Source organism: Synechococcus sp. MU1642, assembly GCF_020514115.1.
Classification (GTDB): Bacteria; Cyanobacteriota; Cyanobacteriia; order PCC-6307; family Cyanobiaceae; genus Parasynechococcus.
Genome location: NZ_VTKZ01000013.1, coordinates 1 through 46636 on the forward strand (window position 1 = coordinate 1; position 46636 = coordinate 46636).

Sequence of the window (46636 nt, forward strand, 5' to 3'; positions counted from 1 at the left end):
CTGCCGGGACTGGCAAAAGCCCCCACCCCCTGGGTAGCCAGCTTGGTGACCCGCTGGGCGGCATGGATCTGGCCATCCATCACCACCAGCATGCCGTGGCCGCGCGCGTCGCTGCTCAAGGCAACCTGCACCGCCTGCAAAAGATTGAGCGGTCCGTCGGCACTGAGGGCCGTGGCCGGCCGCATCGCCCCCACCAGCACCACCGGCCGGGGATCGTCGATCATCAGCTGCAGCAACCAGGCGGTTTCCTCCAGCGTGTTGGTGCCATGGGTGATCACTACCCCGGCCAGCTCGGGGTCCGCCGCAAAAGCATCACGGATGCGCGCCACCAAGCCACGCCAATGGGCAAATAGCAGGTCGGCGCTGTCGACATTGGCGATCTGCTCAACACTGATCTTTGCCAGGTCCTGCAGCTGCGGCACCGCCGCCAGCAGGGCATCGCCCCCGAGCAAACCTGCGGTGTAGTTGTTCAGCGTTGCGCTGTTCTCCGCACAGCCGGCGATGGTGCCGCCGGTGGCCAGCAGCAGCAGGCGGTTCATTGCTCCAGGGGGAGGAACGCCTCCATGAAGCGCTGCATCTGGCTGGTGGTGCCGATGCTCACCCGGAAACAGCCATCAATCAGGGGCTTGCCTGCCATCGAGCGCACCAGGATTCCGGCCTCGCGCAACGCCGCATCAACTGCATCAACGGGGCGCTGGGGCCAGATCAGCAGATAGTTGCCGCCATCACAGTGATGGCGCACGCCTGCATCCTGCAGCGCTTGCAAGGTCCAATCGCGAGCCCGCAGCACCTCGGCCACATAGGCATCCACATATGACTGATCCGCCAAAGCAGCGAACGCCGCGGCCACGGCCACGCTGTTGACGTCGTAAGGCCCCGTGACGCGGCTCACCCGATCGACCACATCGGCATGACCGATGGCAAAGCCGATGCGCAGACCCGCTAAACCAGCTGTTTTGGCCAGGGAGCGGAACACCAGTAGGTTTGGTGTGGCCGTGAAATCAGCGCTCGGCAACACGCTGTCTCCGGTGAAGGCCTCATAAAGCTCATCCACCACCACCAAGGTGCCCGGGGCTGAGGCCGCCAGGGCGATCACCTGATCCGCTGGCAAGCGCGTGCCTGTGGGGTTGTTGGGGTTGCAGATCAGCAGCAACCGCGGCGCGCGAGCCGCCAGTACCTCCTGAATAGCCGCCTGGGGGAAGTCAAACGTCTCGCCTTGGTAGGGGATCGCCTCGATCGTCATGCCCTGCATCCCGGCGCAGGGGCTGTAGTAGCCAAAGGTTGGCGCTGTCGTCAGCAACGTCTCACCCGCATCGCCATAGGCCTGGAACACCGCATGGATGGCGGCATCCACGCCGTTGAACAAGCCCACCTGATCAGGCTTCAGTCCCGGCCGGCAGCCGGTTTCCACAAGGTTCTGGAGCAACGCTTCCCGCAGGCCGTCGTACTCCGGATAAATGGCAATTTCTTCAGTGCTGAAGTTGCGCAGTGCCTGGGCCACCAGAGGGCTGGGGCCAATCGTGTTTTCGTTGAAATCCAGCCGCAGCATCTGGCGGCGGCCCTCCAACGGCGCGCTGTAGGCCTTGAGCTGCTCGACAGCGGTGCGGGCCGCTGGAGCACCACCGGGTGTGAACGGTTGGATGTTTTCGCTCACATGCGATCCAGGGTGGCGATGCCCAGCAGTCCGAGCCCCAGTCTGAGGGTGTCGGCCGTTAAACGACAGAGGGCCAGGCGGGATGCCAGCGCTTCAGGATCGGCCTTCAACACCGGCACTTGGTCGTAGAAGCGGTTGAACACCTGGCTGAGCTCGAACAGATAGCTGCACAACCGGTTAGGCAGCAGCTCCTCCTCCACCTCAGCGATCACCGCATCGAACTTGAGCAGCTCCCGCACCAGGGCCCACTCCTGGGGCTCACTGAACTGCAATTGCGCATTGGTAGCGGCAAGGTCACCACCCTTGCGGGCGATGCCGGCGATGCGCACCACGGCATAGAGCAGATAGGGCGCCGTGTTGCCTTGCAGCGCCAACATCCGATCGAAGGAGAACTGGTAATTGGTGATCCGGTTCTGGCTGAGGTCGGCGTATTTCACCGCTGCCAAACCCACGGTGCCCGCCACATGCTGGATGAACTGCTCCGACTCGCTGCGCTCCTCCTCCTTCAGGCGTGAACGCAGATCGGTTTCGGCGCGCTCGACGGCTTCATCGAGCAGATCCCGCAGACGCACAGTGTCGCCCGCGCGGGTCTTGAGCTTCTTGCCGTCTTCCCCTTGCACCAGGCCAAAGGGCACGTGCTCGAGGCGCGCACCATCCGGGATCCATCCGGCCCGTTCGGCCACCTGGAACACCCCGGCGAAATGGTTCGCCTGGCCGGCATCGGTGACGTAAACAACGCGGCGGGCGCCATCCCCCTCCGGCGCTGCACCAAAGCGATAGCGGATCGCCGCCAGATCGGTGGTGGCGTAGTTGAAGCCCCCGTCGCTCTTCTGCACGATCACCGGCAAGGGCTTGCCGTCCTTGCCCTGCACACCCTCAAGGAAAACGCACCGGGCACCGTCATCGGTGACCAGCAGTTCGGCGGCCTTCAAGCCATCTATCACCCCCGGCAGGAAGGGGTTGTAGAACGACTCCCCGCGTTCACTCAGGCGAATGTCGAGCCGGTCGTAGATCTTTTGGAACTCACGCCGCGACTGGTCGCAGAGCAGGCCCCAGGCCTTGAGCGACACCGGATCGCCCCCCTGCAGCTTCACCACCTCATCGCGGGAGGTGGACTGGAAGGCTTCATCGTCATCGAAGCGCTTCTTGGCCTCACGGTAGAAGGCCACCAGGTCTCCCAGGTCCACCGCATCGGCGGTCTCCAGGGCTTCCGGCGCCACCTGCTTCAGGTGAGTTATCAACATGCCGAACTGGGTGCCCCAGTCGCCCACATGATTGAGGCGCAGCACTGGATGGCCGCGGAACTCCAGCACCCGTGCCAGCGAGTCGCCAATGATCGTGGAGCGCAAATGCCCCACATGCATCTCCTTGGCGATGTTGGGGCTCGAAAAGTCCACCACCACTGGCGCTGCGTTGCTGACCGCCGGCACGCCAAGACGCTCGTCCCCCAGCCGTGTCGACACCTCTGCCGCCAGCCGCTCCGGGCGGATCGTGAGGTTGATGAAACCAGGCCCAGCGATCTGGGGCTCAAGGCACAGGTCTGTGAAGGCAGGATCGGCCTGCAGCTGCTCCACGATCACCGTGGCGATCTGGCGTGGGGCCTGCCTCAAGGGCTTGGCCAAGGGCAGCGCACCATTGGCCTGGAAGTCGCCGAATTCCGGCTTGCTGGCGGGAGCCAGCTGGGGGTCTAGCCCCACATCGGCTTCTGGAAAGGCCCGTTGCATCGCCGCCCGCAGCTGGGCATCCAGGGACTGGGACAGGCTGAGCATGGGCAGTGCGTGGCCGGGGGAATCCGGCTCTGATCATCCCTCTTCAGGTGAAACGCATGCTCAGGTCCAACCACCGGCTGCGGGTGACCGGCGCACTGGTGGAGATCAGATCGATGCCCGTGGCGGCGTATGCCTGCAACTGCTCGGGCTGAATGCCGGAGGCCTCCAGAACCACCCCACGATCGCTGCAGTCCCGTAGGCGCGGCACCAGCTGCGTGAGCTGCTGGTGGCTGAACTCATCAAGGAGGACTCCATTGGCGCCCGCCTGCACCGCCTCTAGCGCCTGGGCCTCCGTCTCCGCTTCCACAATCACGGCCGTAGGCCAGGGAGCCTGATCGCGCACGGCCGCAATGGCCGCCGTGATGCCCCCAGCCCAGGCGATGTGGTTCTCCTTGAGCATGGCCGCGTCATCCAGCCCCATGCGGTGGTTAATGCCGCCGCCGCAGCGCACTGCGTATTTCTGCAGCACACGAAGCCCAGGCGTGGTCTTGCGGGTGTCGGCCAGACGCACACCGGTGCCCTGAAGCTGGGCCACCAATTCAGCGGTGGCGGTGGCAATGCCCGAGAGGCACATGGCCAGGTTCAAGGCGGTGCGTTCTCCCGCCACCAAGGCCGTAGCCGGCCCCTGAAGCTCCAGCAAGCAGTCCCCGGCCTCGACGGCGTCGCCGTCATGCCGCAGCAAACGAATGCTCACCCCAGGATCCAGCAGCTGGAACAAGCGCTGCACCAATGGGCCACCGCAGAACCGGCCCGAGTGTTTGGCAACCCAATGGGCCTGACCCTGCTGGCCCTGCAACGCCACCGCCGTCAGATCGCCGCGACCGATGTCTTCTGCCAGCCAGGCCTCCAACGCAGCGGTGAGTGCAGGTGATTGCCAGTCCAAACCGTTCAAAACGTCCGCTGAACCTATTTTCCGATGCAGAAGCGCGAAAACACCCGATCCAGCACCGCTTCGGTGAGCTCTTCCCCGGTGATCTCCCCCAACGCACGGATCGCATCCCTCAGGTCGATCGTCCAGAAGTCCCAGGGCAGCTGCTGGGCCGCCACCTCCTGGCTACGTTCCAGGGCTTCAGCCGCTCGGGCGGCCAGATCGCGTTGGCGTTGGTTCAGCGCCACCAACATGCCGTCGGTCCCTGCTGCCCCGCAACGCTCCAGCAGGGCCTGCACCAGGGCTGCCTCCCCAGTGCCCTCCAACGCCGACAGCTGAACATCCACCGACTGGGGAAAGCCCCCCGCAGGCAGGTCCGCCTTGTTGGCCACAAGGATCCTGGGGATCTGCTCGGGGATGCGCGCCAGCAAGGCGGCGTCTTCGGCGGTCCAGCCCGCATGGCCGTCGAGCACCAACAGCACCACATCCGCCGTGGCCAGCGCTTCCTCGCTGCGGGCAATCCCCAGCTGCTCCACCGCGTCATCGGTGCTGCGGATGCCGGCGGTGTCGAGCAGGGTGATCGGCACCCCCTCCAACACGATCTCGCTCTCCAGCAGATCCCTGGTGGTGCCCGGCAGATCAGTCACGATCGCCCGCTCGCGACGGCTGAGCCGATTGAGCAGGGAACTTTTGCCCACGTTGGGGCGACCCACCAGCGCCACCCGCAGGCCCTGGCGCAGGGCATCGCCGCGCTCGCCGTCCCGCACCAGCTGCTGAAGCTCCAGGCGCACGGCTTGCAGCTGCTGCAGCAGGGCCTCGCCATCGAGGGGGGGCAGGTCCTCCTCGAAATCCACCCGAGCCTCCAGCTCAGTCAGCTGGTCCAGCAGCCGTTCCCGCAGCGCCGTGATCTGGGCCTGGATCCCGCCATCGAGGCCCGCTATCGCCAACTCGGCCGCCCGGCGGCTGCGGGCCGCCACCAGCTCACTCACCGCCTCGGCGCGGGTGAGATCGAGCCGCCCGTTGAGCACGGCCCGCTGGCTGAACTCTCCCGGCTGGGCCCGGCGCACTCCCGGCTGCCGCAGCACCTGTTCGAGCACCCGCTGCACGGCGATCACCCCGCCATGGCAGTGGATCTCCACCACGTCCTCACCGGTGAAGCTGCGGGGCCCGCGCATCAACAACATCAGCACCTCATCGAGACGCCGGCCCTCGCCATCGGTTACGTGGCCGTACACCAGCCGGTGCGTCCCCCATTCCTGACGGCCCGGGCACTGCACAACGCTACGCCCCGTAACTTCCGCCGCCGGCCCGGAGAGGCGAATCACGGCGATCCCGCCCTGACCAGGGGCCACGGCGGTGGCCACTGCCGCAATCGTGTCGGTGCTGGGCACAGCAGTCGCCGCTGGTCATCCATACCTAGGATCCGGCGGGTTTCTGCTGGGTCAATGCGCCGGTTGCTGCGCCTCAGTCTCATCCGGATGCGCCGCGGGATCCTCTGGTTGTGGAGACAGGAAGGAACCCCAGGGCAACGGGCCCGCGGCCTGGCCGCTGGCGTGTTCTGCGGCTGCTACCCCTTCTTCGGGCTGCAGATCTTCCTCAGCGTGTGTGTTGCCAGCGTGGTGCGTGGCAATCAGCTGCTCGCCGCCGCAGGCACCTTGGTTAGCAATCCCATCACCTATCTACCCCTTTACTGGTTCAACTACCTGGTGGGCTGTCAGCTACTTGGCCCCGGCCGAGGCGGGATCAACCTGACGGAGCTCAATCTCAGCAGCCTGTGGTCCCAGGGATGGGACTTCAGCCAACGCATCCTGCTGGGCTCCACCGTTGTGGGAATGGTGCTGGCGATGGCCAGCGGCTGGATGGCCTACCGCCTGTTTTTGCGGCGTGAAGCCCATGCAGTCGTGAGCAGAGGCAGCTAGCTCGTGCCCACCCGGGCAATCCCGATCACATCTGCCATCGAGCGGATCTGGTCCATGGTGCGGCTGAGCTGATCTGCTCCCTCCAGCTCAACCCGAAGATCAATGCGAGCAGGCTTGCCAGCGGCAGTGGTTACCCGAGCATCACTGACATTGATGGCGCCATCAGAGAGACGTAGCAGGATGTCTTTGAGGATGCCAACGCGATCGATCACCTCGATCCGCAGCTGCACCGGGAAGCGCTGTTTCTCCTGTTCAGCGTGGGTGGTGTTCCAGCGCACGGGAAGCCGCCGTTCCCGCGGGATCGCCTCCACGTTGGAGCAGTCTTGCCGGTGAATAGTGATGCCGTGGTTGCCGAGGGCCACCGTGCCCACGATCAACTCGCCCGGCAGTGGACTGCAGCAGCCACCAAGGCGGTAGTCCAAGCCCTCCAGCCCAAGGATCGCCCCTTCGCCTCCGGAACGGTCCGTCGCCACATCCCGCGATGGCACCAGCGCCGCGGCCACATCTTCATTGCTGGGTGGGGCCTGCTGCTGTTCCGCCAGCAGACGCATCTCCTCCCGCAAACGGTTGAGCGCCTGCTGCAGCGTGATATCTCCAAACCCCAGTGACGCCAGCAGGTCTTCGGTGGTGGGCACATTGCAGCGCTGCGCCACCCGCTGCATCGCCTCACTATTCAGCAGGGCATCGAAGCCATCACGGCCCAGCTCCCGCTCCAGCAGATCCTTGCCCCGTTCAATCGTTTCGTCCCGGTGGCTGCGCTTGTACCACTGGCGGATGCGGTTGCGCGCCGTCGGCGTGGCGACGAAGTTCAGCCAATCCAGGCTGGGGTGGGCCGTCTTGCTGGTGAGCACCTGAACGAAATCACCGTTCTGCAGCGGCGTCGCCAACGGACACAGCCGATCGTTGATGCGAGCGCCATGGCAGTGATTACCCACTTCTGAGTGAATGCGGTAAGCAAAATCAACGGCGGTTGCCCCCTTGCGCAAACCGAGCACATCGCCCTTCGGGGTGAACACGAACACCTCCTCGTCAAACAGGTCTTCTTTGATCGAGGAGAGGTAGTCGTTGTGATCGTCGTTGCCGCCTTCCTGTTGCCAATCCACCAGCTGACGCAGCCAGTTGAACCGCTCCGCATCGCTGCTGCTGCTGGCCGGCGAGCCGCCTTCTTTGTATTTCCAGTGGGCCGCAATCCCGAATTCGGCCACATGGTGCATCTCAATCGTACGGATCTGCACTTCGATCGGGCGATGCCGACCGATCACGGCGGTGTGCAGGGATTGATAACCGTTGGGTTTCGGCAACCCGATGTAGTCCTTGAAGCGACCGGGAATCGGGCGGAAGGTGTCGTGAACCACCGCGAGGGCGCGGTAGCAGCTCTCGACATTGGGGGTGAGGATCCGCAACGCCGCCACGTCGTAGATCTCGTGGAACTCCTTCTGCTGGCGCTGCATCTTGCTCCAGATGCCAAACAGATGTTTGGGGCGACCACTCACCTCGCAGTGGTCTAAGCCGGCCCGTTCCAGCCGCTCGTTTAGCAACCCCACGGTGACACCGAGGCGTTGCTCACGCTCGCTGCGCTTTGTGGCCACCTCCTCCTGAATCTCGCGGAAGGCCTCTGGTTCCAACAATTTGAATGCCAGATCCTCAAGCTCCCACTTGAAGCGGCCGATGCCGAGGCGGTTGGCGAGGGGGGCATAGATCTCGCGGGTTTCACGGGCGATCCGCTGGCGCTTCTCTTCCTTCAACGCACCCAAGGTGCGCATGTTGTGCAAACGGTCAGCCAGCTTTACCAACACCACACGAATGTCACTGGCCATCGCCAGGAACATTCGCCGCAGATTTTCCGCCTGAGCTTCCGTGCGGTCGTTGAAGTGGATGCCGCCGAGCTTGGTGACCCCTTCCACCAGTTCACGCACCTCGGAACCGAAGTGCAGCTCGATCTGATCGGGGGTGACGTCGGTGTCTTCGACCACGTCGTGGAGGAACCCCGCGGCGATCACCGGGGCACTGGCGCCGATATCCCGCAACAGATCAGCCACTGCAACCGGATGGACGATGTAAGGGTCTCCACTGGCGCGGAACTGGCCTTCGTGGAGTTGAAAACCGAAATCGAAGGCCGACACCAGCAGCGCCTCAGGATCGGTTGGGCAGCTCTGGCCAATGCCGGGCGGCACATTGGCGATGCACTCCCTCAACCATTCAGGGAGAGCGATGCAGTAATCGTCCGGATGACGGACGGGATGGCGCCTTACTTCGGGCAGCGCGCAGCCCACCTTGGCCGAACCCGTGCTGGTTCGAGGCTCTTTGGGTGTGGAGGCAGCGTTGAGCATCCGACCCATCGGGTCAATCCATGGTATTCAGTGCAGGACCCCCTGTCTCTCCAGCCGCACTGTTCATGGGCCGGCCTGTTCTGGAACTCGAACAGCTGCGGTTGCGCTACCCGGGCAGCGAGCACTGGACTCTGGATGGGCTGAATTTGAGCCTCGAGCCGGGAGAGACCCTGGCCTTGGTGGGGTCCTCAGGCTGCGGCAAAAGCACTGTGGCGCGGGCCGTGATGCAACTGCTGCCGCAGGGAACGGTCTGTGAAGGACGGCTGGCCTTGACCGGCCAGGATCCACGCCAGCTCAGGCGACCGCAATTGCGGCAGCTGCGGGGCGAGGCCGTGGGGCTGGTGTTCCAGGACCCGATGACGCGGATGAATCCGCTGATGAGCGTGGGCGGCCATCTGATCGACACCCTCAGAGGTCACCGGCCTCACACCAGCGCCGCGGCTCACCAGGAACGGGCCCACGAACTACTTGAGCGGGTGGGCATTGGGGCCAACCGCTTCCGCGCCTACCCCCATGAGCTCAGCGGTGGAATGAGACAGCGCCTGGCCATTGCCTTGGCGATTGCCCTGGAACCGCCACTGCTGATCGCCGATGAACCCACCACCAGCCTGGATGTGGCGGTGGCCGGGCAGGTCATGGCCGAACTCAGCGGCCTATGCCAAGAAATAGGCAGTGCACTGTTGCTGATCAGCCACGACCTGGCCATGGCCTCCCGCTGGTGCGAGCGCATGGCGATGCTCGACAGCGGACGCAAGGTGGAAGACGGCCCCAGCCATCAGCTGCTCACCCGGCCACAGTCGTCGGTGGGGCAACGGCTAGTGGCCTCTGCCCAGGCCCGGGAAGGGGGACGCTCACCGGCGCGTCCCGACAACGGCAGCGTGCTGCAGGTGGAGGAGATGCGCTGCTGGCATGCCGTGGGTGGCGCACCTTGGTCACCCCTCTGGCTGAAGGCGGTGGACGGGGTGAGTTTCGAACTCAGAGCTGGGGAAAGCCTGGGGGTGGTGGGAGCCTCCGGCTGCGGCAAGAGCACCCTCTGCCGTGCCCTGATGGGGCTCAATCCCATCCGCGGCGGTCGGGTCGACCTGCTCGGTCAGGACCTGCTGAGCCTGCGTGGAGAGGCGCTACGAACAGCTCGCCGAGCCCTCCAAATGGTGTTTCAGGATCCGCTGGCCTGCCTCAATCCGGCCCTGCAAGTAGCCGATGCCATCGCCGATCCCTTCCTGATCCATAGCCTCTGCTCCAAAGCGGCAGCCCGAGAGGAAGCCAGGCGCCTGCTGGAGCGGGTCGGCCTAAGCCCGGCAGAGCAGTTTCAAGACCGCCTGCCGAAGCAGCTCTCCGGCGGCCAGCAGCAGCGGGTGGCGATCGCCCGCGCCCTGGCCTTGAAGCCCAAGGTGCTGATCTGCGATGAGAGCGTCAGCATGCTTGATGCGGAAGTGCAGGCGGATGTGCTCGCGCTGCTGCGGGAGCTGCAACAAGAACTGGGCCTGGCGATCGTGTTCATCACCCACGACCTCTCAGTGGCCAGTGGTTTCTGCCACCGGGTGATGGTGCTGGACCAAGGAAAAGTGGTGGAAGAGGGTCCAGGCGACCGGATCTTCAGCGCGCCTCAGGCACCGATCAGCCAGACCCTCGTGGAGGCCTGTCCAAAGCTGCCGCGTTAAGCGGCGCGCCGTCGCAACACCCCCAGCAACTTCTCCATCACCGGAGGCAGGGGCGCTTCAAACACCATTCGCTCTCGGGTGATCGGATGGTCCAGCCCCAACTGCACGGCATGCAAGGCCTGCCCTGGCAGCTCGATCGGCAACTTTCGACAGCGGCTGTAGGTGGGGTCCCCCAGCACGGGGTGGTTCATGTGGGCGCAGTGGACGCGGATCTGATGGGTCCGTCCGGTGTCGAGCTTGAAGCGCAACAGGGAGTAGTCGCCGAGTCGCTCCACCAAGGTCCAATGGGTGCAGGCATAACGACCGTTTTCGCTGCTCACCACCGCGTACTTTTTGCGATCCGCAGGGTGACGGCCAATGGCGCCAACGATCGTGCCGGAGTCGCCGTCGGGCACGCCATGAACGACGGCGAAGTACTCGCGGGAGGCGATCCGTTTCTGGATCTGAACCTGCAGCCGCACCAGGGCCTCCTGGCTCTTGGCGATCACGATGCAGCCAGTGGTGTCTTTATCGAGACGGTGCACGATCCCCGGCCGCAGCTTGCCGCTGATGCCAGGCAGATCCGGGCAGTGATGCAGTAGACCGTTCACCAGGGTGCCAACCTTGTTGCCGGGCGCTGGATGCACCGTCAGGCCTGCCGGCTTGTTGAGCACGATCAGATGGTTGTCCTCAAACAGCACATCCAGTTCCATCGGTTCCGGCTTTAGATAAGGCAGCGGTTCCGGTGGCGGCATCCACAGCTGCACCTCATCGCCCTGGCGCAGAGGTGTTTTGGCCTTGCCGGTCTTGCCGTTAACGCGCACATAGCCCGCGTCGATGAACTTCTGGATCCGGGCCCGACTCTGCTCCGTGCGCTGGCTCACCAACCAACGATCCAGCCGCATTGGCAACGGCTTGGGATAGGTCAGCGTCAGCAGCTCTCCCTCACCCTCCCCAAAACGATCGGTGAAGGTCTCTTCCGGCAGCGGAGGACGCTTCCACTGCGGACTCATGCCGGCAGCTCCAGGGCAATGCTGCCGAGGGCCGATTTACGGAAATCATCCAGCAGCCGCTGGGCCATGCGCGCTGTCTCTCCAGAGGTGTGGCGGGCCGCTGCGGCCTCCAGCCAAAGGGCGGGGTCCGCCATTTCACCGCTCAGGGGAATGCCATAACGCTCCTGCAGCAGCGGAATCGTCACCCCGGCTGCGGCCTGCGCTGCCGCATTAAGCAGCAATTGCAGGAAGGCCTGAGCCACGAGCTCACCGTCGTAGGCGGCCTGGCCGATGTCGTCGCAGAGAGCCAGCCTCAGGGCCGCCTGCTGGTCATCGAGCCGAGGGGGGAGCACGCCAGGCGCATCAAGAAGATCGAGGTCTTGCCCCAGACGCACCCAGCGCAGGGTGCGCGTCACCCCGGCCCGCCGGGCACTCGCCACAACCTTCTGCCGCACCAAGCGGTTGATCAGTGCCGACTTGCCGACGTTGGGGAAGCCCAGGGTGAGAGCACGCACCGGTCTGGGCCGCATGCCCCGGTTGCGGCGGCGTTCGTTGAGCTGATCCCCGGCGCGGATAGCGGCCTGCTGCACCTGCTTGACGCCGGTCCCGGCCTTGGCATCACACCAAACCGTCCGCTGCCCCTGGGCCTTGAACCAGGCCTCCCAGGCCTCCTTGGCGGCCGCGGTGACCATGTCGCGCCGGTTGATCACTAACAGATGCTGCTTGCCCTTCAACCAGCGGTTGAGATGGGGGTGACCTGTGGCGAGTGGAATGCGGGCATCACGCACCTCGATCACCAAATCCACCTTGTCGAGATGGCGTTTGAGCTGCTGCTCCGCCTTGGCGATGTGGCCTGGGTACCACTGGATCGTTGGGGTGCTCACGAACGCAAACGCAGAGAACAGACGGCCAGCCGGAACAAATTCACTTTGACCTCGCTGGCGCTATCGCCATTCACACGGGTTAATCTCACCCCGTTTTCTTACCGCACGACACAACCCTATGGCGAAGCGTTCCCTGGCCAGCCTCAACGCCGGCGACCTGAGCGGCAAACGCGTTCTCGTGCGGGTTGACTTCAATGTGCCCCTGAACGATGCCGGTGCCATCACCGACGACACCCGCATCCGTGCCGCCCTGCCCACGATCAACGACCTGATCGGCAAGGGCGCCAAGGTGATCCTTTCCGCTCACTTCGGACGTCCCAAGGGCCAGGTGAATGACGCAATGCGCCTCACCCCCGTGGCCGTTCGCCTGAGCGAACTACTGGGCAAGCCCGTGGCCAAGACTGACAGTTGCATCGGCCCCGACGCCGAAGCCAAGGTGGGCGCCATGGCCAACGGCGATGTGGTGCTGCTGGAGAACGTGCGCTTCTTTGCTGAAGAAGAGAAGAACGAAGCAGGCTTTGCTGAGAAGCTCGCGAGCCTGGCTGAGGTGTACGTGAACGACGCCTTCGGCGCCGCCCACCGCGCCCACGCCTCCACCGAAGGCGTAACCCAGTTCCTCAAGCCCTCCGTGGCTGGCTTCCTGATGGAGAAGGAGCTTCAGTACCTGCAGGGTGCTGTGGATGAGCCCAAGCGTCCTCTGGCTGCCATCGTCGGCGGCTCCAAGGTGAGCTCCAAGATCGGTGTGCTCGACACCCTGATCGACAAGTGCGACAAGGTGCTGATCGGCGGCGGCATGATCTTTACCTTCTACAAGGCCCGCGGCCTCTCGGTGGGCAAGAGCCTGGTGGAAGAGGACAAGCTGGAACTGGCCAAGGAGCTGGAAGCCAAGGCCAAGGCCAAGGGCGTGCAGCTGCTGCTGCCCACCGATGTGGTGCTGGCCGACAACTTCGCCCCCGATGCCAACAGCCAGACCGCTGACATCAACGCCATCCCCGACGGCTGGATGGGCCTCGACATTGGCCCCGACTCGATCAAGGTGTTCCAGGACGCCCTGGCCGACTGTCAGACAGTGATCTGGAACGGCCCCATGGGCGTGTTCGAATTCGACAAGTTCGCAGCTGGCACCAACGCCATCGCCACCACCCTGGCCGACCTGAGCGCTAAGGGCTGCTGCACGATCATTGGCGGCGGTGACTCCGTGGCAGCCGTCGAAAAGGCTGGCCTGGCCGAAAAGATGTCTCACATCTCCACTGGCGGTGGCGCCAGCCTCGAACTGCTGGAAGGCAAGGTTCTGCCTGGTGTGGCGGCCCTCGACGCCGCTTGATCAGCGGCTCAGGCCTGGAGCTGCAGGTCTCAATCGCTTTCATCCCGGTCGTCCCTCAAAGGGGACTTCCGGGATTTTTTTGTCCTGAAGGCACGGCTGCAGCGCATCCGTCGAGCAGGATCCAAATGCTTCGTCATAAGTCATGACCAGATGTGACTTGAGCCTGGGCTTCGTGGGACTGGGGGCACTCGGCTTGCCCATGGCGATCAACCTGCAACGCGCCGGCTTCGGGCTAAAGGTGCACACCCGCAGCCGCAGAGCCGAAACCAATCCGGAGCTCGAGGGTGCAACGCAATGTTCCAGCCCAGCGGATGCCAGCACCGGCGTTGATGTGCTGCTGCTTTGCGTCAGCGACGATGCAGCAGTTGAGCAGGTGCTGTTCGGACCCGACGGCGCCACATCACAGCTTGGCGCCGGCAGCGTGGTGCTGGATTGCTCCACCATTGCTCCCGCCACAGCCCAACGCTGTGCAGAGCGGCTGGCCCACCAGAGCATCCATTACCTGGATGCCCCGGTCACCGGCGGCACGGAAGGGGCCCAACGCGGCAGCCTCACGGTGCTGGTGGGAGGAGCTCATGAGCTTCTGGAGCGGGTTCGGCCCATCCTCGAGGTGATTGGCGGCTCCATTCATCACTTCGGTGGTGTGGGACGGGGGCAGCAGGTGAAAGCGGTGAACCAGGTGCTGGTGGCTGGCAGCTATGCCGCCGTGGCGGAGGCGGTGGCCCTGGGCCAGCGACTGGAGCTGCCCATGCCCCAGGTGATCGATGCCCTCAAAAATGGTGCAGCCGGCTCCTGGGCCCTCGAACATCGCAGCACCGCCATGTTGGAGCAGACCTATCCACTCGGCTTCCGGCTCAGCCTGCATCGCAAGGATCTCGGCATTGCCCTGGATGCGGCCAAGGCCGTCCAGTTGGATCTGCCCATCACGACGCTGGTGGAACAGCTGGAACTCGATCTGATCAACAACGGCCACGGTGATGAGGACGTGTCCGCCCTGCACCGCTGGAACCAAACAGAGCAGGAGAGCTAGTTGCTGTTGACCACCCGCACCCGCTTGGTGGCCGTCACCACCCCATCGGGATGCACCAGCATCACGGCCCAGGTCTGCGAACCAGGTTGCTGCGGTGCCTGAACGCTCTTGAACAAGCCACCCCCCCCCTGGGGCGCCAGTGGCAAGTTGGGGCGCATCTGAGCCGTCAACTGCTCATCAGTGAGGTCGATCAAACCGCCCGCCACCAGGGCCTGGTCCAGCGGCTCTTCGACGATCAAGTCGACGTCGTAACGACTGCCGGTAAGCACCACATCAGGAATAACGACATCGACCGCCAAAGGGCGCTCGCCGCTGCGCAGCAACGATTGCTGGGCCAATAGTTCCTGATCCACCAACTCGCCGTCTTGAAGACGAATCGCGATCTGTTCGCTGGCCTCCAAGGCATAGGTGAGCCCCTCGGATTCGGCGGCACCCTGCACCCGCAGGCTAAGGGTCAGACGGCCATCCGGTGTGGGCGCTGCGGGCTCCACCTGCCAGGTGACCTCGGGGAAATCCTGGCGGAATCGCTCCAGGCGCTGGGCCAAAACAGGCTGCAGCTCAGCGCTGGCCAGCGTGTCGAACGCCGAAGAGCTACCGCTGTTCAATGCCGTTTGAAGGCGATCGCTGAAGCGCTCGACTGCACTGCCCTCGCGACCGGGCTGCTCAAGGGCATGGGCCGGCGAGAGCACCAAGGCCATAGCCGAGACGAGCGTGACTCCCAGGAAACGACGCACGGGCCCGACCGCAACAACCGAATTAAGTTAGGCCTGGTAAGCGGTGACGGCCGACGCGATGACCCGGCTTCTGATCGCAGCAAGCGGCACCGGCGGCCATCTCTTCCCCGCCCTGGCGGTTGCCGAAGCCGTTGAAGACCAGTGGCCCGTGCGCTGGCTGGGAGTGCCTGATCGGCTCGAAACACAGCTGGTGCCGGAACGCTTTGGTTTGGTGTGCGTGAACGCCGGCGGACTTCAGGGCCGTGGGCTCACCAGGCTGTTGCAGCTGCTGCGGCTGTTGCTGGCCAGTGTCAGCGTGCGGCGGGTGATCCGCCGGCACGCGATCGATGTGGTGTTCACCACCGGCGGCTACATCGCCGCCCCTGCAATCCTCGCGGCGCGCTGGTGCGGCATTCCCGTGGTGCTGCATGAATCCAATGCGATCCCGGGGCGGGTCACCCGTTTGCTAGGGCGCTTCTGCAGCGCCGTGGCCATTGGCCTGCCCGCAGCCGCCAAGCGCATCCCCAGCAGCCAGCCGGTGCTGACGGGCACGCCGGTGCGTTCCAGCTTTCTGACCCCACAACCCCTACCGAGCTGGGTCCCCTCCGGCGAGGGGCCGCTGTTGGTGGTGATGGGCGGCAGTCAAGGCGCGGTAGGGCTGAACCGCATGGTGCGTGCTGCAGTGCCAGCTCTGTTGAAGCAGGGCTGCCGCGTGGTGCATCTCACCGGCGACAACGATCCCGACATCGATCAGCTGCGGCATCCACAGCTGGTGGAACGCCGCTTCAGTGATGAGATTCCTGGGCTGCTGCAACACGCCGACCTGGCCATCAGCCGTGCAGGGGCCGGCAGCCTCAGTGAACTGGCGGTCTGCGGGACCCCAACCCTGCTGGTGCCATTCCCGCAGGCGGCAGACCAGCATCAGGAAGCCAATGCATCCTGCGCCGCATCCCTCGGCGCGGCCGTGATCGTGCATCAGCATGAGCCAGATCAGCCCACCTTGCTGAACACCGTGCAACGGCTCCTGGCCGTGCAGCTGGGGCAGTCCACTTCAGCGTCCGATCCCCTTGCCCAGATGCGTGAGGGCATGGAGGCCCTGGCGGAACGGGACGCCGAAAGGCAACTGGCCGCCTTAATTCACACGCTTGTGGCCTGAGTCAAGCCAGAGGGCTGCGCTGCAACTCCTCACGCAACGCCCGCACGATGCGGCGGTTGTTGCGCCGTGATTGCAATCCGATCCGCAGCCAGGTCTCGCCGAGCCCCTCAAAACTGCGGCAATCCCGCAGAAGAATGCGATACCGCTGCTCCAATGCTTCCCGCAATGGCACCAAGGAGCTATTGGCCCGCATCAGCAGGTAATTCACCGCTGATGGCATGGGGGTGATTCCAGGCAGCGCCGCCAACTGCTGGTGCATCCAGGCGCCTTCTGATGCAACCCAAGGCTGAACCCGCTCACACCAACGGTGATAACGCCGCGGTGATGACAACAATCGTTCGCCGATGGCCAAGGCGATGCCATTCACGGGCCAGGGATCCCGCCACTCCGCCCAACGCTGCAACCGCTGGGGCTGCGAAACGGCATAGCCCAGGCGCAAGCCAGCAATGCCATAGAGCTTGGTGAGGCTGCGGATCACCACCAGGTTCGAATGCTCAGCCACCAAGGGAATCAACGACTGCTGCTCGCCGTTGGGCACCAGAGGCAAAAACGCTTCATCACAAATCACCAGGGCGTACCGCTCCAGCAATGGCTGCAATGAGGTACGGCTCCAGAGCTGACCGGTGGGGTTGTGGGGATTGCAAATCCACAGCACCGATCCCTCACCCGGGTCAGGAAACGGTTGCGGAAAAGCCTTATCCCAAACCAAAGGGAGCAGTTGCTGACGGGAGCCACCAGACCAGCAGCGCAAGGCACGGTCGTAATCGGCAAAACCAGGCGCTGGCAAGACACTTAAACCTTGGCCTGCTGCATCACGGGCCGCCCAGGTGAACAGTTCGGCAGCGCCGTTGCCCGGCAATACGAAAGAAGGTTCAACGCCGTGCAGCACACAGATGCGCTCACGAAGCAGCGCCTGACTGCGGTCGGGGTAGTCGCGCCAGGCATTCAGACCAATTTGCTGCCAACGGGGAGACCAAGGCACCAGAGAGGCACTGGCATCCCGCAGCTGGGATGGCCTGCAGTTCAACCTTACGGCGGCTGCTTGGAGGTTGCCGCCATGGCGCAGGTCGACGCCCATCCCGACTCCCGATACAACGCAAAGACATCACCAGCGTGGCCCACTGCCGATGCCAGCCCGAGTGCGGCTGTTCACACTGCTGTTCGCCACACCTCTGGTAGCCCGGGCAGACGACCTAATCGAGTTGATGCAGCAACGGAATTGCCCGGACTGCCGCCTGGCGGATATGGATCTGGTGCACGCCGACCTGCGGGACGTGGATCTTCAAGGAGCTCAACTGCAACGCGCCGACCTCGGACAACCTCGCCTGGATAGAGCAGATCTACGGGGAAGCGACCTTCAATTCACCAACTTACGGGGGGCATCCCTACGCAGCGCTGATCTGAGAGGCAGCAAGCTTTATGGAACAGACCTGCGCCAAGCCAAGCTCAATGCTGTTAGTTGAAGAAGCTCACCACGAACAGGCAGTGGCACACAACGCTTCCCACTGGCTTGATGCTATCGACGATGGTCCGCTTGAATCACTCCCTCTCAGAGACATTTAAGGGCGCAACATCGAGCAGGTGAGATGTTCTTGAGCATCGAGTTCAGTCCTGCCATGGCAAGCCACTTCCTGACGCCTCCGCAATCGTGCGCAGACCATGGCAATCCAACTGCAGCAGCAGGCCTTCCAGAATCCGCGGTACCAGATCCGGCCCCTGAAAAATCCAGCCGGTGTAGAGCTGCACCAAAGAAGCCCCTGCGGTAATGCGCTCCCAGGCCAATTGCGGAGAATCAATCCCACCCACACCGATTAACGGCAGCGCCGGACCAGCACTGGCCCGCAAGCGACGGATCACCTCCTGGGCCCGATGGCGCAGGGGGGCACCGCTGAGACCACCGGCCTCCTCCGCCAGGGTGCGCCCGGTCTGCGGCAGACGCCGTTGCTCAAGGCCCAACCGATTGAGACTGGTGTTGACCGCTATCACACCGGCCAGGCCCTCTTCAAAGGCCAAACGGGCCACGGCATCAATCGACTCATCATCAAGATCCGGTGCGATTTTCACAAGTAAAGGCGGGCAGGCAGGCAGCCGACGCAGTCGCTCCACAAGCCGCCGCAACTGGGCCGTGTCCTGCAGATCACGCAGGCCGGGGGTGTTGGGAGAGCTGACGTTGATCACCGCATAGTCCGCCAAGGCGGACAACAACTCCAGGGAAGCCGCGTAGTCGTCCGGGGCCTGCTCCAAGGCGGTGATCTTGGATTTGCCGACGTTGATCCCAAGCACCGCCGGCCGCCGGCCCGGCGGATCCAGGCGTTGACGCTCCAGGGTTTTCAACAATGCCTTAGCGCCGTCGTTATTGAATCCCATCCTGTTCAACGCGGCCTGTTCTTCCGCCAAACGGAACAGGCGTGGTTTGGGGTTTCCCGGCTGGCCATGCCAGGTGACCGTGCCCACTTCAGCAAAGCCAAAGCCGAAGCGATCCCAGATGCCGGCCGCCACACCGTTCTTGTCGAAGCCAGCCGCCAAACCCACCGGGTTGGGGAAGCGGCAACCAAACAACACCTGCTCCAGGCGCAGATCACGCCGTTGCAGATCAGCCGCCACGCCATCCAGCACCGTGGACACCCCTGGCCAGCGGCGCCGCAGGCTGGCCTGACCCAGCGCCGTGAGCGCAGTGCGCGATAGCTGTTCAGCATCAAGGCCATCGTCCCGCTCCAGCACCGGGCCAAGCCAACGCTGATAGAAGGCACCGCTGCTGAGCGGTCCGGCCGAAGGGGACGGCGACATGCTCGAGCTCAGGACTGTTCTGATCCTGCCTCGCGACGTTGCAGAGTCCAACGCCCCTCCGCCTGGGACTGGACGGTCCAATCCCTCCAGATCCAGCTCTCAGCTTTGGTTTCCAGCTGTTTGAGCGGCTTTTCCACCAATTGCGCCAACTCAAGCAGCGACAGGCTGTAACCACCTTGCGCCAGGCGATCAGCCAACTCCAAACGTGACAACAGCTGCAGCAGAGGCTTGGGGGCAACCTCGGATGGGGCCTCTGGTGCGGCCTCGGTTGCTCCCTGCTTCCGAGTCAAGTTCGGCTGGGCGTTATGGGAGAACGCCACAGCGATGCGATCCACCCGTTCGTTGTCTGGATCACCGCTGTGGCCTTTGACGTAGCTAAGTGGGACGTCGTCCAGTCGGGCGGCATCGAGAGCCTTCCAGAGGTCCTGATTGAGCACAGGCTTACCGGCAGCCGTTTTCCAGCCTTTGCGCTTCCACCCTTTGATCCAGGAGCCCAGGCCATCAATCAGGTATTTGCTGTCGGTACGCAGGGTGAGATCCGGATGACGGGGCAGCTGCTGAAGCCGTTGCAACACCTCCAACGCGGCCTGCAGTTCCATGCGGTTGTTGGTGGTGTCGGGGGCATGGCCACCGAATTCCTCAACACTGCCGTCTTCGAAACGCAGCAAGGCGCCCCAACCTCCCGGACCTGGGTTGCCGCTGCAGGCACCATCTGTCGCTGCAGCCACGACCCGTCCCCGTCCTTCCGCCATTGATCGGTCCCAACACTGTTCGGTACAACACGGTTTCTGGCGTCACCGTGGATGAGCCGAACCTACCTGCGGGCTGCCGGTCTGACTGCCGTGGGGCTCCTGAGCGCTGGCCTACCGCAGGAGAGCGCAGCAGCGTCGTTGTTTGACAGCGCTGTCATCCCGCAGGAGCGCTTTGCTGTGCTCGCCCAACCGCTTGGCAGGGCCCAATGGAAACTGCTGGTGCTTGAACAGATCAAGACCCAACCGCGCTGCTGGAGGACACGCCAGGACGGACTGATGGAGCCCAGCCTGAATCGCTTCAACTTCAGCGGAATCTGCAAGCGCTACCTGGACAGCAATGGCTACTCGCTACGCAGCGGTGGCCAGGACCTTGGAACCCGCTTCCGCTTCCGGCTCAAGCAAGCCGGCACATTGCTGAGGCTCGAGGCCCTCGACCCCCTGCAACGGGCACCACTCCTGGTGGGTCAGGCCCGAATTCCCAGACGCGATCTCAACGGGTTCGTACAGCTGCAGCTGGCGCCGGGCTGGGCCTTGGAACGCCGTGTCTACCAAGGACGCCAGCTCAACCACCTGTATTTCGCTCACCAGGAAAAGGTGAACCGGCTTCTCGCGCTGGCCAGCAGCCGCGGACAACGCTCAGGCTTCAGCCGACTGGGAACCCCGATGCCGCCGATCGCACCACCGCCTTTGCCCACCTCACGAACAACAAACCAACGAGCAAAACGCCGACGAATGACACGCCTCGCCAGCAATGCTCCGATCCGGCTGCAGGTGATTCCTTACCGCCGTTGAGCACCAACCGTCACAGTGCCAGTTAAGAGGGCGACCAGACAGGGGATGACAACGGAATACCTGCCCTTATTTTGAATTCGTGTGAGGAGTGCTGAACGCCACTTCAGGGTCGAAACAAGGACAGACTCCTGAATGTGTTCTTCTCGACGAAAGCTCCGCCTTTGGCGGGGCTTTTTTGTTGGCCGCAGAAAAACCAAAAAAACCGGTCCTCGAAAGGGCCGGTGGCTGATCGAGAACAGGGAGGAGAGGGATAAACCCTCTCCCAAGGCGATCACTTGAGAGTGACCTTGCCGCCTGCTTCTTCGATGGCCTTCTTGGCAGCCTCGGCGTCTTCCTTGGAGACACCTTCCTTGACGGCCTTAGGAGCAGCCTCAACAAGAGCCTTGGCGTCGCCCAGGCCCAGACCGGTGGCCTCACGGACAGCCTTGAGAACCTTGATCTTGGCGGAGGCGTCGAAGCCTTCGAGGATCACATCGAATTCGGTCTTCTCTTCAGCGGCATCGCCACCGCCACCAGCAGCGCCAGGAGCAGCCATCACAACACCAGCAGATGCTGCGGCAGACACACCAAAAGCCTCTTCAATCTGCTTGACCAGCTCGGAAGCTTCAAGCAGGGAGAGGGATTTCAGCGATTCAAGAATTTCGTCGGTTTTTGCAGACATGGTTTTGAAAGGGGAAGCAACAGATCAATGAACAGTGGTCTCGGCAGGGCCGATTCAGCCTTCGCCGCCTTCGGCGTGCTGCTTGAGTGCCCTGGCCATACCAGAGGGAACCTCGTTGATGCCCACAGCGACCTTCGTGGCCACGGCGTTGATAGCACCGGCGATCTGAGCCATTAGCTGCTCCTTGGAGGGGAGATCGGCAATGGCTTTAATCTCGTCCTGAGACAGGAGCTTGCCTTCGAAAAGGCCGCCCTTGGTCTCGGACTTCTTGAGTTCCTTCTGGAAGGTCTGAACGGCCTTCACACCGGCGCCAACATCGCCCTTCACCAGGACGAAGGCGTTGGTTCCGGTCAGCAGGGAATCGAGGCTGGCCCAGTTGCTGTCACCATCAATGGCACGGCGCATCAAGGTGTTTTTGGTCACCTTGCAAACGCTGTCGCTGGCCCGCAGACGATCCCGCAGGTCAGACATTTCTTTGATGGACAGGCCCTTGAAATCAAGGACAAGTGCCAGTTCGGCGTCGGCGAGGAGCTCTTTGAGCTCTACGACGATCTGCTGCTTGTTCTCCAGCGTGCGGCCCATAGGGATTGGATCGGATCAAAGGAACAAGCTGGGCACACGGCCGATCGAGTCTTCGATAGGAAGACGAGGCCGCGTGCCGATCCAATCCCGAACGGGACAAAACCGTGTCGCGTCTGCCTCGGCAGGGATTACATCACTGGAATGACTGATGTCATGCCCAGGGACATCCTGCTGTCTCTGGCCGGGCGCGTGCCCGATTTGGCTTTCGCCAATCGTTAAGTGTAAAGGAGAGCCGGATCAGCTCCCCAGCTCGATGTCCTGCAAAGCAGAGAAATCGACTTCAACGGAAGGACCCATGGTGGAGGTCACATACAGGGACTTCCAGTAACGGCCTTTGGCACCGCTGGGCTTGTTGCGGTCGATGGTCTCCTGCAGAGTCTTGAGGTTCTGCAGCAGGGCATCGGCGCTGAAGCTGGCCTTGCCGAAACGGACGTGGACAATGCCGGTGCGGTCGGCACGGAATTCCAGTTTGCCGGCCTTGAATTCCTTGATCGCGGCCTCAATGTCCGTTGTGACGGTACCTGCCTTGGGGTTGGGCATCAAGCCACGGGGACCGAGGACCCGGCCTAGCTTGGCCACCTTGGGCATCATGTCGGGGGTGGCGATCAACAGATCGAAATCCATTTCGCCCTTGCTGATGCTTTCCACCAGATCTTCTTCACCGGCGAGTTCAGCACCGGCGGCTTTGGCTTCAGCCACCTTCTCACCGCGGGTGACCACGGCGATGCGCACGGTCTGACCGGTGCCATTGGGCAGAGCCACAGTGGTGCGCAGCTGCTGGTCGGTGTATTTCGGATCGATGCCGAGGCGCACATGGGCCTCCATCGTCTCGTCGAATTTCGCGTTGGCGTTGTCCTTGACCAGAGCAATCGCCTCGAGGGGTGCGTAGGAACGGTCCTCGATTTTGCCGGCCATGCTGGCCAGGCGCTTGGAGATTTTGGGCATGTTTAGTGGTGGGGTTCAGACGACATCAGTGATGCCTCCCCCGAATGGATTGGAGAAGCGATGCAGCGACGTCAGTCACTGACGGAAACGCCCATGTTGCGGGCGGTGCCTTCGATGATCCGCATGGCGGACTCAACGCTGGTGCAGTTGAGGTCGGGGAGCTTGGTCTTGGCGATTTCCTCGAGCTGAGCACGAGTGATCGATCCAACACTGCCCTTAGCGGACTCACCAGATCCCTTTTGGATCTTCGCGGCCTTGGTGATCAGCACCGACGCCGGAGGCGTCTTGGTGATGAAGGTGAAGCTGCGGTCTTCAAAGACCGAGATCTCCACCGGAATCACATAACCGGCTTTGTCCTGCGTCCGAGCGTTGTACTCCTTGCAGAACATCATGATGTTCACACCGTGCTGACCGAGGGCAGGGCCCACCGGCGGCGCGGGGTTGGCTTTGCCGGCATCTAGGGCCAGCTTGATCACAGCTACGACTTTCTTGGCCATCGGCTGGGGTGTTTGGACAGCTGCGGATCACCAGACCCTCGGGTCGAGTGTGGCGGAATGGTTGCCCATTCCCAAGGCCGCCCTCCGCAGGGAGACGGCCGCCGCCAGGTCAGTTTTGTTTGCTGATCTGAGAGAACTCCAGTTCCACCGGTGTCTCTCGACCAAAGATGGAGAGCAGGGCCTTGAGCTTGTTGCGCTCGCCGGACACCTCGATCACCTCGCCCTGGAAGTCCTTGAACGGACCAGCGGTCACCAGGATCTGATCGCCTTCGGTGAGATCTACCTTAACGACAGTCTTCTTCTCGGCAGCGCGCTTGAAGATTCGATCCACCTCAGAGCGACTGAGGGGACGAGGCTTGATGTGACCACGGGCCTTACCGGTGGCACGCCGATCTTCAGCACCGACGAAATTGATCACGTTCGGGGTGCTTCGCACCGCCATCATCGTGTCCTCATCCAGCACCATCCGGACCAGCACATAACCGGGGAACACCTTCTCCTCGGTGGACTGACGGGTGCCGTCCTTCTTCAGCTTGACGGCAGGCGTCTGAGGAATCTCGATTTCAAGAATTCGGTTGCTCACCCCCAGGGTGACGGCTCGCTGCTCAAGGGTGGCCTTGACCTTCTTCTCGCAACTGGAAGCCACCTGTACGGCGTACCAACGGGCGATGGCCGTATTGGCGACAGCCGCCGTAGTCAAGGTGCCGTCTTCCCCCTCATTCGGGGCTGGCAGTTCAAGCACCTCAGGGGCGTCCGGTGTGGTCAGGTCTTCGGGCACGGCGAGAAAGGTGATATCGAGTCAGCGGAACACCTGGGACGAAGCCCACCCAAAGAAGCGACTGACAGCCGCGATGGTGGCAGCCGAAAGGCTGACCATCAGGATTACAGCGATGGATTCGCTGAACAGTTGCTGGCGGCTGGGCCAAACCACAAGCTTCAGCTCATCAACCGTGTCCGCCAGAAAACCACCGGATTTGGTGGAATCGGCAGCGGCCTTGGAGCCGTCAGAAGTGGTGGTGTCCTCAGAGATGGGGCTGGTCACGGGGATGGGACCGGAAGTTGACAACGGTGCCGCTAGGCACTTCGCCAAACAGACACCCTACCGGATGCCCTCAAACCCCCACTGGATCGAACACCAGAGCATCCGTACCGGCCTCCCCCAGCCGCACCGTCACGCCACTGGCTCCGGCAAAGAGGTCTTCAAGAAGCAGTGTGGAGAGCGGATTTTCCAGCTGGCGCCGCAACACCCGACGCAGGGGCCTCGCCCCGTACTCCGGTTCATGGCCCTGACGGGCTATGGCCTCAGCAACAGCCTCATCCACGAGCAGCGCCAGGCCCTGCTCGGCCAACAGGGCAGCGAGATCCTTCAGTTGCAGCTGAACAATCCGCACCAGATCGGAAACCTCCAAGGGACGGAAACGAATCACCTCATCAATGCGGTTGAGGAATTCAGGCCGGAACTGACTGGAGAGCGCTGCATCCACCTGCTGTTGCAGGACTGACTCATTCGTGGATTCCGAGCGGGCATGTTCAAGGATCGCCGGGCTGGCCAAATTGCTGGTCATCACAACCACGGTGTGGCGGAAATCGACGGTGCGGCCCTGGGAATCAGTGAGCCGGCCGTCATCCAGCACCTGCAGGAGCAGGTTGAACACATCGGGATGAGCCTTCTCCACTTCATCGAGAAGCAGCACCGCATAGGGGCGGCGGCGCACGGCCTCAGTGAGCTGCCCCCCCTCCTCGTAGCCGACGTAGCCAGGGGGAGCACCGATCAGCCGAGCCACGGCATTCCGCTCCATGAACTCGCTCATGTCGAGGCGAACCAGCGCCTCGTCTTCATCAAACAGCGAACCCGCCAACGCCTTCGCCAGCTCGGTCTTACCGACACCGGTCGGCCCGAGGAACAGGAAGGAACCCACCGGACGACGGGGATCCTTCATCCCGGCCCGGGCCCGGCGGATGGCAGCAGCAACAGCCGTCACCGCCTCACCCTGACCAATCACCCGTTCAGCGAGATGGGCGTCGAGGTCCAGGAGTTTGCGCCGCTCGCCCGCCAACAGACGCTGCACGGGGATCCCGGTCCAACGGGCCACCAGATCTGCAATATCACCGGCCTCCACCTGCTCGCGCAACAGAGCAGTTCCGGCGGACTGTGCCTCCGCCTGGGACGCCTCCAGTTCATCCCGGCGCTGCTGGACCCGGTGCAGCTGGTCGTATTGGAGGCGGGCCGCTTCCTCGAGGTCACCATCCCGCTCAGCCTCGGCAATGGCATGACGCAGGTCTTCGTCCTGCTGGAGCAGCTGCCCGAGTTCCTCGAGCTGACCTCGCTCCTCCTGCCAGCGCCGCCGCAGATCATCCAGTCGTGTGGACACTTCAAGCCGGTTGCGCTGAAGCTGAATCCGCTCCGCCTCAGGGGCTTGGTCAGCGGCAAGCAGGGCCAGTTCAACGCGGCTTAGATCCGCCTCGGCCTCCTCCACCACCTGCGGTTTGGAGGTGACCTCCATCTTCAATTGCGCCGCTGCCTCATCGATCAGGTCAATGGCTTTGTCTGGCAGGCAGCGGTCGCTGATGTAGCGGTCGGCGAGACGGTTGGCGGCCTGAATGGCCTCATCGGTGATGGTGACGCCGTGGTGCAGCTCGTAGCGCTCCTTCAAACCGCGCAAAATTTCGAGGCTCAACTCCAGATCTGGCTCCCGGATTACCACCTGCTGGAAGCGACGGTTGAGGGCCGGATCCTTTTCCACCGTGAGCCTGTAATCCTCCGGCGTGGTGGCACCGATGCAGCGCAAATCCCCACGGGCGAGGGCTGGCTTCAACAGGCTGCCGGCATCGGTGCTGCTGCGATCACTACCGACAACGGTGTGCAGCTCATCGATGAACAACACCACACCGGAATCGGAACCACTTACCTCCTCGAGCACCGAGCGCAAGCGTTCCTCGAACTGACCTCGGAACTTGGCACCGGCGATTAATGCCCCGAGATCCAGCGCCACGAGACGCAGACCCTGCAGCGACTCCGGCACTTCACCCGCCACGATCCGCTGCGCCAGAAGCTCTGCAATCGCTGTTTTGCCAACACCGGGTTCGCCGATGAGCACTGGATTGTTTTTGCTCCGGCGTGAGAGCACCTTGATCAGGTTGCGAATTTCAGAATCACGACCGATCACCGGATCCAGGCTGCCTGCTTCCGCCTCTTCGGTGAGATCCCGCCCGTATGACTCCAGGGCCGTGGGTGGCTCTTCCAAGGAGGCCTCATGGGCAGGCGGCTGGGGGGCGACTGGCTCTGGCCCGCGCACCTCACGGGAGGAAGACGGAACTCGCGCCACCCGTTCACGACGGGGCGCTGCTTGCGGAACCTCTGGCTGAGACCGCTGCATCGGCCGCTCCTGGGGTGGAGCTGGAACCCCAGCGACTCGATCATCCATGCCCCGTTGGATCAGCTGCTCCAGGGCATCCGCGGACAGACCAAAGCCGGCAAACAGATCAGCACCGATTCGCGGATCGGCGCAAATGGCCATCAACACTTCCGGCAGATCGATGACGTCGCCATTCCAGCGCCGACGGATGGCATCAGCCGAATCGAGCAGCTGTTCAAGGTCGTCACCGATGAAGAGCTCATCGCCTTGCCCAGAGGGCTGGTCGGCCAGCACATCCTCCAAGCGATCCAAGAGCGCATCGATGGGGAGGGGCAAGCGCTCCACTAGGCGGCGGCAGGCGGGATCGGTGAACAGCACCTGGATCAGGTGCTCCACGTCCAACTGCTCATGGCGCCAGCGACGGGCGACATCCTGACCACTCAGCAGCAGGTCCCAAGCCGCGTCGCTGAAGCGATCGGGCTCATGGGTGAGGCTGCCGTTCAACGCTGGGGATGAAGTCATCCGTTTTTTCAGGCGTGGGCTTTGGAGGACAACTCGATCAATTCCACCTTGTAGCCATCCGGATCCTCAACAAAGGCGATGACGGTGGTGCCGTGCTTCATCGGACCAGGCTCCCGCACCACACGACCACCCTGGTCGGCAATGCCGGCGCAGGTGCTGTGGATGTCCTCCACCCCCAGCGCAATGTGCCCATAAGCGTCCCCCAAGGTGTACCTGTCGGTGTCCCAGTTATGGGTGAGTTCCAGGACGGTGTGGTTTTTCTCCGACCCGTAGCCAACAAAGGCCAAGGTGAAGCGGCCGCTGGGGTAGTCCTTTCGACGCAGAAGCTGCATGCCCAGGACCTCGGTGTAGAAGCCCAGAGACCGCTCCAGATCCGCGACCCGGAGCATGGTGTGAAGCATCCGCATGGGTGAGCGTCGTACAGCGTGAACCTGTCGTCATTCTGGCCCGGTATGACACGTCACAACAGGAGAGAGAGGGGCGACCCATAGGATCCACGGGTTAAGCGTCCGTCCCAACGTGATCGATTCCCTCGACCTCGTCATCGACACAATCGTGGCCCGAGAGGTGCTCGATTCCCGCGGCAACCCAACAGTTGAAGCCGAGGTGCTGCTCGAAGGAGGTGCCATGGGACGGGCCATCGTTCCCAGTGGGGCCAGCACCGGCGCCCACGAAGCCCACGAGCTGCGTGATGGCGGCGACCGCTACATGGGCAAGGGCGTGGGCCAAGCCGTGACTCACATCGAAGAGCAGATCGCACCAGCCCTCTGTGGCATTTCCGCCCTGGATCAAGCGGCTGTGGACGCCGCGATGCTGGAGCTGGATGGAAGCGACAACAAATCCAACCTGGGAGCCAACGCGATCCTGGCGGTGAGCATGGCCACCGCCCGCGCTGCTGCCAACGGGCTGGGCATTCCCCTCTACCGCTATCTCGGCGGCCCGATGGCCAACCTGCTGCCGGTGCCGTTGATGAACGTGATCAACGGTGGCGCCCATGCCGCCAACAGCCTGGACTTCCAGGAATTCATGCTGGTCCCCCACGGCGCTCCGAGCTTCCGCGAAGCACTGCGGATGGGCACCGAGGTGTTCCACACGCTCAAGAAACTGCTCAGCGACAGGGGCATGAGCACCGCCGTGGGCGATGAAGGGGGCTTCGCGCCGAATCTGGGCAATGTGGAAGCCGGCGAAATCCTGGTGGAAGCGATCCGCAAAGCGGGCTACAAGCCCGGCGAACAGATCTCCCTAGCCCTGGACGTGGCCAGCACCGAATTCTTCGAGAACGGCCGTTATGCCTTCGATGGCGGCAGCTACACCAGCGCCGAGATGGTGGGCCAACTCGAGCAACTAGTGGAGAAATTCCCGATCGTTTCGATCGAAGACGGCCTGGCAGAAGACGACTGGGATGGCTGGAAACTGCTGACCGAACGCCTCGGCGGCAATGTGCAGCTAGTGGGTGACGACCTATTCGTCACCAACACCAAGCGTCTTCAGCAGGGCATCGACAGCGCAACGGCCAACTCGATCCTGATCAAGGTCAACCAGATCGGTTCGCTCACCGAAACCCTTCAGGCCATCGACCTGGCAGGCCGCTCCGGCTACACCAGCGTGATCAGCCACCGCAGTGGCGAAACCGAAGACACCACCATCGCCGACCTCTCCGTCGCCACCCGCGCCGGACAGATCAAGACCGGCTCCCTTAGCCGCAGCGAGCGGGTCGCCAAATACAACCAGCTGCTTCGGATCGAAGACGAACTGGGCAGCCAGGCTGTGTATGCCGGCGCTGTTAGCCAAGGTCCCCGCGGCAAGGCCTGATCTGAGGCCTCCAAGAAAGATTCAACGGTTGGAACCTGGCAACTGCTCCAACCGTTGATCACGACGGATCTTGACCTGCATTCGGAACCAGCCCAAACCAACAGGCAAGGCAGCAGCGGCCGGAAGAATTGACCACAGCGGGCGGGCACTGGCACCAACGATGGCGGCGCACAAAGCCAGGCATCCGAGCAACACCGATTGACCAATCGATTGCTGGGCCAGGGCCATCCGACGGAACTGCCGATCCGATTCCCCCAAGCGCACCTGGAGCTGTAAGTCACCCTGCTCCAAGCGTTCCAGGCTTTCGTCTAAGCGCCTTGGGAAGGCCGCAGCCCGGCTGCTGAGGGCGCCGACTTGACGGCCGAGTTCGTTGAACAGATCGTTGCTGCCGGAGCCGCTGGAGGTCATTAGTGGAAGGAGGTAAGGCTTGGCTATCGCTACCAAGCTAAAAGCGGGATCGAGACTGCGGCCAACCCCCTCGAAGGTGGACAGGGCCCGCATCACAAAGATGAGTTCAACCGGCAGGCGAAAGGGCTGGCCGTAGACCAGGTCGTAGAGATCGCCAGAGAGTTTGTCGATCGCATTGGCCGTGAATGGTGGGGTGAGGGCTTCCTGCAGCATCAGCCGCACAAGACGACGGACAGGGCCTACATCAATGCCTCTGGAAATCACCCCGGCCGCTTGCATTTCCTCCACCAACACCGCTGAATCCCTGGCGGCAGCGGCGCGAACCATGGCTCCAAGACGTCGACGCAAGCCCTCTGACAACAGGCCCATCATCCCGAAGTCGTAGTAGATGAGAGCTCCATCACTCGCTACGGCAAGGTTGCCGGGATGGGGGTCAGCATGGAAAAAACCAAACCGAACCAACTGCTTGAGGTAACTGGCGGCGCCCACCTCAGCCACCGCGGCCGGATCAATACCTGCTTCGAGCAATGCCTCACGGTCGTTGATCTTGATGCCAGGCAGGTAGTCAAGACACAGCACACGGCGGGTGCTCAACTCCCAAATCACACCTGGGATCCTGATCCGTTCGTCATCCAGAAATTGTTGCCGAAAACGCGCCGCATACTGGGCCTCAACCCTGAAATCGAGCTCACGCAGGAGGACACGTCGACATTCGCGTGCCATCGCCGGCCAATCGCGACCACGCCCCCAACTGGGGTTGCGTTGCAGCACAGCCGCCACCTGCTGCATCACCTCAAGATCAAGGCGAAACAGGCGATCAAGCCCAGGCCGCTGCACCTTGAGCACCACCTGCCGGCCACTGCGCAGGCTGGCGCGATGCACCTGGGCAAGCGAGGCAGCGCCAAGGGGTTCGGGGTCGAGGTCGATCACCTCGGCACAGCGCTGACCAAGCTCTCGCTCGAGCACGGTCTGCACCTGATCAAAACTGACCGCCGGAACACTGTCCTGCAGTGCAGCCAGTTCGGCCACCCAACCCGCAGGAAGGATGTCTGGGCGAGCGGATAGCAGTTGCCCCAGCTTGATGAAGGCGGAACCCAGAGACAGCAGCTCAGCCGTCAACCAGCGGGCTCGCTGTTGCTGACGGCGCGCACGCCGCTCGGCGGTGAAACCACCGCGGTAGGTCCAGGGCTTCCCATCCCACCAAAGCAGCAGCAGGAGCATCAGGACAGCGCGCCAGATCCTGAGCGCGCGCAGCAGTCCAAGCATCAGGGGCGTGCCTCGATCGCTTGACTCAGATCAGCCACCGTGGCCCGGAGACGATCAATGACCGCTTGTGGATTCTCCGACGGTTCCGATGACGACGCCCCATCCGTGCTGACCGTGACCTGATCTTCCCGTTCAATCCGTTCTGCCTCGGCACGCACCTCGTTCTGAAACAGATCCCATTCCTGGCGCAACCGTTGTGGAGCATCTTGCGCCAACACCGCCAACTCCGCTGCCGCGTCCGCAAAACCGTGGCCAAGGCGAGCACTGATGCGATTCACCGTGGCGCGAATCAAGGCCTCCGACGAGCCCATGGACTGATTGCAGACAAGACCAACTGTGGCAGATCCAGCCGGGGATCAGGGCTGAGGCGGGATGACGGGCTCAATGGTTTCAAAAAAAGCTTCAGCACCAGGAGGCAGCACCACAGGTTCGGGCTCAGCCACCAACACCGGTGAATCACCATCAGGGACAACCACAGCAGGCATGACCTCGCTGGACTCCTCCGGGAGGGCCAAGGACTCGGCGTTGCTGTCATCAAGCTCGGGGTCGATGGTTTGGGGGTCCGACCAGGCTGGGGCCGTCCACACCGGAGGTTCAGGCGTCTGCACAGCGAGATCTGGTTCGATCGCCTGCTTGACTGATGGCTTGGCCGGTCGGCTCGCGGCCTCAGCGGCCTCTAGGGCTGTGACATCCACTTGCAGCTCTGCATCGTTGTCGCTGAACCGGATCCGGATCTCCTGCAGGGAATCCCCTGGAAACGCGAGCGGTGTGAACGCCTTAGGGGCAAGGTCTTCAGCATTGGTCTGCAGCGTTAGCACCCGGTCGGAGATTCCGTAACCAAGTCCAAAACAACAACCAGCCACCAGAGGGCCCACCCAAAAACGAGACTGAGTTTCAACGGGAGCGTCAGGGGAGCTGGTTTTGTCCACGGGTGGGTCTGACGAAGAATCGGATTGTGACAGGGATCAAGAACAAAATCTTCAAGTGGTGTGGTCGGCATTGATACGCACGTAACACCATGCCTCTAGTCATACCAACGGTTTTAAGCGACTAGCAGAGCTGTTACCCCGGCGTTACCAATCTCGGCATGTTTAGAGATGCCTGAAGGGAACATCCTCGACAAATAAGGAATACCAACAGACAAAAATGCTTATGCATATCGATACGCCAATAAAGACGAGCATCTAAATTGGGCAGACGAAATACCCAATATCAACAATAAAAAGTCAAAGCTATTGCTAACACAAACTATAGATCGCAAGGAAACAGAGGAGAATTACAAAAAGGATGATGATTTGCGTCCAATTAAAGGATTTTTGCTAATGAAGCCAACATTAGACTAAACTAAATAAGACCATATAGAGGCTTGAGGTTTTTGGTTTGACTAAGTTTTCGTCTCTTCCCGATCATATCTCCCTTTTGCTAGGGCGTTTCTCATTTGTATTCGGCATTTTATTATTTCTTGCTGGGCTAGGCAAAACACTATACAACTTGCCAGATTTCGCAATCAGCGATCTAGCGATGTCGATATTTGGCTTGCTAGTTGCGACTGTCCTCAGCAGAAAGTCATTTACTGGACTAATGCAAAGACTTTCAACTCCCAAAGGCGAGAGACTATTATTTTTAATTAGTTTGATTGTATGTCTTACTATTATTATCACAAAGTTTGTAACTGGCGGATCAGATTTTTACGAGAATTTTTTGGGAGAAAATAGCGTCGTAGAATGGCTTACGGCACTTTTCTTGTTGTTGTCAGCATATCTTGCCTTGGTTACAGGAGTTTCTAAGGGGTCTCCTTACCCCAAATGGATGCTTTTAGCTTTCGCATCGATCCTCTTCGTTGCCTTTATGGAAGAATTGGCTTGGGGGCAGATGATGTTTGGGTGGGATACACCTGAAAATTTTCGCTCACTAAACGCACAAGGCGAGACAACTCTCCACAACATACATGGCATTCACGATCTTATTAGCCCAGCCTTATTGCTTTTCTCGTCGGCATCAGCTGGTGTTTCTCTGACAAAAAAGAGGCCTAATATTCCATGGCTTAAGAACAATCTTTGGGACTTTTCTAAGGGTTTATTCCCTATGTTCTTCCTGGCGGCCATCATATGTGCTGTGGTTGTATTTGTGCCCGGCACGAAATTCCTGGGAAGGGTCAATCAAGATATCGAATGGGCTGAATTTCTAATATCATTTTCAATATTTATGCATTCTCTCTCTTTAATTGCCAATCCCCCCAAAGAGACTAATAATTAAATCTCAGCAGTTTGTTGCGAGAAGCATTCACTAAGAACTTAATTTGCGCTGGAGTCACATCTCCGCGAACAAGACCCTTTCGGCTGAGAACCAGAAGGTGTGGTGGTGCCTGTTTAAGGTGCCACCTGAAAACACAAAAACCGTGCGTTGGTATGAGGTCTCCGCACCAGTGCTTCGGGACCTGGAGCGCCTACGTCAAATAACCCGGCCGGAGAAGGAAAGCGACCTCCTCTTCACCAACCAGAGCACCGGAGCACCTTTGAGTAATCGGATCTGGGGAGACGGACTCAAGGAAATGCTGGTGGAGTCAGGTCTTGCCACCTGGTCCGACGACGACACAACAACTTCCGAACGATCAAAGTGACCAGCAAGAAGATATTGGCCTGGCACTCATTTCGCCATTCTTGGATGAGTTTTGATCTGAAATGAGGCAGCCCCCATCGCGCTGCCTGCTACGACTGCAATACAAACACCCATTAATTAGGTCCAAAAGAACTAATTCCACTACGACGTGAAGCATGCGACTTTAAATCTTCTTATTAGAAGATTTAAAGTGATCAAAGACAGGAAAATATCAAGTGAACAGAAGATCAATATAAAGTGCCGGAAATCCATTGTATCCCAAGAAAAAAGTTCATTAGTATTGTGCACTGCAGGGGCTAAAATCAATGCCTTCAAACGAGAGTTTAATCAAGCAAAGGCAATAAGAGACTTTCCCTTAGAGACCGGGAAACTACTTTGCCAATAGCGATCAACCTTGATGTGCTGCCATAATATTTCCACCTACTAAAGCTTTCACAACATAACCACATTGTTTTAAAATCTTATATTCATCAGACTCTTTAAAGTTATCCAAGTCAAAACCTTGGCTTACCCATTCCATACATAGCAATTGCGGGAAATCGAGCATGTTTAGAAACTCTCCCAATGAAGAAAGATAATTAACCTGCTCAATATCAATAGTTACAAACTCTGGCCTAAAGTGCGGATGATTGCGTTTGATCAACACAGCCATCTCGTCAATTCCGAGGCACTTTACGCGAATAATATCTTGAAAAGGAAAATCTCTTTTGAGCCATTCCTTGGCAACTTCTCTATTGACTGTATTAATAGCACCAGCTTGAAATCTGTAAAAATTTAAATAAAGATCATTGCAAGAAGCATCTTTAATGGCGAAATTGTAAAAAGTATCAGAAGGTCTACGAGACATCCACATCACTTCTGCATCAGGGTTCGCGTCTACTGCAATTCCCGTCCATCCACACAAACTCAACAGCTTTGTATTCGAGTAATGAGTTTCATGAAAACATCCAATATCTAGATACTGTGCAGTTTGCATCCTACAAAGCTGCTCCCAAAAAAAGCCCCTTACAAATTCGTCCTCCCCATTCTGACTAAATCCGATTTTTAAGAACTGTTCATGCAGAATTGATTTATCTATGTGATTATTCAACCAGTTCGGATACACGGCACTTTTGAGGAGATTTCTAAATTATCGCATCAATACGACCCTGCCACTTGAGAAACATCCACCACAAAAACCAGTTTAACGGAATCTGACACCAAGTGGTGTAGTCAAATTTGATACGCACTCACATTTTGACTAAATACATACCTACTGGTCAAGCTACTACGAATGCAGTCCTAACGAATCTGAACTAGTGAACTAGTACATAGTCATCACAAAAAGCACTAAGGCTTATCTCAGATACCAGGAATAGGCTTGCTACACTCCGGAACGTCTTCATCTATGACTGAAATCAAACCTTGCGCATACCAAAAAGTCTAGAACACACTAAAAAATCTGCATGGAAAATACGCAAACTTGCAAACCTGGGTAAAATTAACTCGGAGCGGATAGATAGGGACCAAAAACTTCTAAGAACTCTTTGACCTTAGACACACCCTTTATAGGTTGATAATCAAAGAAAGCAGTCCTATTAACGATCTTGGAAGGTTTCAAAATTTTCTCAATGACATGGTAATAGTCCCTATCAATATAATCATCAAAAATTATAGTGCAAGGCTTTGACGCATTTAAGATAACAGCAAGAAATGATGCGACTCTAAATCGTCCATCTATTAAGACTACATCGGGACTTATTCCATGTAGCTCCATAATTCTCCATGCCATAGCTGGTACTTGAATCATTCGCTTCCCCCTATTCTCATCATAAAGTTGCTTCTCGAAGCATGGATGTCCCCATTGAGTGGTCTCACCAACATCTTGAAAGACAGGAAAAAATCGATCATTTAAATTGTTTAAAGCAATTTCCATAGACAATTTTGACAACCATCTAGCGTCTGTCTCGCATGAATAAATGATATTTTTGTGATTTGCTGTTAACGCCAAAAAGGTACTGCCACCAGAACCATACTCAAGAACAACAACTTCTTCCGAAAAAATATCTGTCAGGATTTCTACGACTTCATCCGGAAAAGCAAGCTCAAACATATGCAGCTCAATAATCATACCAACTTTAGCAGGAAAAGCATGTAAAGCGTCTTCGATGCCCTATCAGAGGTCTCTAGTCTCGCAAAAATAGCTGCATAAGTCCAAAGAACAGGCATCCCTAAAGTCACCATAATCATGCAAGTAATTGTTGAATTTCAGAATAAGTATTGCCATTGGAAGCGATGCCCGCTCGCCTTACGATTCGCATGGCATCCTTAAAAAACCAAAACTCAACTACGAGAACAAATAAATACGGAAAAGAATGAAAATCTCAACGGACGAAAGCAAGAATGTTTTGTCTTAAGCCAAGAAGAAGCGTCAGAGCACCGTTAGCAAACTGTTGACAGCAACTACAGCAATCCGCAAAAGCCAGTAATGCCAATGGGATGTTGGATTAAGTCGTGTAGTCGGCGTTAATGCGCACGTATTGATCCGAAAGGTCACATCCCCAGGCCTGACCACAGCCGGAACCATCCCCGAGGCAGAGGCGAATCGGAACATGCTCCTGCCGCAGGATGTCGCTGGCTGCAGCGCGATCAAAGGCCACGGGTTGACCGGCCGCCATCAATTGATGTGGACCAATCCAAAGAGCAACGGCATCCGGCTCGAAACACACGCCAGAGCGACCTGCTGCCGCCACGATCCGCCCCCAGTTCGGATCCCGGCCATGGACAGCGGTCTTCACCAAGGACGAACCACAAACCGTGCGCGCCACCTGCAACGCCGCGGCCTCGTCAATCGCGCCCTCCACCTGCACTTCGATCAAACAGGTGGCCCCTTCACCATCCCGGGCAATGGCCTGGGCGAGCTGCTGCATCGCCTGGGTCAGGCCCTGTTCCAAAACGGCATGGTGCTCTTGGGCCAGCGGTGGGCCTGCCGCGAAGGCCAGCACGGTGTCGTTGGTGCTGGTGTCTCCATCAACGGTGATGGCGTTGAAGGAACGCTGCACCGCGCGCTGGACCATCCCCTTCCAGACGGCGGCATCGACACCAGCATCGCAACTGAAGAAGCCGAGCATCGTGGCCATGTCGGGATGAATCATTCCCGAACCCTTGGCCATCCCTCCAATGCGCACCAGGCGCCCCTCCAGCTCCAGTTCAAGCGCCACTTGCTTGTCCACCAGATCGGTGGTGAGGATGGCGTTGGCAGCGGCATCACCACCACCGTCATCCAAGGCCTCCACCAAAGGAGCCAAGCCAGACAAAAGGGTCGTCATCGGAATCGGCACACCAATCACGCCTGTGGAGCAGATCAACACCAACTCCGCATCGACGCCGAGCTGATCGGCAAGCACCTTGGTGGCGCGCTGACTATCAACCAAACCGCGATCCCCGGTGCAGGCATTGGCCTGACCGGAGTTGACCAACACAGCACGGGCCTGGCCGCCATGGCTTACGAGGCGATCACGGCAAAGATCAACACAGGCCGCCCGCACCACTGAGGTAGTGAAGGTGCCCGCACAAACAGACGCCTCCGGTGCCAACACCAGCGCCAGATCAGGCTTACCCGAAGGCTTCAGGCCGGCAATTATGCCTGCAGCCTGGAACCCATTCGGTGCCGTCACACCACCCTGGATCGGTTGCCAAGAAGAAGTCATCGCCACTGCTGATCTGCCGCGAGACACTGGGTGCATCCTGCTCCGACACCATGGCGCCTGGCGAGCTTTTCTCGCAACGACGCATCGGGCTCACGGGCGGAATTGCAAGCGGTAAGAGCAGCGTGGGCCGTTGGTTAGCGCAACAAGGTCTTCCGGTGTTGGATGCGGATCAATTCGCCCGAGAAGCTCTCGCGCCTGGGCGCCAGGCCACCCACACCGTGCTGCAGCGGTATGGCTCCACGGTCCAGGCCCAGGGAGGCGCGGCCGTCGACCGAGCTGCTCTGGGGCGGATCGTGTTCCAGGACCCCGCTGAGCGTCAGTGGCTCGAGCAACTGATTCACCCGCTCGTGCGGGAGCGCTTCGACCAAGCACTCAGCCTCCATGCCGAGGCACCAGCAGTTGTGCTGATGATTCCGCTGTTGTTCGAAGCAGGTTTGGAGTCGCTCTGCAGCGAAATCTGGCTGGTCGACTGCGATGAATCTCAACAACTCGAGCGCTTGATCACACGGGACGGGCTGAGCGCTGAAGCTGCTCAAGCCCGCATCGACGCCCAGTGGCCCCTGAGCCGGAAACGCGGCTTGGCGGACCACCTGATTGCCAATCAAGACAAACCCGGTGCTTGGCGAGCCCAGGCCGTGGGTCTGCTCAACCCCACAGGAAAAGAAAAACCCGGTTAGCCGTTACGCCCGAAGTCTGCACGGAACCACTTGGTGATCACCCATTTGTGGCCCACCTCCACCGGCAAGGCCTCATGCAGCGTGAACGGGTTGGGGGTGCCATCGGCCTGGAGGTTGTTCCAGGCCAACGCCATCCCAGGCACAGGCGTGAACGAACGCTCCAGGCGGCGGAACAGTGTCTCTCCCCCCCGCTCAACACCGTTGAGATAAACCATCACCGTCCAGGTGCGTTGCCCGCCGCTGTCGGTGTGGGTGGCGTATTCCTCGGTGCCCGGCGAAAAACAGTCCGTGTGTTCCTTGAAGTACTCGCCGGGGTCGTAGCGCTGCCCCTGAATCGGTTCCGACAGGCGCGGATCCACGCCGAATAAGGCCGCAAAGCGCTGATCCAGGGTCGCCGCCAGCTGGGGATGGTTCTGACGCAGATGGCAGGTGCGGCTAGTGCGGTAGTCACTGCTGCCGCGGGTCACCGTCGACGGCTGCAGTGACGCATTGATGACTTCGATCACTTGCCCGCATTCCTCATGGCTGAGCAGGGCCGGCAGCTCATACACCTGGGCGAGTGAGGTATCGAGCCGCCAAGCGCGGGGCCGGTGCTCCTTTCGGGTAAGGGGTGACTCAAACCAAGCCAGCCAATCCGGCGTGGCCGACTGGAGAACGGCCGCAATCGCCCCTCGGGAAAACCCCTGATCGAGGGCCCGCTGCATAAGCCCCTCAGGATCACAGCCTCTGTCCCGGTTCTGCAGCAACCACCCCTTCCAGGCGTCGGAAATGGCTACCGCTCCACTCATCAACCCTTGAGTTTCTTGCTCAGAATCTGGTTGGCAAGCTTGGGATCAGCTTTACCACCGGTCTTCTTCATCAACTGTCCGACGAAGAAGCCCTGCAGCTTGGTCTTGCCGCCGCGGAAGGCCTCCACCTCATCGGGATGGGCCCCCAGAAGCTCATCGACGATGGCTTCGATCGCTGCAGGGTCGCTGATCATGCCGAGGCCACGTTCGTCGACGATCGCCTTGGGTGAGCCGCCTTTCTCCAGCAGCTCCGGAAGAATCTCCTTGGCGATTTTGCCGCTGATCTTGCCCCCATCGATCAGTTGCACCATCTCGGCCAACTGCTCAGGCCGGAAAGGCAGTTCGGCGTAGCTGAGCCGGTTGCTGTTCACGTGGGCAGCGATGTCTCCTGTGATCCAGTTCGCTGCAAGCTTGGCGTCAGCACCAGCGCCCACAACGGCCTCGAAGTAGTCGGCCATCGGACGCTCATCGGTGAGCACCCGCGCGTCGTACTGGGACAGGCCTAGATCGTCGGCGTAGCGATGGCGTTTGACTGCCGGCAGCTCGGGCAGCTCAGCGCGCCAGGACTCCCGCTGATCCGCACTAACCTCAATCGGGCCCAGGTCGGGATCCGGGAAGTAGCGGTAATCGCTGGCCCCTTCCTTGCTGCGCATGCTCTTGGTGAGCTGCTTTCCCTCGTCCCAGAGGCGGGTCTCCTGAACGATCTGCTCACCGGTTTCGTAGGCCTTGATCTGACGCTTGATCTCGTACTCGCAGGCCTTTTGGATGGCCGAGAAAGAGTTCATATTCTTGATTTCCACCTTCGTCCCGAAGGGCGCATTCGGCCCCCGACGCACGGAGATGTTGACGTCGCAACGCAAGGATCCCTCCTGCATGTTGCCGTCGCTCACACCCAGGTAACGCATGATCCGGCGGATCTCCGAGGCGTATTCCGCAGCCTCGCGACCGGTGCGCAGATCCGGCTTGCTGACGATCTCGGCCAGGGCCACACCAGCGCGGTTGTAATCCACCAAGGAATGGGTGGATCCCGCCAAACGGTCGCTGCCGGCATGCACCAACTTGCCGGCGTCCTCCTCCATGTGCAGACGCTCGATGCCGATCGTCTTCAGGTATGTGTCCTTTCCTTTTTCAGCGACCTCCACCTCGATCCAGCCTTCCTCGGCGATCGGCTCGTCGTACTGGGAGATCTGATAGTTCTTCGGGAGGTCGGGATAGAAGTACTGCTTGCGGTCGAACTTGCTGTGTTCAGCAATGTTGAGGTTGAGGGCCATCGCCGCCTTCACCGCGTACTCGAGCACCTTCTGGTTCAGCACCGGCAACGTTCCGGGCAGACCGCACACCACCGGGTCGATGTGGGTGTTGGGGTCATCGCCAAAGGTGGTCGAAGCCGCCGTGAAAATTTTGCTGTCCGTTCCCAGCTGCACGTGGGTCTCGAGACCGATCACGGCCTCCCAGGCCGGTTGGGTTGCTGCGTCGGCCATGCGCCCTTGATGTGAAGCAGATTCCGGGATCCTATGGAATCAGGATGAAGCCCTCCCCTGACAGCATGACCAGCAAGGGCCTTTCTCGCGCATGACTGCCGCCTCTGCTTCAGCCGTCTGCGTTTTGGGTGGGGGACTGATGGGCTTAGCTGTTGCTCATCAGCTGGCCCGTCGCGGACAGAGCGTGACCGTGATCAGCCGCCGCCGCAGTGAAGCTGCCGGCTTTGTGGCTGCCGGAATGCTGGCGCCCCATGCCGAAGGCTTGAGCGGCGAGTTATTGGACCTGGGCCAAGCCAGCCTCGAGCGGATCCCACGCTGGGTGGCACAGATCGAGGGGGACAGTGGCCTGGGCTGCGGCCTGCGCACCAGCGGCATCGTGGTGCCGTTCAGGACAGCAACTGAGCGGGACGCTTACCCGACCGCCAGCATCGGGCAAACCTTGGACCGCATTGGCCTGGAGCGGGAGATCCCTGGATTGGGTCCGGAATGGAGCACGGGGCTGCTGTTCGAGCAGGACGGCCAGATCGACAACCGCAGGCAATTGATGCGGGCCCTGGAGCGTGCCTGTGTGTCCCTGGGCGTGCATTTCATGGAAGGAGCCGAGGTACTTGATCTGGAGCGGGATTCCACGGGACAGCTCTGCGGCATCCATCTACGCAGCGCCGAAGGGGAACAGCAGCAACTGAGCTGCTGGCAGGCGGTGCTCTGCAGTGGCGCGTGGAGCCAACAGCTGGTGCCGCAACTGCCGGTTTTCCCTGTAAAAGGCCAGATGCTGTCTCTTCAAGGGCCGCGGGAGGCACTGAAGCGGGTGATCTTCGGCCCCGGGACCTATCTAGTCCCACGCGAAGACGGATTGATCGTGGTGGGAGCCACCAGCGAACGGGACGCCGGATTTGCTGAAGGCCTCACGCCCGATGGCCAAAAACAACTGCAAACGGGCATCGCCAGCCTGCTGCCAAAAGCAGCAGGCTGGCCCCCGATGGAGCGTTGGTGGGGGTTCCGGCCTTGCACGCCCGACGAAGGCCCCTTACTCGGCCCTGGTCCGCTGCCCGGCCTGTGGCTGGCCTGCGGGCATCACCGCAATGGCGTCCTACTCGCTGCCATCACGGCTGAGCTGACGGCGGGCGGCGTCATGAAAGAACCCCCGAACGCAGCCGAAGAGGCGTTGTTGAGGGCTTTCCGGTGGAATCGATTCGAAAACTGAGTGATCAGCCTTCGACGCGCCACTCCTGATCAGATGGGGACCAGTCGTTCAGCTCGGAAGCTTCAAACCAGAGGCCGATCTCGAAGGCAGCGGTTTCAGCAGCATCGGAACCGTGGATGACGTTGCGGCCGATGTTGACGGCGAGATCGCCACGAATGGTGCCGGGCTCGGCTTCGAGGGGCTTGGTGGCACCGATCAGTTTGCGGGCACTGGCAATGACGCCATCGCCTTCCCACACCATGGCAACCACGGGGCCAGAGGTGATGAAGTCGACCAGACCGGCAAAGAAGGGACGCTCCATGTGAACGCCGTAGTGCTTTTCAGCCAGGGCGCGGCTGGGGGTGATCTGCTTCAGACCCACTAGCTTGAATCCCTTGCGCTCAAAGCGGCCGAGGATCTCGCCCACCAGGCCGCGCTGGACGCCGTCGGGCTTGATGGCGATGAACGTGCGTTCGGCCATGGATTTGGTGTGAATAAATGCGCCGCCATCGTCAGTGCTGGCTACCCCGCTTGGCAAGCACAGGCCTTGGGCAGTGCAGGGAATGTCCCTAGATTCCAGTCATCCACTTCATCCAAACGCAGGTGTCAGACAGCGAACACTGGTCGATTCAAGACAGTGCTGCGCTGTATGGCCTTGACCGCTGGGGCGATCCGTACTTCTCGATCAATGGGCGCGGACACATCAGCGTTCAACCCCAAGGGGATCGAGGCGGCAGCCTGGATCTGGTGGATCTGGTGTCGGAGCTGAAAAGCCGCAACCTGGCTCTGCCGCTGCTGATTCGCTTCGACGACATCCTCGAAGACCGCCTAGAGCGGCTCCATGCCGTCTTTGAACGCGCTATCGCGCAATACAGCTACCCCGGCCGGTATCAAGGCGTCTTTCCAGTGAAGTGCAACCAACAACGCCACGTCGTGGAGGAGTTGGTGAGCTGCGGCAAGCGCTGGAACTTCGGGCTTGAGGCGGGCAGCAAAGCAGAGCTGCTAATTGCGCTCTCGCTTCTGGACGACCCCGAAGCCCTGCTGATCTGCAACGGCTACAAGGATCGGCTCTACATAGAGACCGCAATCCTGGCGCGACGCCTGGGACGCCAACCGGTGGTAGTAATCGAACAGCCGGACGAAGTCGACCGGATTATTGAAGCCAGCAAGAGCCTAGGAGCAGCGCCTTACATCGGCGTGAGGGCCAAGCTCTCTAGCCGCAGCACAGGGCGTTGGGGCAGTTCCGTTGGCGACAAGGCCAAATTCGGCCTCTCCATTCCCGAGTTGCTGGAGACGGTGGAGCGGCTGCGGGACAACAACCTGCTCCAAGATCTGCGCCTGCTGCACTTCCACATCGGCAGCCAGATCAACGACATTGCCGTGCTCAAAGACGCTCTCCAAGAGGCGGGGCAGATCTACGTGGAGCTCAACCGACTGGGGGCCCCGATGGGTTTCCTGGATGTGGGTGGTGGACTCGGCATCGACTACGACGGCAGCCGCACCGCATCGTCGGCCTCCACGAACTACTCGCTGCAGAACTACGCCAACGACGTTGTGGCCACGGTGCGGGAATGCTGCGAACCTAATGGTGTTGCCGTGCCCACGCTGGTGAGCGAAAGCGGCCGCGCTATTGCCAGCCATTTCTCCCTGCTGGTGTTCGACATTCTTGGCAGCAGCGCACTCCCCGCATCGATTCCCAACGCAAGAGGAGATGAACCACTCACCGTTCGCAACCTCCGAGACACCCTCGCCACCATTCAGGAGTTATCGGCAACGGCGGATGCGCAGTTGGTGCGACTGCAAGAAGCCTGGAACGATGCCCTGAAGTTCAAACAGGATGCGCTCGCCGCATTCCGGCTCGGGTACATGGGTCTACCCGACCGGGGCACGGCCGAACAACTGACATGGGCCTGCGCTGATGCCATCTCCAAACGGCTGCCCAAGGATCAAGCCATCCCGGAGGAGCTCGCAGCCCTGAGCAAGGCGTTGGCTGGGACCTATTACGCCAACTTGTCGATCTTTCGCTCAGCTCCCGACACCTGGGCCATTGATCAGCTGTTTCCGGTGGTGCCCATCCAGAAGCTGGATCAACGGCCAACCCGACTAGCCAACCTCGCCGACCTCACCTGCGATTCCGATGGACGCCTGGATAGCTTCATCGGAGATGGGCAACCCAAACAGCTGCTGGAGCTGCACGAGCTCGACAGCGAGAACCCCTATCTGATCGGCCTGTTTCTCAGCGGGGCGTATCAAGAGGTGATGGGCAATCTGCACAACCTGTTTGGCACCACCAATGCCGTGCACATTCGCCTCAGCTCAGGCGGTAGCTATCGCATTGACCATGTCGTGCGGGGTGACACCAATGCCGATGTACTCGAGGCCATGGAGCATGACCCCCGCGCCTTGCTGGAGCGGTTGCGGGTAGCAGCGGAGGCGGCCATCAACAACGGCCAGCTCCGCATCGACGAATCACGACGCCTGCTTGATCACCTCGAGAGCAGCCTGCGGCAGACCACTTACCTTCAAGACTGAGGCAACGCTGCAGCAAGCTCTGAGCGCGCTGCCTCAAGAGCAGCAGGCAGGGCCTCACCATCGCGACCACCAGCCTGGGCGAGGTTCGGGCGACCACCACCGCCGCCACCGCACAGCTTGGCAATGCCGCCGATGAACTTGCCAGCCTGAATCTTGGCGGCGATCACCTGCTTGCCGAAGGCCGCCACCAGGATCACCTTGCCCATGTCGCCGGGATCCGGCAGACCGCCGATCACCACGGCCGCACCATCTCCCAGCTGATGCGCCAGGCTCTGGGCTGCCCCCTGCAAACCGGCGCCATCCACGCCGTCGAGGCGTTCCACCAACAGCTGGAACTCACCCACGGCTTCGGCCTTGGCAGCCAAAGCACCGGCCTTGGCCACCGCCAGCTCCGCCTGAGCCGCGGCCAGGGCCTTGCCGGTGGCCTTCAGCTCCTCCTGGAGGGCTGACACACGGTCAACGATTTCGGCAGGCTGGGCCTTAAAGCGAGCCCCCAGCTGCTTCACCACCGCATCGCGCTCGTTGAGATAGGCGAGCACGGCGGGGCCGGCAACAGCTTCAATCCGGCGAATGCCGGCGGCGACGCCACTTTCCGCCACGATCTTGAAGAGACCGATCTCAGCGGTGTTGGCCACGTGTGTGCCACCGCAGAGCTCCATCGACACACCGGGCACATCGACCACACGCACCACATCGGCGTACTTCTCGCCAAACATCGCCACGGCACCGGCCGCCTTGGCCTGATCGATCGCCATCTCCTGCACCTGCAGCGCATGGGCCTCGTTGATCCAGCCGTTGATCAGGATTTCAACCTGCTGCAACTGATCCGCCGTCACTGCCGTGGGGCAGTGGAAGTCGAAGCGCAGGCGATCGAAATCCACCAGTGATCCCGCCTGGCCGATGCCTGGATCCACCACCTGCTTGAGCGCCGCCTGCAGCAGGTGGGTGGCGGTGTGATTGGCCTGGGCCCGACGCCGGCAGGTGCGATCCACCTGAGCCTTCACGGTGTCGCCCAGGGCGAGCTCCCCGCGTTCCACCCGCCCGGCATGGACGAAGACATCACGGCTGCGGCTCACCGACTCAATCCGCACGATCAGATCGGTGCCCGCCAGTACACCGCGATCACCCACCTGACCGCCGCCTTCTCCGTAGAACGGCGTGGTGTCGAGCACCACCTGAACCGCATCAGCCACCTTGGCGGTGGTGGCCGGTTCGCCGTTCACCACCAATGCCTGCACGAAGGAGGAGTGATCGAGGGCTTGATACCCCTCGAAACAGGTGGCCGCCTGATCCGCCACTACCTGATCGATCGCATCCTGCAGCGTGAGATCGATGCTCACCGCGGCCGCCTTGGCCCGCTGACGCTGTTCCTCCATCGCCACTTCGAACCCGTCGAGGTCGACGGCCAGGCCCTGCTCCTCAGCGATCTCCTGGGTGAGTTCAAGCGGGAAGCCATAGGTGTCGTACAGCTCAAAGGCCTGGGCACCGCTGATCTGCTTGGGCTTAGAGGCCAGCACCTCCGCCAATAACTTCTCCCCGCGCTCGAGGGTCTCGAGGAAGCGGGCTTCCTCCCGCTGAAGTTCGGCCAGGATCACCTCCTGGCGATCAATCACGCTGGGGTGAGCCCCCTTCAACAGGTCAATCGCCGCCTCGCCCATGGTGACGAGGAAGGGTTTGTCGATGCCCAGCAGGCGGCCATGGCGCACCACCCGGCGCAGCAGGCGCCGAAGGATGTAACCGCGGCCCAGGTTGCTGGCAGTGACACCATCGCAGATCAGCTGCGTCACCGCACGGCTATGGTCGCCGATCACCTTCAACGACGTCTGGCCCTTGTCATTGAGCTGGTGGTAGTCGACCCCCGCCAGATCAGCGGCCGCTTGGATCAGGGGAAAGATCAGATCGGTTTCGTAGTTGTTGGGAACCTTCTGCAGGATCTGGGCCATCCGCTCGAGGCCCATGCCGGTGTCGATGTTGCGGTTGGCCAGCGGCGTGAGGGTGCCCTCCGCGTCGCGGTTGTACTGCATGAACACCAAGTTGTAGAACTCGATAAAGCGGTCGTCGTCCTCGAGATCGATGCACTGATCGCCGAGCTCGGGCTTGAAGTCGTAATAGATCTCCGAGCAGGGGCCACAGGGGCCGGTGGGGCCGGAGGCCCAGAAGTTGTCGGCCTCATCCATGCGGATGATCCGCTTGGGATCCACCCCCACCACATCACGCCAGATCTGCTCGGCTTCGTCGTCTTCCCGAAAGACGCTCACCACCAAGTTCTTGGGATCGATGCCATAAACGCCGGTGCTGAGCTCCCAGGCCCACTCAATCGCCTGCTGCTTGAAGTAATCCCCGAACGAGAAGTTGCCGAGCATCTCGAAAAAGGTGTGATGCCGGGCCGTGCGCCCCACGTTCTCGATGTCGTTGGTGCGAATGCATTTCTGTGAGCTGGTAGCCCGGGGCGCGGGTCGCTCCTGCTGGCCCAAAAACACCGGCTTGAACGGCAGCATTCCCGCAATGGTGAGCAGCACCGTTGGGTCTTCGGGAATCAACGAGGCGCTGGCCATCCGCTTGTGGCCGCGCTCGGCATAGAAGTTGAGAAAAGCCTCACGAATCTCCTCCCCACTTCGCGGCGCAGACGCTGCAGAAGACGACGATGCGGCGGCAACCATGACAGGAAAGGGAGATCCTGCCGTCATGATCGCCTTTGAACCGCCGGCGCCCGTGGCCGTTCCACCCAGTGATCCCGAGATTCGCCAGCAACTGCGACTGCAGTCGATCGGTTGGGCTATGGCTGCGGGCATCAGCGCTGGGCTGCTGAGCTTGCCCTGGGGCCTGGACGCTGCCGTGCGTTCCTGCGGTTGCGGTCTCTTTTACGGCCTGCTGGCCTTCCACCTGCAACGGGTGGACCCCGACGACGGACATCTGCAGGCGGGCCTGGTGGGGGCGGTCTGCGGGCTGCGCAGCCTCGGCATGCCCCTACCCCTTGACAACTGGCAGGTCGATGGCCTGGCATCATT

44 protein-coding genes are annotated in these 46636 nt (G+C 61.0%); 14 read left to right on the forward strand and 30 right to left on the reverse strand.

The features are described 5' to 3' along the window. The 5 genes from FZZ85_RS10585 to mnmE form a co-directional block, all read right to left on the reverse strand. Nucleotides 1–539 (reverse strand): asparaginase domain-containing protein (locus tag FZZ85_RS10585; RefSeq protein WP_226414987.1); only part of this gene is annotated, 539 nt, incomplete at its 3' end. Beyond that, on the reverse strand, nucleotides 536–1654 hold the full coding sequence (locus FZZ85_RS10590) for a histidinol-phosphate transaminase (RefSeq protein ID WP_226414989.1): 1119 nt from the start codon (nucleotides 1652–1654) through the stop codon (nucleotides 536–538). The genes FZZ85_RS10590 and FZZ85_RS10585, both read right to left, overlap by 4 nt. Further along, nucleotides 1651–3423: an arginine--tRNA ligase gene (argS, locus tag FZZ85_RS10595; RefSeq protein ID WP_226414992.1), complete on the reverse strand. Its 1773-nt coding sequence runs from the start codon at nucleotides 3421–3423 to the stop codon at nucleotides 1651–1653. Before argS ends, FZZ85_RS10590 begins: the two co-directional genes overlap by 4 nt. Nucleotides 3424–3466: 43 nt before the next feature. After that, entirely contained in the window at nucleotides 3467–4306 is an 840-nt protein-coding gene (nadC, locus tag FZZ85_RS10600) for a carboxylating nicotinate-nucleotide diphosphorylase (RefSeq protein WP_226414995.1), read from the reverse strand. A 23-nt stretch (nucleotides 4307–4329) separates the two neighbouring features. Continuing rightward, nucleotides 4330–5682: a tRNA uridine-5-carboxymethylaminomethyl(34) synthesis GTPase MnmE gene (gene mnmE, locus FZZ85_RS10605; RefSeq protein ID WP_226414999.1), complete on the reverse strand. Its 1353-nt coding sequence runs from the start codon at nucleotides 5680–5682 to the stop codon at nucleotides 4330–4332. Between the two features lie 54 nt (nucleotides 5683–5736). On the opposite strand from mnmE, the gene FZZ85_RS10610 reads away from it, so the two are divergent. Then, nucleotides 5737–6210, forward strand: a complete 474-nt coding sequence (locus tag FZZ85_RS10610; protein ID WP_226415002.1) for a DUF2062 domain-containing protein — start codon at nucleotides 5737–5739, stop codon at nucleotides 6208–6210. On the opposite strand, the gene FZZ85_RS10615 is transcribed toward FZZ85_RS10610, so the two are convergent. Further along, nucleotides 6207–8540 (reverse strand): bifunctional (p)ppGpp synthetase/guanosine-3',5'-bis(diphosphate) 3'-pyrophosphohydrolase, encoded by a 2334-nt coding sequence (locus FZZ85_RS10615; protein WP_226415088.1) that lies wholly within the window; start codon nucleotides 8538–8540, stop codon nucleotides 6207–6209. The genes FZZ85_RS10610 and FZZ85_RS10615 overlap by 4 nt on opposite strands. A 20-nt stretch (nucleotides 8541–8560) precedes the next feature. On the opposite strand from FZZ85_RS10615, the gene FZZ85_RS10620 reads away from it, so the two are divergent. Continuing rightward, nucleotides 8561–10201 (forward strand): ABC transporter ATP-binding protein, encoded by a 1641-nt coding sequence (locus FZZ85_RS10620; RefSeq protein WP_226415004.1) that lies wholly within the window; start codon nucleotides 8561–8563, stop codon nucleotides 10199–10201. Here the strand turns inward: FZZ85_RS10620 and FZZ85_RS10625 are convergent. After that, on the reverse strand, nucleotides 10198–11193 hold the full coding sequence (locus tag FZZ85_RS10625; RefSeq protein ID WP_226415007.1) for an RluA family pseudouridine synthase: 996 nt from the start codon (nucleotides 11191–11193) through the stop codon (nucleotides 10198–10200). The genes FZZ85_RS10620 and FZZ85_RS10625 overlap by 4 nt on opposite strands. Next, nucleotides 11190–12056 (reverse strand): ribosome biogenesis GTPase YlqF, encoded by an 867-nt coding sequence (ylqF, locus tag FZZ85_RS10630; protein ID WP_226415010.1) that lies wholly within the window; start codon nucleotides 12054–12056, stop codon nucleotides 11190–11192. The genes FZZ85_RS10625 and ylqF overlap by 4 nt, the downstream gene beginning before the upstream one ends. 118 nt (nucleotides 12057–12174) lie before the next feature. Between ylqF and pgk the strand changes: the two genes are divergently transcribed. Together pgk and FZZ85_RS10640 are read left to right on the forward strand one after the other, a co-directional pair. Continuing rightward, nucleotides 12175–13380, forward strand: coding sequence for a phosphoglycerate kinase (gene pgk / locus FZZ85_RS10635; RefSeq protein ID WP_226415013.1), 1206 nt, complete (start codon nucleotides 12175–12177; stop codon nucleotides 13378–13380). Between the two features lie 142 nt (nucleotides 13381–13522). Then, nucleotides 13523–14410: an NAD(P)-dependent oxidoreductase gene (locus FZZ85_RS10640; protein ID WP_226415015.1), complete on the forward strand. Its 888-nt coding sequence runs from the start codon at nucleotides 13523–13525 to the stop codon at nucleotides 14408–14410. On the opposite strand, the gene FZZ85_RS10645 is transcribed toward FZZ85_RS10640, so the two are convergent. Further along, nucleotides 14407–15144: a hypothetical protein gene (locus tag FZZ85_RS10645; RefSeq protein ID WP_226415018.1), complete on the reverse strand. Its 738-nt coding sequence runs from the start codon at nucleotides 15142–15144 to the stop codon at nucleotides 14407–14409. The genes FZZ85_RS10640 and FZZ85_RS10645 overlap by 4 nt on opposite strands. Nucleotides 15145–15202: 58 nt before the next feature. Here FZZ85_RS10645 and murG point away from each other — a divergent pair, with 58 nt between their 5' ends. Beyond that, nucleotides 15203–16279 (forward strand): undecaprenyldiphospho-muramoylpentapeptide beta-N-acetylglucosaminyltransferase, encoded by a 1077-nt coding sequence (murG, locus tag FZZ85_RS10650; protein WP_226415020.1) that lies wholly within the window; start codon nucleotides 15203–15205, stop codon nucleotides 16277–16279. A 1-nt stretch (nucleotide 16280) separates the two neighbouring features. Here the strand turns inward: murG and FZZ85_RS10655 are convergent, their stop codons facing one another. Beyond that, a complete protein-coding gene (locus tag FZZ85_RS10655; protein ID WP_226415023.1) occupies nucleotides 16281–17357 on the reverse strand; it encodes a threonine-phosphate decarboxylase in 1077 nt (358 codons plus the stop codon). 49 nt (nucleotides 17358–17406) lie between these two features. Here FZZ85_RS10655 and FZZ85_RS10660 point away from each other — a divergent pair, with 49 nt between their 5' ends. Continuing rightward, on the forward strand, nucleotides 17407–17742 hold the full coding sequence (locus FZZ85_RS10660) for a pentapeptide repeat-containing protein (protein ID WP_370631185.1): 336 nt from the start codon (nucleotides 17407–17409) through the stop codon (nucleotides 17740–17742). A 142-nt stretch (nucleotides 17743–17884) separates the two neighbouring features. Here FZZ85_RS10660 and FZZ85_RS10665 read toward each other — a convergent pair whose 3' ends face one another. Beyond that, nucleotides 17885–19066: a quinone-dependent dihydroorotate dehydrogenase gene (locus tag FZZ85_RS10665; protein ID WP_226415025.1), complete on the reverse strand. Its 1182-nt coding sequence runs from the start codon at nucleotides 19064–19066 to the stop codon at nucleotides 17885–17887. A gap of 8 nt (nucleotides 19067–19074) precedes the next feature. After that, a complete protein-coding gene (rnhA, locus tag FZZ85_RS10670; protein WP_226415027.1) occupies nucleotides 19075–19818 on the reverse strand; it encodes a ribonuclease HI in 744 nt (247 codons plus the stop codon). 51 nt (nucleotides 19819–19869) lie between these two features. On the opposite strand from rnhA, the gene FZZ85_RS10675 reads away from it, so the two are divergent. Next, nucleotides 19870–20610, forward strand: coding sequence for a DUF3747 domain-containing protein (locus tag FZZ85_RS10675; RefSeq protein WP_226415029.1), 741 nt, complete (start codon nucleotides 19870–19872; stop codon nucleotides 20608–20610). 271 nt (nucleotides 20611–20881) lie between these two features. Here the strand turns inward: FZZ85_RS10675 and rplL are convergent, their stop codons facing one another. The 8 genes from rplL to gloA all read right to left on the reverse strand — a co-directional run bounded on the left by rplL (nucleotide 20882) and on the right by gloA (nucleotide 27580). Then, a complete protein-coding gene (gene rplL / locus FZZ85_RS10680) occupies nucleotides 20882–21271 on the reverse strand; it encodes a 50S ribosomal protein L7/L12 (RefSeq protein ID WP_114987674.1) in 390 nt (129 codons plus the stop codon). Nucleotides 21272–21325: 54 nt separating this feature from the next. Then, entirely contained in the window at nucleotides 21326–21853 is a 528-nt protein-coding gene (rplJ, locus tag FZZ85_RS10685; protein WP_226415031.1) for a 50S ribosomal protein L10, read from the reverse strand. A 237-nt stretch (nucleotides 21854–22090) separates the two neighbouring features. After that, entirely contained in the window at nucleotides 22091–22798 is a 708-nt protein-coding gene (gene rplA, locus FZZ85_RS10690; RefSeq protein WP_226415033.1) for a 50S ribosomal protein L1, read from the reverse strand. A gap of 71 nt (nucleotides 22799–22869) precedes the next feature. Beyond that, nucleotides 22870–23295 (reverse strand): 50S ribosomal protein L11, encoded by a 426-nt coding sequence (gene rplK / locus FZZ85_RS10695; protein WP_226415035.1) that lies wholly within the window; start codon nucleotides 23293–23295, stop codon nucleotides 22870–22872. A 109-nt stretch (nucleotides 23296–23404) separates the two neighbouring features. After that, on the reverse strand, nucleotides 23405–24073 hold the full coding sequence (nusG, locus tag FZZ85_RS10700) for a transcription termination/antitermination protein NusG (RefSeq protein WP_226415037.1): 669 nt from the start codon (nucleotides 24071–24073) through the stop codon (nucleotides 23405–23407). A gap of 21 nt (nucleotides 24074–24094) precedes the next feature. Beyond that, a complete protein-coding gene (gene secE, locus FZZ85_RS10705) occupies nucleotides 24095–24337 on the reverse strand; it encodes a preprotein translocase subunit SecE (RefSeq protein ID WP_006850159.1) in 243 nt (80 codons plus the stop codon). 70 nt (nucleotides 24338–24407) lie between these two features. After that, on the reverse strand, nucleotides 24408–27173 hold the full coding sequence (locus FZZ85_RS10710) for an ATP-dependent Clp protease ATP-binding subunit (protein WP_226415039.1): 2766 nt from the start codon (nucleotides 27171–27173) through the stop codon (nucleotides 24408–24410). An 8-nt stretch (nucleotides 27174–27181) separates the two neighbouring features. Then, entirely contained in the window at nucleotides 27182–27580 is a 399-nt protein-coding gene (gene gloA / locus FZZ85_RS10715) for a lactoylglutathione lyase (RefSeq protein ID WP_226415041.1), read from the reverse strand. Nucleotides 27581–27692: 112 nt separating this feature from the next. On the opposite strand from gloA, the gene eno reads away from it, so the two are divergent. After that, on the forward strand, nucleotides 27693–28985 hold the full coding sequence (gene eno / locus FZZ85_RS10720; RefSeq protein WP_226415043.1) for a phosphopyruvate hydratase: 1293 nt from the start codon (nucleotides 27693–27695) through the stop codon (nucleotides 28983–28985). Between the two features lie 21 nt (nucleotides 28986–29006). Here eno and FZZ85_RS10725 read toward each other — a convergent pair whose 3' ends face one another. The 3 genes from FZZ85_RS10725 to FZZ85_RS10735 are packed head-to-tail and all read right to left on the reverse strand — an operon-like array spanning nucleotide 29007 to nucleotide 31588. Continuing rightward, nucleotides 29007–30659 carry an AarF/ABC1/UbiB kinase family protein gene (locus FZZ85_RS10725; RefSeq protein ID WP_226415045.1) on the reverse strand — a complete coding sequence of 551 codons (1653 nt, stop codon included), beginning with the start codon at nucleotides 30657–30659 and terminating at the stop codon, nucleotides 29007–29009. Further along, complete coding sequence (locus FZZ85_RS10730; protein ID WP_226415048.1) at nucleotides 30659–30970, reverse strand: hypothetical protein; 312 nt, start codon at nucleotides 30968–30970, stop codon at nucleotides 30659–30661. The genes FZZ85_RS10725 and FZZ85_RS10730 overlap by 1 nt, the downstream gene beginning before the upstream one ends. Before the next feature lie 45 nt (nucleotides 30971–31015). Continuing rightward, nucleotides 31016–31588, reverse strand: a complete 573-nt coding sequence (locus tag FZZ85_RS10735; protein WP_226415050.1) for a hypothetical protein — start codon at nucleotides 31586–31588, stop codon at nucleotides 31016–31018. Between the two features lie 451 nt (nucleotides 31589–32039). Between FZZ85_RS10735 and FZZ85_RS10740 the strand changes: the two genes are divergently transcribed. Then, the gene (locus tag FZZ85_RS10740) at nucleotides 32040–32915 is read left to right on the forward strand and encodes a hypothetical protein (protein WP_226415053.1); all 876 of its coding nucleotides are present in this window, start codon (nucleotides 32040–32042) and stop codon (nucleotides 32913–32915) included. A 142-nt stretch (nucleotides 32916–33057) separates the two neighbouring features. Beyond that, a complete protein-coding gene (locus tag FZZ85_RS10745) occupies nucleotides 33058–33279 on the forward strand; it encodes a hypothetical protein (protein ID WP_226415056.1) in 222 nt (73 codons plus the stop codon). Nucleotides 33280–33666: 387 nt separating this feature from the next. Here FZZ85_RS10745 and FZZ85_RS10750 read toward each other — a convergent pair whose 3' ends face one another. The 3 genes from FZZ85_RS10750 to argJ form a co-directional block, all read right to left on the reverse strand. Next, nucleotides 33667–34383 (reverse strand): hypothetical protein, encoded by a 717-nt coding sequence (locus tag FZZ85_RS10750; RefSeq protein WP_226415059.1) that lies wholly within the window; start codon nucleotides 34381–34383, stop codon nucleotides 33667–33669. 375 nt (nucleotides 34384–34758) lie between these two features. Next, the gene (locus FZZ85_RS10755) at nucleotides 34759–35370 is read right to left on the reverse strand and encodes a hypothetical protein (RefSeq protein ID WP_226415061.1); all 612 of its coding nucleotides are present in this window, start codon (nucleotides 35368–35370) and stop codon (nucleotides 34759–34761) included. 394 nt (nucleotides 35371–35764) lie between these two features. Continuing rightward, nucleotides 35765–36967, reverse strand: coding sequence for a bifunctional glutamate N-acetyltransferase/amino-acid acetyltransferase ArgJ (argJ, locus tag FZZ85_RS10760; RefSeq protein WP_226415064.1), 1203 nt, complete (start codon nucleotides 36965–36967; stop codon nucleotides 35765–35767). Between the two features lie 50 nt (nucleotides 36968–37017). On the opposite strand from argJ, the gene coaE reads away from it, so the two are divergent. Continuing rightward, nucleotides 37018–37644 carry a dephospho-CoA kinase gene (coaE, locus tag FZZ85_RS10765; RefSeq protein ID WP_226415067.1) on the forward strand — a complete coding sequence of 209 codons (627 nt, stop codon included), beginning with the start codon at nucleotides 37018–37020 and terminating at the stop codon, nucleotides 37642–37644. Here coaE and FZZ85_RS10770 read toward each other — a convergent pair. Both FZZ85_RS10770 and gatB read right to left on the reverse strand, forming a co-directional pair. Then, the gene (locus tag FZZ85_RS10770; RefSeq protein ID WP_226415069.1) at nucleotides 37641–38432 is read right to left on the reverse strand and encodes a 2OG-Fe(II) oxygenase; all 792 of its coding nucleotides are present in this window, start codon (nucleotides 38430–38432) and stop codon (nucleotides 37641–37643) included. The genes coaE and FZZ85_RS10770 overlap by 4 nt on opposite strands. Beyond that, on the reverse strand, nucleotides 38432–39913 hold the full coding sequence (gatB, locus tag FZZ85_RS10775; protein ID WP_226415072.1) for an Asp-tRNA(Asn)/Glu-tRNA(Gln) amidotransferase subunit GatB: 1482 nt from the start codon (nucleotides 39911–39913) through the stop codon (nucleotides 38432–38434). The genes FZZ85_RS10770 and gatB overlap by 1 nt, the downstream gene beginning before the upstream one ends. A gap of 91 nt (nucleotides 39914–40004) precedes the next feature. On the opposite strand from gatB, the gene FZZ85_RS10780 reads away from it, so the two are divergent. After that, nucleotides 40005–41117 (forward strand): FAD-dependent oxidoreductase, encoded by a 1113-nt coding sequence (locus FZZ85_RS10780; protein ID WP_226415075.1) that lies wholly within the window; start codon nucleotides 40005–40007, stop codon nucleotides 41115–41117. Nucleotides 41118–41121: 4 nt separating this feature from the next. Here FZZ85_RS10780 and ndk read toward each other — a convergent pair whose 3' ends face one another. Continuing rightward, nucleotides 41122–41577 carry a nucleoside-diphosphate kinase gene (gene ndk, locus FZZ85_RS10785; protein ID WP_226415079.1) on the reverse strand — a complete coding sequence of 152 codons (456 nt, stop codon included), beginning with the start codon at nucleotides 41575–41577 and terminating at the stop codon, nucleotides 41122–41124. A gap of 122 nt (nucleotides 41578–41699) precedes the next feature. On the opposite strand from ndk, the gene speA reads away from it, so the two are divergent. Next, entirely contained in the window at nucleotides 41700–43628 is a 1929-nt protein-coding gene (gene speA / locus FZZ85_RS10790) for a biosynthetic arginine decarboxylase (protein ID WP_226415082.1), read from the forward strand. Here speA and alaS read toward each other — a convergent pair. Continuing rightward, complete coding sequence (gene alaS, locus FZZ85_RS10795; RefSeq protein ID WP_226415085.1) at nucleotides 43619–46288, reverse strand: alanine--tRNA ligase; 2670 nt, start codon at nucleotides 46286–46288, stop codon at nucleotides 43619–43621. The two genes, speA and alaS, sit on opposite strands and share 10 nt — an antisense overlap. A 25-nt stretch (nucleotides 46289–46313) precedes the next feature. On the opposite strand from alaS, the gene FZZ85_RS10800 reads away from it, so the two are divergent. Beyond that, nucleotides 46314–46636, forward strand: a 323-nt coding sequence (locus tag FZZ85_RS10800; protein ID WP_226415092.1) for a hypothetical protein, incomplete at its 3' end; no start/stop codon positions are given.

Bases quoted from the DNA above. Each gene is read 5' to 3' on its own strand.
- argS (WP_226414992.1), bottom strand. From the start codon at position 3,423: ATGCTCAGCCTGTCCCAGTCCCTGGATGCCCAGCTGCGGGCGGCGATG.
- FZZ85_RS10610 (WP_226415002.1), top strand. From the start codon at position 5,737: ATGCGCCGGTTGCTGCGCCTCAGTCTCATCCGGATGCGCCGCGGGATC.
- FZZ85_RS10615 (WP_226415088.1), bottom strand. From the start codon at position 8,540: ATGCTCAACGCTGCCTCCACACCCAAAGAGCCTCGAACCAGCACGGGT.
- FZZ85_RS10620 (WP_226415004.1), top strand. From the start codon at position 8,561: ATGGTATTCAGTGCAGGACCCCCTGTCTCTCCAGCCGCACTGTTCATG.
- FZZ85_RS10625 (WP_226415007.1), bottom strand. From the start codon at position 11,193: ATGAGTCCGCAGTGGAAGCGTCCTCCGCTGCCGGAAGAGACCTTCACC.
- pgk (WP_226415013.1), top strand. From the start codon at position 12,175: ATGGCGAAGCGTTCCCTGGCCAGCCTCAACGCCGGCGACCTGAGCGGC.
- FZZ85_RS10640 (WP_226415015.1), top strand. From the start codon at position 13,523: ATGACCAGATGTGACTTGAGCCTGGGCTTCGTGGGACTGGGGGCACTC.
- murG (WP_226415020.1), top strand. From the start codon at position 15,203: ATGACCCGGCTTCTGATCGCAGCAAGCGGCACCGGCGGCCATCTCTTC.
- FZZ85_RS10655 (WP_226415023.1), bottom strand. From the start codon at position 17,357: ATGGGCGTCGACCTGCGCCATGGCGGCAACCTCCAAGCAGCCGCCGTA.
- FZZ85_RS10660 (WP_370631185.1), top strand. From the start codon at position 17,407: ATGCCAGCCCGAGTGCGGCTGTTCACACTGCTGTTCGCCACACCTCTG.
- FZZ85_RS10665 (WP_226415025.1), bottom strand. From the start codon at position 19,066: ATGTCGCCGTCCCCTTCGGCCGGACCGCTCAGCAGCGGTGCCTTCTAT.
- rnhA (WP_226415027.1), bottom strand. From the start codon at position 19,818: ATGGCGGAAGGACGGGGACGGGTCGTGGCTGCAGCGACAGATGGTGCC.
- FZZ85_RS10675 (WP_226415029.1), top strand. From the start codon at position 19,870: ATGAGCCGAACCTACCTGCGGGCTGCCGGTCTGACTGCCGTGGGGCTC.
- rplL (WP_114987674.1), bottom strand. From the start codon at position 21,271: ATGTCTGCAAAAACCGACGAAATTCTTGAATCGCTGAAATCCCTCTCC.
- rplJ (WP_226415031.1), bottom strand. From the start codon at position 21,853: ATGGGCCGCACGCTGGAGAACAAGCAGCAGATCGTCGTAGAGCTCAAA.
- rplA (WP_226415033.1), bottom strand. From the start codon at position 22,798: ATGCCCAAAATCTCCAAGCGCCTGGCCAGCATGGCCGGCAAAATCGAG.
- rplK (WP_226415035.1), bottom strand. From the start codon at position 23,295: ATGGCCAAGAAAGTCGTAGCTGTGATCAAGCTGGCCCTAGATGCCGGC.
- FZZ85_RS10710 (WP_226415039.1), bottom strand. From the start codon at position 27,173: ATGACTTCATCCCCAGCGTTGAACGGCAGCCTCACCCATGAGCCCGAT.
- gloA (WP_226415041.1), bottom strand. From the start codon at position 27,580: ATGCGGATGCTTCACACCATGCTCCGGGTCGCGGATCTGGAGCGGTCT.
- FZZ85_RS10725 (WP_226415045.1), bottom strand. From the start codon at position 30,659: ATGCTTGGACTGCTGCGCGCGCTCAGGATCTGGCGCGCTGTCCTGATG.
- FZZ85_RS10730 (WP_226415048.1), bottom strand. From the start codon at position 30,970: ATGGGCTCGTCGGAGGCCTTGATTCGCGCCACGGTGAATCGCATCAGT.
- FZZ85_RS10755 (WP_226415061.1), bottom strand. From the start codon at position 35,370: ATGTTTGAGCTTGCTTTTCCGGATGAAGTCGTAGAAATCCTGACAGAT.
- argJ (WP_226415064.1), bottom strand. From the start codon at position 36,967: ATGACTTCTTCTTGGCAACCGATCCAGGGTGGTGTGACGGCACCGAAT.
- coaE (WP_226415067.1), top strand. From the start codon at position 37,018: ATGGCGCCTGGCGAGCTTTTCTCGCAACGACGCATCGGGCTCACGGGC.
- FZZ85_RS10770 (WP_226415069.1), bottom strand. From the start codon at position 38,432: ATGAGTGGAGCGGTAGCCATTTCCGACGCCTGGAAGGGGTGGTTGCTG.
- gatB (WP_226415072.1), bottom strand. From the start codon at position 39,913: ATGGCCGACGCAGCAACCCAACCGGCCTGGGAGGCCGTGATCGGTCTC.
- FZZ85_RS10780 (WP_226415075.1), top strand. From the start codon at position 40,005: ATGACTGCCGCCTCTGCTTCAGCCGTCTGCGTTTTGGGTGGGGGACTG.
- ndk (WP_226415079.1), bottom strand. From the start codon at position 41,577: ATGGCCGAACGCACGTTCATCGCCATCAAGCCCGACGGCGTCCAGCGC.
- alaS (WP_226415085.1), bottom strand. From the start codon at position 46,288: ATGGTTGCCGCCGCATCGTCGTCTTCTGCAGCGTCTGCGCCGCGAAGT.